The sequence below is a fragment of the Pseudomonas sp. Choline-02u-1 genome (genome assembly GCF_002836515.1).
In the GTDB taxonomy this organism is placed as follows: Bacteria; Pseudomonadota; Gammaproteobacteria; order Pseudomonadales; family Pseudomonadaceae; genus Aquipseudomonas.
In genome coordinates this window covers 1-57,671 of record NZ_PJBC01000004.1, presented here as the reverse complement: position 1 = coordinate 57,671, position 57,671 = coordinate 1, and the positions used below count along the sequence as shown (strand labels likewise).

At 60.3% G+C, this 57,671-nt stretch carries 43 protein-coding genes and 2 pseudogenes (1 of these 45 running past the window's edge); 31 read left to right on the top strand and 14 right to left on the bottom strand.

Annotated elements, in window-relative coordinates; translation table 11 throughout:
* Positions 1-320 (bottom strand): annotated as a pseudogene (locus CXF97_RS28730) (MCP four helix bundle domain-containing protein) (its annotated part extends 337 nt beyond the left edge of the window); the annotation flags it as partial.
* A 343-nt stretch (positions 321-663) separates the two neighbouring features.
* Between CXF97_RS28730 and CXF97_RS04350 the strand changes: the two are divergent.
* The 4 genes and pseudogenes from CXF97_RS04350 (at position 664) to CXF97_RS28720 (ending at position 3,230) form a co-directional block, all read left to right on the top strand.
* The gene (locus CXF97_RS04350; protein WP_016772015.1) at positions 664-894 is read left to right on the top strand and encodes a hypothetical protein; all 231 of its coding nucleotides are present in this window, start codon (positions 664-666) and stop codon (positions 892-894) included.
* Positions 891-1,193 carry a cell division protein ZapA gene (locus tag CXF97_RS04345; RefSeq protein WP_101156537.1) on the top strand — a complete coding sequence of 101 codons (303 nt, stop codon included), beginning with the start codon at positions 891-893 and terminating at the stop codon, positions 1,191-1,193. Before CXF97_RS04350 ends, CXF97_RS04345 begins: the two co-directional genes overlap by 4 nt.
* A 99-nt stretch (positions 1,194-1,292) precedes the next feature.
* Positions 1,293-2,363 (top strand): annotated as a pseudogene (locus tag CXF97_RS28725) (cache domain-containing protein); the annotation flags it as partial.
* Between the two features lie 21 nt (positions 2,364-2,384).
* On the top strand, positions 2,385-3,230 hold the full coding sequence (locus tag CXF97_RS28720; protein ID WP_371918368.1) for a methyl-accepting chemotaxis protein: 846 nt from the start codon (positions 2,385-2,387) through the stop codon (positions 3,228-3,230).
* Between the two features lie 90 nt (positions 3,231-3,320).
* On the opposite strand, the gene CXF97_RS04335 is transcribed toward CXF97_RS28720, so the two are convergent.
* Positions 3,321-5,123 carry an acyl-CoA dehydrogenase gene (locus CXF97_RS04335; protein ID WP_101156533.1) on the bottom strand — a complete coding sequence of 601 codons (1,803 nt, stop codon included), beginning with the start codon at positions 5,121-5,123 and terminating at the stop codon, positions 3,321-3,323.
* 221 nt (positions 5,124-5,344) lie between these two features.
* Entirely contained in the window at positions 5,345-9,298 is a 3,954-nt protein-coding gene (gene putA / locus CXF97_RS04330) for a trifunctional transcriptional regulator/proline dehydrogenase/L-glutamate gamma-semialdehyde dehydrogenase (RefSeq protein WP_101156531.1), read from the bottom strand.
* A 458-nt stretch (positions 9,299-9,756) separates the two neighbouring features.
* On the opposite strand from putA, the gene putP reads away from it, so the two are divergent.
* From putP to CXF97_RS04310, 4 genes are all read left to right on the top strand, one after another.
* Positions 9,757-11,241 (top strand): sodium/proline symporter PutP, encoded by a 1,485-nt coding sequence (gene putP / locus CXF97_RS04325; RefSeq protein ID WP_101156529.1) that lies wholly within the window; start codon positions 9,757-9,759, stop codon positions 11,239-11,241.
* Positions 11,242-11,588: 347 nt separating this feature from the next.
* Positions 11,589-13,604 carry a type VI secretion system tip protein VgrG gene (locus tag CXF97_RS04320; protein ID WP_101156527.1) on the top strand — a complete coding sequence of 672 codons (2,016 nt, stop codon included), beginning with the start codon at positions 11,589-11,591 and terminating at the stop codon, positions 13,602-13,604.
* Entirely contained in the window at positions 13,594-14,307 is a 714-nt protein-coding gene (locus CXF97_RS04315) for a DUF4123 domain-containing protein (RefSeq protein WP_101156525.1), read from the top strand. The genes CXF97_RS04320 and CXF97_RS04315 overlap by 11 nt, the downstream gene beginning before the upstream one ends.
* A gap of 326 nt (positions 14,308-14,633) precedes the next feature.
* Positions 14,634-14,954 (top strand): hypothetical protein, encoded by a 321-nt coding sequence (locus CXF97_RS04310; RefSeq protein ID WP_101156523.1) that lies wholly within the window; start codon positions 14,634-14,636, stop codon positions 14,952-14,954.
* A 99-nt stretch (positions 14,955-15,053) separates the two neighbouring features.
* Here the strand turns inward: CXF97_RS04310 and CXF97_RS04305 are convergent, their stop codons facing one another.
* On the bottom strand, positions 15,054-15,470 hold the full coding sequence (locus CXF97_RS04305; RefSeq protein WP_101156521.1) for a hypothetical protein: 417 nt from the start codon (positions 15,468-15,470) through the stop codon (positions 15,054-15,056).
* Between the two features lie 194 nt (positions 15,471-15,664).
* Here CXF97_RS04305 and CXF97_RS04300 point away from each other — a divergent pair, with 194 nt between their 5' ends.
* Positions 15,665-16,504, top strand: a complete 840-nt coding sequence (locus tag CXF97_RS04300; protein WP_101156519.1) for a 23S rRNA (adenine(2030)-N(6))-methyltransferase RlmJ — start codon at positions 15,665-15,667, stop codon at positions 16,502-16,504.
* 102 nt (positions 16,505-16,606) lie between these two features.
* Here CXF97_RS04300 and msrA read toward each other — a convergent pair whose 3' ends face one another.
* The 5 genes from msrA to aceE all read right to left on the bottom strand — a co-directional run bounded on the left by msrA (position 16,607) and on the right by aceE (position 26,705).
* The gene (msrA, locus tag CXF97_RS04295) at positions 16,607-17,272 is read right to left on the bottom strand and encodes a peptide-methionine (S)-S-oxide reductase MsrA (protein WP_101156517.1); all 666 of its coding nucleotides are present in this window, start codon (positions 17,270-17,272) and stop codon (positions 16,607-16,609) included.
* A 202-nt stretch (positions 17,273-17,474) separates the two neighbouring features.
* Positions 17,475-20,171: a bifunctional diguanylate cyclase/phosphodiesterase gene (locus tag CXF97_RS04285; RefSeq protein ID WP_101156513.1), complete on the bottom strand. Its 2,697-nt coding sequence runs from the start codon at positions 20,169-20,171 to the stop codon at positions 17,475-17,477.
* A gap of 254 nt (positions 20,172-20,425) precedes the next feature.
* Complete coding sequence (locus tag CXF97_RS04280) at positions 20,426-21,823, bottom strand: alkaline phosphatase D family protein (RefSeq protein WP_101156509.1); 1,398 nt, start codon at positions 21,821-21,823, stop codon at positions 20,426-20,428.
* A 278-nt stretch (positions 21,824-22,101) separates the two neighbouring features.
* Positions 22,102-24,048, bottom strand: a complete 1,947-nt coding sequence (gene aceF / locus CXF97_RS04275) for a dihydrolipoyllysine-residue acetyltransferase (RefSeq protein WP_101156506.1) — start codon at positions 24,046-24,048, stop codon at positions 22,102-22,104.
* A gap of 11 nt (positions 24,049-24,059) precedes the next feature.
* Complete coding sequence (gene aceE / locus CXF97_RS04270; RefSeq protein WP_101156503.1) at positions 24,060-26,705, bottom strand: pyruvate dehydrogenase (acetyl-transferring), homodimeric type; 2,646 nt, start codon at positions 26,703-26,705, stop codon at positions 24,060-24,062.
* 262 nt (positions 26,706-26,967) lie between these two features.
* Here aceE and CXF97_RS28380 point away from each other — a divergent pair, with 262 nt between their 5' ends.
* From CXF97_RS28380 to CXF97_RS04190, 17 genes are all read left to right on the top strand, one after another.
* Entirely contained in the window at positions 26,968-27,093 is a 126-nt protein-coding gene (locus CXF97_RS28380) for a hypothetical protein (protein WP_256584330.1), read from the top strand.
* Positions 27,090-30,029, top strand: coding sequence for a bifunctional [glutamate--ammonia ligase]-adenylyl-L-tyrosine phosphorylase/[glutamate--ammonia-ligase] adenylyltransferase (gene glnE, locus CXF97_RS04265; protein WP_101156500.1), 2,940 nt, complete (start codon positions 27,090-27,092; stop codon positions 30,027-30,029). Before CXF97_RS28380 ends, glnE begins: the two co-directional genes overlap by 4 nt.
* Before the next feature lie 255 nt (positions 30,030-30,284).
* Entirely contained in the window at positions 30,285-31,319 is a 1,035-nt protein-coding gene (gene waaF, locus CXF97_RS04260; RefSeq protein ID WP_101156498.1) for a lipopolysaccharide heptosyltransferase II, read from the top strand.
* A gap of 1 nt (position 31,320) precedes the next feature.
* Entirely contained in the window at positions 31,321-32,382 is a 1,062-nt protein-coding gene (gene waaC, locus CXF97_RS04255) for a lipopolysaccharide heptosyltransferase I (protein WP_101156495.1), read from the top strand.
* Entirely contained in the window at positions 32,382-33,503 is a 1,122-nt protein-coding gene (locus tag CXF97_RS04250) for a glycosyltransferase family 4 protein (RefSeq protein WP_101156492.1), read from the top strand. The genes waaC and CXF97_RS04250 overlap by 1 nt, the downstream gene beginning before the upstream one ends.
* Positions 33,503-34,309: a lipopolysaccharide core heptose(I) kinase RfaP gene (gene rfaP, locus CXF97_RS04245; RefSeq protein ID WP_101156489.1), complete on the top strand. Its 807-nt coding sequence runs from the start codon at positions 33,503-33,505 to the stop codon at positions 34,307-34,309. Before CXF97_RS04250 ends, rfaP begins: the two co-directional genes overlap by 1 nt.
* Positions 34,309-35,043 carry a lipopolysaccharide kinase InaA family protein gene (locus tag CXF97_RS04240; protein ID WP_101156486.1) on the top strand — a complete coding sequence of 245 codons (735 nt, stop codon included), beginning with the start codon at positions 34,309-34,311 and terminating at the stop codon, positions 35,041-35,043. Before rfaP ends, CXF97_RS04240 begins: the two co-directional genes overlap by 1 nt.
* Positions 35,040-35,792, top strand: coding sequence for a lipopolysaccharide kinase InaA family protein (locus tag CXF97_RS04235; RefSeq protein ID WP_101156483.1), 753 nt, complete (start codon positions 35,040-35,042; stop codon positions 35,790-35,792). Before CXF97_RS04240 ends, CXF97_RS04235 begins: the two co-directional genes overlap by 4 nt.
* Positions 35,792-37,243 carry a lipopolysaccharide kinase InaA family protein gene (locus CXF97_RS04230; protein ID WP_101156480.1) on the top strand — a complete coding sequence of 484 codons (1,452 nt, stop codon included), beginning with the start codon at positions 35,792-35,794 and terminating at the stop codon, positions 37,241-37,243. Before CXF97_RS04235 ends, CXF97_RS04230 begins: the two co-directional genes overlap by 1 nt.
* Positions 37,244-37,396: 153 nt before the next feature.
* A complete protein-coding gene (locus CXF97_RS04225) occupies positions 37,397-37,726 on the top strand; it encodes a YceK/YidQ family lipoprotein (RefSeq protein WP_101156478.1) in 330 nt (109 codons plus the stop codon).
* 172 nt (positions 37,727-37,898) lie between these two features.
* Positions 37,899-39,656, top strand: a complete 1,758-nt coding sequence (locus CXF97_RS04220; protein ID WP_101156475.1) for a carbamoyltransferase — start codon at positions 37,899-37,901, stop codon at positions 39,654-39,656.
* Positions 39,640-40,770, top strand: coding sequence for a glycosyltransferase (locus CXF97_RS04215; protein ID WP_101156472.1), 1,131 nt, complete (start codon positions 39,640-39,642; stop codon positions 40,768-40,770). Before CXF97_RS04220 ends, CXF97_RS04215 begins: the two co-directional genes overlap by 17 nt.
* Positions 40,770-41,666 carry an antimicrobial resistance protein Mig-14 gene (locus CXF97_RS04210; RefSeq protein WP_101156470.1) on the top strand — a complete coding sequence of 299 codons (897 nt, stop codon included), beginning with the start codon at positions 40,770-40,772 and terminating at the stop codon, positions 41,664-41,666. Before CXF97_RS04215 ends, CXF97_RS04210 begins: the two co-directional genes overlap by 1 nt.
* A gap of 8 nt (positions 41,667-41,674) precedes the next feature.
* A complete protein-coding gene (locus tag CXF97_RS04205) occupies positions 41,675-43,075 on the top strand; it encodes a PIG-L deacetylase family protein (protein WP_101157091.1) in 1,401 nt (466 codons plus the stop codon).
* A gap of 81 nt (positions 43,076-43,156) precedes the next feature.
* Positions 43,157-44,113 (top strand): glycosyltransferase, encoded by a 957-nt coding sequence (locus CXF97_RS04200; protein WP_101156467.1) that lies wholly within the window; start codon positions 43,157-43,159, stop codon positions 44,111-44,113.
* 54 nt (positions 44,114-44,167) lie between these two features.
* Positions 44,168-44,929, top strand: coding sequence for a hypothetical protein (locus CXF97_RS04195; RefSeq protein ID WP_101156464.1), 762 nt, complete (start codon positions 44,168-44,170; stop codon positions 44,927-44,929).
* Between the two features lie 54 nt (positions 44,930-44,983).
* Positions 44,984-46,075, top strand: a complete 1,092-nt coding sequence (locus tag CXF97_RS04190; protein ID WP_101156461.1) for a glycosyltransferase family 4 protein — start codon at positions 44,984-44,986, stop codon at positions 46,073-46,075.
* Here the strand turns inward: CXF97_RS04190 and CXF97_RS04185 are convergent.
* Positions 46,070-46,636 carry a lipopolysaccharide kinase InaA family protein gene (locus CXF97_RS04185; protein ID WP_256589685.1) on the bottom strand — a complete coding sequence of 189 codons (567 nt, stop codon included), beginning with the start codon at positions 46,634-46,636 and terminating at the stop codon, positions 46,070-46,072. The genes CXF97_RS04190 and CXF97_RS04185 overlap by 6 nt on opposite strands.
* Before the next feature lie 150 nt (positions 46,637-46,786).
* On the opposite strand from CXF97_RS04185, the gene CXF97_RS04180 reads away from it, so the two are divergent.
* The 3 genes from CXF97_RS04180 to hldE all read left to right on the top strand — a co-directional run bounded on the left by CXF97_RS04180 (position 46,787) and on the right by hldE (position 51,301).
* Complete coding sequence (locus tag CXF97_RS04180; protein WP_101156456.1) at positions 46,787-47,959, top strand: O-antigen ligase; 1,173 nt, start codon at positions 46,787-46,789, stop codon at positions 47,957-47,959.
* A gap of 15 nt (positions 47,960-47,974) precedes the next feature.
* Positions 47,975-49,780, top strand: coding sequence for a lipid A export permease/ATP-binding protein MsbA (gene msbA / locus CXF97_RS04175; RefSeq protein ID WP_101156454.1), 1,806 nt, complete (start codon positions 47,975-47,977; stop codon positions 49,778-49,780).
* A gap of 99 nt (positions 49,781-49,879) precedes the next feature.
* Complete coding sequence (hldE, locus tag CXF97_RS04170; protein WP_101156451.1) at positions 49,880-51,301, top strand: bifunctional D-glycero-beta-D-manno-heptose-7-phosphate kinase/D-glycero-beta-D-manno-heptose 1-phosphate adenylyltransferase HldE; 1,422 nt, start codon at positions 49,880-49,882, stop codon at positions 51,299-51,301.
* Between the two features lie 76 nt (positions 51,302-51,377).
* On the opposite strand, the gene CXF97_RS04165 is transcribed toward hldE, so the two are convergent.
* The 4 genes from CXF97_RS04165 to CXF97_RS04150 form a co-directional block, all read right to left on the bottom strand.
* A complete protein-coding gene (locus CXF97_RS04165; RefSeq protein WP_101156449.1) occupies positions 51,378-52,346 on the bottom strand; it encodes a metal ABC transporter ATPase in 969 nt (322 codons plus the stop codon).
* A 32-nt stretch (positions 52,347-52,378) separates the two neighbouring features.
* The gene (locus CXF97_RS04160) at positions 52,379-53,191 is read right to left on the bottom strand and encodes an aldo/keto reductase (protein ID WP_101156447.1); all 813 of its coding nucleotides are present in this window, start codon (positions 53,189-53,191) and stop codon (positions 52,379-52,381) included.
* The gene (locus CXF97_RS04155) at positions 53,188-54,363 is read right to left on the bottom strand and encodes an FAD-binding oxidoreductase (protein WP_101156445.1); all 1,176 of its coding nucleotides are present in this window, start codon (positions 54,361-54,363) and stop codon (positions 53,188-53,190) included. The genes CXF97_RS04160 and CXF97_RS04155 overlap by 4 nt, the downstream gene beginning before the upstream one ends.
* Before the next feature lie 186 nt (positions 54,364-54,549).
* Positions 54,550-54,882 (bottom strand): multidrug efflux SMR transporter, encoded by a 333-nt coding sequence (locus CXF97_RS04150; protein WP_101156442.1) that lies wholly within the window; start codon positions 54,880-54,882, stop codon positions 54,550-54,552.
* 107 nt (positions 54,883-54,989) lie between these two features.
* Here CXF97_RS04150 and CXF97_RS04145 point away from each other — a divergent pair, with 107 nt between their 5' ends.
* On the top strand, positions 54,990-55,886 hold the full coding sequence (locus tag CXF97_RS04145) for a LysR family transcriptional regulator (protein ID WP_101156440.1): 897 nt from the start codon (positions 54,990-54,992) through the stop codon (positions 55,884-55,886).
* 11 nt (positions 55,887-55,897) lie between these two features.
* Positions 55,898-57,172 carry a lipid IV(A) 3-deoxy-D-manno-octulosonic acid transferase gene (waaA, locus tag CXF97_RS04140; protein WP_101156437.1) on the top strand — a complete coding sequence of 425 codons (1,275 nt, stop codon included), beginning with the start codon at positions 55,898-55,900 and terminating at the stop codon, positions 57,170-57,172.
* Positions 57,173-57,671: the final 499 nt, after the last annotated feature.

Below are 57,671 nucleotides of genomic sequence, written 5' to 3'. Positions count from 1 at the left end.
TCAAGCTGACGGTATTGCGCCAGCAACTGCACGTACTGATCGTACGCCGCGCGTTCCTGCGGGCCTTCGATCAATGGCTCGTAAGCGCGTTGCGCATCGGCGATCTGGCGGTTGCGCAGGTCGAACAGTTCGATGGTTTTCTGCTGCACATCGGGTTCGCGGTTGATCAACAGGCGATAGGACAGCACGCGCAGACGCAGGGTCAACTGGGTGAATTCGTCGAGGGCCTTGATCGATGGCACGCTGGCGGTGGCGATGTCTTCACCGGCCGCGCGGATCTTGCTCATCTGGTTCAGCGCAAACACGCCGAGAATCAACATCAGGCCGCCAATCAGGGCGAAACCGGTGAACGCCCGTGGGGCGATATTCATATTGCGAAGGGACATGGGCGGATACCGAAAAGGGCCGCATCCATGCGGGCTGAGACTGCTGTATGGGTGACTTATCGGTCATACGACTAAAGTCTTGAGGTGGTGTGCGTATTTGTCGCAGACAGCTCTGTGCGACGAAGTGCAGGAACCAGATCGACCATTCACAGTCTTTTAAACTCGCGAGAAGCTTCGCCACCCAGGTAAATCAAGGCCTTGCGCCGGTTTAACCCTGGCATCCGTGGTGACTTTTCTTTATCGTACGCGCCCTTTGAAAAACGCTTGGAAGATCAAAATGTTGGAAGCATCCCTCAGCCAATTGGAACAGCTCGTCAGCGATCTGGTGCAACAGAACCAGACCTTGCTGCAGACCAACCAGACCCTGTCCACGGAACTGGCCCAGGCCAAGGATGAAAACGAAAACCTGCAACTGAACCTGATGGAGCAGGAAGAAAAACACGGCGCCACCGCCGCTCGCATCCAGGCGCTGGTTGATCGCGTCAACGCCGGTCCGGTCAGCGCATGAACCACGGCACAGCGGGGGTAAAAGTCATCTCCATTCTTGGTGAGGACTATTCGATCAAGGCACCGGCCGGGGAAGAACAGACCCTGCTGGACGCGGCGATGATGCTCAAGGCAGCGCTGGAGGACACCAAGCGCAAATACCCGACGCTGATCGGCGACCGCTTGCTGGTGCTGGCAGCGATGAATCTGTGCTCGCAGCAGATTGAAATGAAGAAGCAGCACGAAGAAGAACTCGAGCGTTATCAAGAGCAAGTCAGCGCCACGGTCGAGACCATCACCAAGACCATCAGTCAGGGCTGATGCGGTTGCGCACAACCAGGGAGTAGATTGTCGGTTGGCTTGTATACAATCGGCACGGCTGTTGCAGTGTTTCGGCCACTTATTCCCTGGGGGTGCTCCATGCAGTGGTGGCGACGCAGTATTCAGTGGCAGTTGATTCTCGGCATGGGCACGGCCCTGCTGATCAGCATCGTGATTGTGGTTGGCATTTATACCCTGGTGGTCAACCGCCTTGCGCAGAACTATCTGGTCGAGCAAGCGCTGCCGTCGAGCATCGAAGCGACGCGCAACGATATCGAGCGCATCCTCGTCCAGCCACTCACCGCCGCCAAGGACATCGCCAGCAACACCATGGTGCGTGACTGGCTGGCGACGGGCGAAGACAGCAGCAAAACTGCTCTATTTGCGCAGTATCTGGAAGGTATCCGCGCCGAACACAAGGCCTTCACGGCGCTGATCATCGGCACCGAATCCAACCACTACATCACCGAAAAAGGCCTGGATCGCACCCTCAGTCGCTCGAAACCGGCCGATGCCTGGTTCTATTCCTTTCTCGACAGCAATCAGCCGCGCACGCTGAATATCGACAACGATGGCGCCACTGGCGAGCTGGCCCTGTTCATCGATCTGAAGGTCGAGCAGGCCGGCAAAGTGGTTGGCGTTGCCGGGCTCGGGCTGAGCATGAAAGAGCTTTCCGAGTTGATTCACAATTTCAGCTTCGGTGAGCGCGGCAAGGTCTATCTCGTGCGTTCCGACGGTTTGATTCAGGTGCATCCGCAAGCGCAGTTCAGCGGCAAACGCACCTTGACCGAGCAGATCGGCGCCAACGCGGCGCAAGCGGTGATGGGGCATAAGACTGCAGTCAACAGCAGCTTTCAGCGCGAGGGTGAAGATTTTCTCGCCTTCAGTCTGCCGTTGCGCGATCTCGGCTGGACATTGGTGGCCGAAGTGCCGCAGTCGCAGATCTACGCCGAAGCGCGCCAAGCGATGTGGATGAGTGGCGGCATCGGCCTGGTGGTGGCATTGGTTTGCCTGGCATTGGTGGTGTGGCTGGCGCAAGGGCTGGTGCGACCGATCCGACAAGTAACACGAGCGCTGGTGGCCATCGGTAGCGGTGGGGGAGATTTGACCCACCGGTTAGATTCCAGTCGCGCCGATGAGTTGGGTGACCTGGCTCGAGGGTTCAACCGGTTCCTCGACAGCCAGCGCGCGATGATCGGCGAAGTGCTGACCACCAGCGAGCGTTTACGCATGGCGGTGGGGCAAGTGGCGACGGTGGTGGACAACACCGCCGATCGTTCCGGTCGGCAGCAGGAAATGACCGACATGGTCGCCACGGCTGTCCACGAAATGGGCCTGACCGTGCAGGAAATCGCGCAGAACGCCGGCAACGCCGCGCTCGCTTCGCAAACTGCACGTGATGAAGCGCTGCAGGCGCGGGAAGTGGTCGGTGGCTCGGTCCGCCATATCGAAAGCATGTCCGATGAAATCGGCGTGGCGGCGGGGGCGGTGGCTGAGCTGGCGCAGCAAGTGGCATCGATCGATTCGGTGCTGGCGGTGATTCGTGGCGTTTCCGAACAGACCAATCTGCTCGCACTCAACGCCGCCATCGAAGCCGCCCGCGCCGGCGATATGGGCCGTGGCTTTGCCGTGGTCGCCGATGAAGTGCGCACCCTGGCACGCAGAACCCAGGCCTCGACCGACGAAATCCAACTGATGATCGGCAGTCTCAAGCAAGGCGCGGAAAATGCCGTGTCGTCGATGCGCACCGGTCAGGCCGCGACGGGCACCGGGGTTGAATCGAGCCAGCGCACCGGGGCGTCGTTGACGGCGATTACCGGGCAGGTCGAGCGCATCAGTGACATGAATCATCAAGTAGCGACGGCGACGGAAGAACAGTCGGCGGTGACCGAAGAGATCAATCGCAATGTGCAGGGCATTTCCGATCTGGCGCGGGCGACGGCGGTCGAAGTTCGTGCCTGTCGTGAGGATTGTCAGATGTTGCAGAAGCTGGCGGATGATCTGGCGCGGCAGATGGGTGGGTTCAAGTTGAGCTAAAGGATCAAGATCAAAAGATCGCAGCCTTCGGCAGCTCCTACATTGGAATGCGTTTCTGTAGGAGCTGCCGAAGGCTGCGATCTTTTGCTTTTAGAACCACGCGTCCCGCATCGCCAGACACGTATCATCCCGCGCCTCCAGCAAGTCCAGCTCATGCTGGCAACCCGGCACTTCCCACGTCAGGAAATATCGCGCCGCCTGCAACTTGCCCTTATAGAAGTCGACATCCGCCGCACTCCCGTTGGCCAGGCCTTCCTCGGCGCGAATCGCTTGCTCCAGCCAGCGCCAGCCGATCACCGCGTGGCCAAACACTTTCAGGTACAGCGCCGAGTTCGCCAGACTGCTGTTGACCTTGCCCTGCGCCAGATCGGTCAGCAGGCCGATGGTCACGGTTTGCAGGCGGGCAACGAGTTTCTCCAGCGGTTCCCGCAGTGCGGTCAGCGAATCGTACGCAGCGGCGCGTTCAGCGGTGTTGGCGATCAGGCGGATCAATTGCTTCAGCCCAGCGCCACCGTTCTGCGCCAGTTTGCGGCCAAGCAGATCCAGCGACTGAATGCCGTGGGTGCCTTCGTGGATCGGGTTCAGGCGGTTGTCACGGTAGTACTGCTCCACCGGGTATTCGCGCGTGTAACCGTGACCGCCAAGAATCTGGATCGCCAGTTCGTTGGCCTTCAGGCAAAACTCCGATGGCCAGGATTTGACGATCGGCGTCAGCAGGTCCAGCAACTCGTGCGCCTGCTTACGCTCGGCTTCGGTTTCCAGCGTGGTGGTGTCATCGAACAACCGCGCGGCATACAGGCCGAGGTCAAATGCGCCTTCGACGTAGGATTTCTGCGTCAGCAGCATGCGTCTGACGTCCGCGTGCTGAATGATCGCCACCGGCGCGGTGGTCGGATCCTTGCTGTCCGGCACCCGCCCCTGCGGCCGCTCGCGCGCATAGTCCAGCGAATACAGGTAACCGGCATAACCGAGCATCACCGCACCCATGCCGACGCCGATTCGCGCCTCATTCATCATCTGGAACATGTAGCTCAAACCATGGTGCGGCTTGCCCACCAGATAGCCGACGCACTCGCCGTTATCGCCAAAATTCAGTGCCGTCGACGTCGTGCCGCGCCAGCCCATCTTGTGAAACAACCCGGCGAGCAACACGTCGTTGCGCTGGCCGAGGCTGCCGTCGTCGTTGACCAGAAACTTCGGCACGATGAACAGCGAAATACCTTTCACTCCCGGCGGCGCATCCGGCAGTTTCGCCAGCACCATGTGCACGATGTTTTCCGAGAGCGGGTGATCACCGCCGGAGATGAAGATCTTGTTGCCCTTGAGGCGGTAAGTGCCGTCGGACGCAGGCTCGGCGCGGGTACGAATATCCGACAGCGACGAACCGGCGTGCGGCTCGGTCAGGGCCATGGTGCCGAAGAAGCGCCCGTCGATCATCGGTTGCAGAAACCGCTGCTTCTGCTCTTCGCTGCCGAAGCTCTCGATCAGGTTCGCCGCACCCATGGTCAGGAATGGGTACGAAGTCGACGCGGCGTTAGCCGACTGGAAATGCGCGAAGCAGGCTTGCGACAGCAGCGTCGGCAGTTGCATGCCGCCAGCTTCAAAACTGCGTGCGGCGTTGAGAAAACCGGCCTCGAGAAAGGCAGCCACCGCCGGTTTCACTTCGGGAATAAGAATCGCCTGGCCGTCTTCATAGCGCGGCTCGTTTTCATCGCCCTTGCGGTTGTGCGGGGCAAAATACTTTTCGGCGATGTTGCGCGCGGTGCCGATGGCAGCGTCGAAGGTCTCGCGATTGTGCTCGGCAAAACGCTCTCGCCGGGTCAGGCCCTCGGCATCAAGGACTTCGTACAGCTCGAAAGCCAGATTGCGGGAACTGAGCAGCGTCTCGGACATGGCGGCTTACCTGGGAATTGAGGTTGGGCCGAGTCTAAGGTGGGGGAATAGAGGCTGGATAGGATGATTGATGAGAGTGATGCAGAAGCAAAAGATCGCAGCCTTCGGCAGCTCCTGCATTTGGAATGCGTTCCCTTTAGGAGCTGCCGAAGGCTGCGATCTTTTGATCTTCTGTGGGAGCGAGCCAGGCGACCATTGCAGTCGCCTGAATTTACAGCGGTTTAACCGATCGTCATCAAGCTGGCATTACCCCCCGCCGCAGCGGTGTTGACGCTCAATGCTCGCTCAATTACCAGACGTTCCAGAGCAATGTTGGTTTCGCCCTGGGACAAGCCCTGAACGCCAACGATCGCACCGCCACGCTGAGCAATCTGCTGGCAGACGCCGCGCAACTGGTCGGAATGGCCGTGATGCAGAACCGCATCAAACACCACTTCATCTTTATTCCAGTCAGCTACCAACTTGATCCGCGCCTGAATGTCCTTCGGCAGACGTGCGAACAATGCCTTGCTGATGTCCGACTCCGGCCATACCGCCGAACCGCCTACCGCCAGCACCGCCGCCAGTTGCGTCAGCAGGTCGCCTTCAACTTCCGCCAGGCACAACACATGCTCGCGCGGCAGGATGGCGTAGCTGTTTTTCTCGCCGGTCGGGCCTGCCAGTACGCGGGTGATGCCGCTCTGCGATTGCGCCGCGTACTGCACGCACAGGGTGCTCAGGTCGGCGTACTTGTTGCTTTCAGCCCAGGCTTTCAGCGCGTTCAGCGGTTTGCTCATGGCATCGCGCAGGCGCACGTCCGGGGCGACGATGGCGTCACCGCGAGCGAAGGATTGTTCGATGGCGTCGGTAGGACGCGTCGACAGCAAGCGGTACAGATACAGCGGGCCACCGGCTTTCGGCCCAGTACCCGACAGGCCTTCGCCGCCAAATGGCTGCACGCCGACCACGGCACCGACGATGTTGCGGTTGACGTAGACGTTACCGGCGTTGACGTTGTCGATCACCTTGGCGATGGTCTCGTCGATGCGCGTGTGCACGCCCAGCGTCAGGCCGTAACCGGAGGCGTTGATCTGGCCGATCAGTTGATCCAGCTCTTTGCGCTTGTAGCGCACCACGTGCAGCACTGGGCCGAAGATCTCGCGTTGCAGTTCGTCGAAGCTTTCCAGCTCGATCAGGGTCGGCATGACGAAGGTGCCGCGCTTGACCTCTTCGCTGTCGGCAATTGCCACTTGGTAAACGTTGCGGCCTTTGTCGCGCATGCCCTGGATGTGCTTGTCGATGCCGGCCTTGGCTTCGGCGTCGATCACCGGGCCGATGTCCACGGACAGACGCTCCGGATTGCCGAGACGGCTTTCGGCCATCGCACCTTTGAGCATTTCGATGACGCGATCGGCAGAATCTTCCTGCAGGCACAGTACCCGCAGCGCTGAGCAACGCTGACCGGCGCTGTCGAAGGCCGACGACACTACGTCGATCACCACTTGTTCGGTCAGTGCCGAGGAGTCGACGATCATCGCGTTCTGGCCACCGGTTTCGGCGATCAGCGGGATCGGGCGGCCCTGGCTGTCGAGACGCCCGGCGATGTTGCGTTGCAGCAAGCGCGCGACTTCGGTGGAACCGGTGAACATCACGCCTTTTACGCGTTCGTCACCGACCAGACCGGCGCCGACCGTTTCACCGCGCCCCGGCAGCAGTTGCAGCACGCCTTCCGGGATGCCGGCTTCGAGCATCAAGCGCACGGCTTGAGCGGCGACCAGCGGAGTTTGTTCGGCCGGTTTGGCCAGCACCGGGTTACCGGCGGCCAGTGCCGCAGCGACTTGGCCGCTGAAGATCGCCAGCGGGAAGTTCCACGGGCTGATGCATACGACCGGACCGAGTGGGCGGTGGGCATCATTGCTGAAATCGTTGCGTGCCTGCACCGCGTAATAACGCAGGAAGTCGACCGCTTCGCGGACTTCGGCGATGGCGTTGGCGTAGGTCTTGCCGGCTTCGCGCGCCAACAGGCCCATCAGCGGCTGGATCTCGCCTTCCATCAAATCTGCAGCACGTTCCAGAATCGCCGCGCGCTCGGCCGGCGGGGTGGCCTGCCAGATCGGCGCGGCGTTCAGCGCGCATTGAATGGCGTTGTCGACGTCCTCGACGGTGGCTTCCTGAACGTGACCGACCACATCGCGGTGATCGGACGGGTTCAGCACGGCTGCCGGCGTTTCGTTGCTGGACGCGCAGCCGAGCATCGGCGCGGCTTTCCAGTCATTGTGCGCGGTGGCGAGCAAGGCGCAGGACAGCGAGGCCAGACGATGTTCGTTGGCCATGTCAATGCCGCTGGAGTTGGCGCGCTCGGCACCGTACAGATCACGCGGCAGCGGAATGCGCGGGTGCGGCAGACCGAAACCGCCTTCCATGGTGGCCATCTGCTCGATTTGCGCCACCGGATCGGCGACCAGTTCCTGAATCGAAATCGACTGGTCGGCGATACGGTTGACGAACGAGGTGTTGGCGCCGTTTTCCAGCAGACGACGCACGAGGTACGCCAGCAGGGTTTCGTGGGTGCCGACCGGAGCGTAAACGCGGCACGGACGGTTCAGCTTGCCCTCGGAAACCTTGCCAACCACTTGCTCGTAAAGCGGCTCGCCCATGCCGTGCAGGCACTGGAATTCGTACTGGCCGGGGTAATAGTTCTGACCGGCAATGTGATAAATAGCCGACAGAGTGTGGGCGTTATGCGTGGCGAATTGCGGGTAGATGACTTCCGGCACCGAGAGCAGTTTGCGTGCGCAAGCGATGTAGGAAACGTCGGTGTACACCTTGCGGGTGTAGACCGGATAGCCTTCCAGACCTTCGACCTGAGCGCGCTTGATTTCGCTGTCCCAGTACGCGCCTTTCACCAGGCGGATCATCAGGCGATGACGGCTGCGGCGGGCCAGATCGATCACGTAGTCGATCACGTACGGGCAACGCTTCTGGTAAGCCTGGATAACGAAACCGATACCGTTCCAGCCGGTCAGCTGCGGCTCGAAGCACAGGCGCTCGAGCAGGTCCAGCGACAGCTCGAGGCGGTCGGCTTCTTCGGCGTCGATGTTCAGGCCGATGTCATATTGCTTGGCCAGCAGGGTCAGCGACAGCAGGCGTGGGTACAGCTCGTCCATTACACGCTCGTACTGAGCACGGCTGTAACGCGGGTGCAGTGCCGAGAGCTTGATGGAAATGCCCGGGCCTTCATAAATCCCACGACCGTGGGACGCTTTGCCGATCGAGTGGATGGCTTGTTCGTACGAGGCCAGGTATTTTTGCGCGTCGACTTCGGTGAGTGCCGCTTCACCGAGCATGTCGTAGGAATAGCGGAAGCCCTTGGTTTCGAACTTGCTCGCGTTGGCCAGCGCTTCGGCGATGGTTTCGCCGGTAACGAACTGCTCGCCCATCAGGCGCATGGCCATGTCGACGCCCTTGCGGATCATCGGCTCGCCGCTCTTGCCGATGATGCGGCTCAGCGAAGAAGTCAGGCCGGCTTCGTTGTGGGTGGAAACCAGTTTACCGGTCAGCAGCAGGCCCCAGGTCGCGGCGTTGACGAACAGCGAAGGACTGTTGCCCAGGTGTGGATGCCAGTTGCCGGTGCTGATCTTGTCGCGGATCAGCGCATCGCGTGTGCCTTTGTCGGGGATACGCAGCAGCGCTTCGGCCAGGCACATCAGCGCCACACCTTCCTGTGACGACAAAGAAAACTCCTGCAGCAAACCCTGAACAATGCCCGCACGACCACCGGCACTTTTCTGGTTACGCAGTTTTTCGGCGATGGTCGCGGCGAGTTTGTTGGTGGCTTCGGCCATCGGTGCCGGCAGGCGCGCCTGCTCGATCAGCATTGGCACGACTTCCGGCTCAGGGCGGCGGTAGGCGGCGGTGATCGAAGCACGCAGAACCGATTGCGGCAGGATGCTTTCAGCGAATTCGAGGAAGCATTGGTGAGCGTGATCGGTCTGCACTTCGCCAGCGTCATCGGCGTCTTTGGCGGTCAAACCGTTCAACTCGGTCAGGGTTGCACCACCCTCGAGTTTTTCCAGGTAATTGAAAATTGCCTGTTTGATCAGCCAGTGCGGCGTGCGATCAATCGAGGTTGCGGCAGCCTTGAGGCGCTCGCGGGTCGGGTCATCGAGTTTGACCCCAAGGGTGGTGGTAGCCATATTTTTATCCTCATGGTTGCCACAGTTGCGTGGCATCAGCTGGCGGCAAGATTAGCCGTGCGCTGAATGAGGTGCAACCGGGTGCAACCCTTTTTTTGTCGGAAAAATCCGCAACGGGTCAGGAATTAATTTCCGCGACCAAAGTACTGCCTCTGCTTGGTGCTTTTACTTCTAGCAAAGAGCCCTGACTGCCTTAAAAGGGAGCAAAAACCCGGTGAACGTCGATTAATCCGACTGGGTGCAACTAATTCTCGCGAAACTGGTTGCACCTTATTTGCTTTGTTGCATAGCATTCGCCGCCAAGGTGCAACCGGGAATAACCCGGTACACCGGCTGATGGCTTTCCTGGGGAAACATCAGTCTTAAATGCGCGGGATCCCGGATCGTCTGCCAAACGTCGTCGTTTGCGAGCGGTTCACCACCGCCGCTACATAAAAACAAAGCCAGGGCGTAACTCAATGAGCGTAAGCAATCCAACCCTGATCACATTCGTGATCTACATCGCAGCAATGGTGCTGATCGGCTTGATGGCCTATCGCTCCACCAACAACCTTTCTGACTATATTCTCGGCGGTCGCAGCCTCGGCAGCGTCGTCACCGCGCTGTCTGCCGGTGCCTCCGACATGAGCGGCTGGTTGCTGATGGGCCTGCCGGGCGCCATCTACATGTCCGGTCTTTCCGAAAGCTGGATCGCCATTGGCCTGGTCATCGGGGCCTACCTGAACTGGCTGTTCGTGGCCGGTCGTCTGCGCGTACAGACCGAGCACAACGGCGACGCCTTGACCCTGCCGGACTACTTCGCCAGCCGTTTTGAAGACAAAAGCGGCCTGCTGCGAATCATCTCGGCGATCGTGATTCTGGTGTTCTTCACCATCTACTGCGCTTCCGGCATCGTCGCGGGTGCCCGCCTGTTCGAAAGCACGTTCGGCATGACCTACGAAACGGCGCTGTGGGCCGGTGCTGCGGCGACGATTGCCTACACCTTTATCGGTGGTTTCCTGGCTGTGAGCTGGACCGACACCGTACAAGCCACGCTGATGATCTTCGCGCTGATCCTTACGCCGATCATCGTCCTGCTGGCCACTGGCGGCGTCGATACCACATTCCTCGCCATCGAAGCGCAAGATCCGAGCAATTTCGACATGCTCAAGGGCACCACTTTCATCGGCATCATTTCGCTGATGGGTTGGGGGCTGGGCTACTTCGGTCAGCCGCACATCCTCGCGCGTTTCATGGCGGCGGATTCGGTGAAGTCGATCGCCAAGGCGCGTCGCATTTCCATGACCTGGATGATCCTGTGCCTGGGCGGCACCGTGGCGGTGGGCTTTTTCGGTATCGCCTATTTCTCGGCGCACCCGGAAGTGGCCGGCCCGGTCGCTGAAAACCCTGAGCGGGTGTTCATCGAACTGGCAAAACTCCTCTTCAACCCATGGGTTGCCGGTGTGCTGCTGTCGGCCATTCTGGCTGCGGTAATGAGCACCTTGAGCTGCCAGTTGCTGGTGTGCTCGAGCGCCCTGACCGAAGACTTCTACAAGGCCTTCCTGCGCAAGTCCGCCTCGCAACAGGAGCTGGTCTGGGTCGGTCGTGCGATGGTGCTGTTGGTAGCACTGATTGCCATCGCTATGGCTGCCAATCCGGATAACCGCGTACTGGGCCTGGTGTCCTACGCCTGGGCCGGTTTCGGCGCTGCGTTCGGTCCGGTTGTGCTGATCTCGGTCATCTGGAAAGACATGACCCGCAACGGTGCACTGGCCGGTATTCTGGTCGGCGCGATTACCGTGGTGCTCTGGAAGCATTTCGAACTGCTTGGCCTGTACGAAATCATCCCTGGCTTCATCTTCGCCAGCCTGGCCATCTACATCGTCAGCAAGCTCGGCGCGCCGACCGCTGGCATGGTGCAGCGCTTCGAAGCAGCGGAAAAAGATTTCCACCTGAACAAATAATGCGCTGAGCTTCGGCTCACATCAGAACGGCCCGTTTCCTACCGGAGGCGGGCCGTTTTTTATTGCCTGTAGATTTTCGGCTAAGCTGCAAATCCAGTGTGGGAACGGGCTTGCTCGCGAATGCGGCATATCAGGCGACATCTCAATCGACTGACCCGGCGCCTTCGCGAGCAAGCCCACAGTTCGTTCTGTGTACGGGTTTGGGGGATTTGTCTGTAGTCGAAGGCACCGCGTTCTCAGGCGCTTTCAGCAACCTGCGTAGGGCAAATCTGAATTTCCGGGCACCTGTTCATCACCCCTTGCCTCTCCCGCAGAATCGCCCGCCCCACACTGCAGAGAGACATCGGATGTTCGCCCCTGCCAATCAACCGCGTTTTACCTTGACCCTCGAAGGCGCTCAGGATGACCTCAAGGTCCTTGAGTTCTCGGGCAGGGAAGCCATCAGCCAGCCTTTTCGCTTCGAACTCGAACTGGTCAGCGAGCGGCCGGACCTGGATCTCGAAAGCCTGCTGCACAGTCAGGCGTATCTGAGTTTCGATGCTCAGGGTTGCGGTTTTCATGGTCAGATTTATCAGGTCGGGCAGGGCGATTCCGGGAAACGTCTGACGCGCTATCACCTCAGCCTCGTTCCGCGTCTGATGTATCTGGGGCATCGCATCAACCAGCGGATTTTTCAGCATCAAAGCGTGCCGCAAATTGTCACGCAGATCCTCAAGGATCATTCGATCCTGCGCGATGCCTTTGAATTTCGCCTGGGTAGCGAGTACCCGGAGCGCGAGTACTGCGTGCAGTACGCGGAAAGCGATCTGGCCTTCATCCAGCGTCTGTGTGCCGAAGTCGGCATTCATTATCACTTTCAACACAGCCCCGAAGGCCATCTGCTGGTGTTCGGCGACGACCAGACCGTGTTTCCGAAGCTGGCCGAGCCGACGCTATATTTGCCGGGTAGCGGCATGTCGGGCGGTGCGCCGGCGATTCAGCGTTTCAACGTGCGTGTGGAAACCCGCACCAGCGTTGTCACTCGACGTGACTACAACTTCGAAAAACCGCGCCTGTCTCTGGAAAGCCGCAGTGACGGCGAGCAACGTCCAGTGCTGGAGGACTACCACTTCCCCGGTCAATTCAACGATCGCGACACCGGCAGGCATCTGGCGCGGCGAACGCTTGAACGGCACGTCGCCGATTACCGGCGAGCCGACGGCAGCAGCGACCAGTCCTCACTGGTCTGCGGACATTTCCTGCAACTTGTCGAACATCCGCGCAGCGACTGGAATGATCTGTGGTTACTCACTGCCGTCGAACACCGTGGCCGTCAGCCGCAGGTATTGGAGGAGTCGGTGACCAGCGATGGCGAATCCTTCCAGGGCTATCGCAATACCTTCGTGGCCACGCCGTGGGACGTGTTCTATCGTCCGGCGCTGGGCCCGGAAAAGCCGCGCGTGTCGGGTTACCAACCCGCCGTGGTCACCGGCCCGAAAGACCTGGAGATCCATTGCGATGAATACGGGCGGGTCAAAGTGCAACTGGCCTGGGATCGCGACGGCGAGCTGAACGAGCACTCCAGTTGCTGGCTGCGCGTCGCGACCGGCTGGGCCCACGATCACTACGGCGGCGTGCTGATTCCGCGCGTCGGCATGGAAGTGCTGGTCGGTTTCATTGATGGCGATGCAGACAAGCCGCTGGTCATGGCTTGCCTGCCCAACGCCGCGACACCGGTGCCGCTCGATCTGCCGGCAGACAAGACTCGCAGCGTTTTCCGCAGCCAGAGCAGCCCCGGCGGTGGCGGTTACAACGAACTGCGCATCGAAGATAAGAAAGGCGCCGAGGAAATCTACCTGCGTGCCCAGCGCAATTGGACCCAGCATGTGCTCAATGATCAGCAACTGCAGGTCGACAACCAGCGCAGTGTGATCGTCACCGGCTCCGCCCGGCATGAACTCAAAGCCGACGAACAGCGCATCACCCACGGCCAGCGCCAGACCGAGGTCAGGCAGGATGATCACTTGTCCGTGCTCGGCGACCAGCACGTTCGGGTAAACAGCCAGGCCACCAGCGCCTCGGCGCAGATCCATATCAGCGCTGGCCAGCAAGTGGTAATCGATGGCGGCGCGAGCGCAACGATTCAGGCCGGCGGACAGTGGATCAATATCGGCCCCGGCGGAATTTTCAGCAGCGTACCGATTGTGGTGGGCGGCGCGCCGATGGCGGCAATGAGTGCGGCACCGGTGGTGCCGGGATTGCCCGAGAAACTGGCCGCTGCGCCGGCGGCGATTCTCACCGCCGCACAAATCATGAGTCTCAAAGGTGATGCGCCTTTTTGCGAAGAGTGTGAGCGATGCAAGGACGGTGTTTGTGCAGCCTGAACAATTAACCGCCGAAGATTGGCTGGCGCGGCAGCCGCTGCTGGCGTCAGAACAACTGTTCGCCATTTTCAGCCGCGCCAGCGACGCCGATGCTTTCAAAGCCTGGCAGGGCACAGCGAGTCCAGTGTGGGCCGAGACCATTTATGCCGAGTGGGATGCGGTGATGCCCTATGTGGGAATTGTCGCTGCGGACAGTGAGTTTTTACGTTGGGTGGCGGAAACAGAATCTCGGGATTGGGGATGGTTGGCGGTGTCTTCGGCAGATCTGGAAGTGCTGGTCGAACATTTCCGCAGCCTGACTCAAGTGCTGATGCCGGACGGTAAAGCGGTGTTTTTCCGCTTCTGGGATGGGCGGTTTTTGCTGCCTCTTTTGCAGTCTGACGAGGTCGATCCTGCGCAATTGCTGCCGGTAATTTCGCGAGGCTTGATCAACGGCCAAGCCGTTGCAATCGGCGGTGGAGCGCTGGGTTCGGGGCGGGTTTTTCCGTGGTGGAACGTGCCGAAATCTGTGTTGGCGCAGACTGATGCAAGCGTGCGCATCGTGAATGCTCTGCAATGGCTGAGCGAAGAACACCCAGCCATGTTCGAGGCGTTTCCCGAGGCTGTTTTGCGCTGCAAGGTCGGGCAGTTTTTCAAATTATCGATGTCGGAAGATTCGTCACGATCGGCGCTTCTGGAGTTTTTGCTGGCAGAGACAGAGTGAAATTTCGGGGCAAACGCTTCGGACGTTTCCTTCGAATCGCGGCGGTTTTCATGAACTGGTGCGCGCTGAGTTGCAGGGGTAGTCTTTTCGTTGTCGCCGCGAGAGCGGTGGCAGGGGGTAGGATCCCGAACTCTGAAGTGCATAAGTGCCGCAGGCTGAATACAAGGGTCAAAGCGTATTCATGACAAGTTGACGGCGGCTTTGTGCGGGACACGTTTCGACGTGGCTGATTTGGAGTTCTCAGTTCCTACTCCCGCACATGGCTGCCACCCAAACCCGTAGGAAGGTCAATGGCGGCTCCACTCAGAACTTCAGGGATGCCAAGAATGACAACGACAAAACATGATCCGCCCTACAAGAAAATCACGCCTCACCCCGACAACCGCTTCATGGCCCTGACCGGCAATTGCAGCGACATGCCCAGCCTGTTCGTCGACACCCATGTGCCTCTCGACATCCTCATGGACGCTGCCAACCACCGCATCCGCGCCGTGGTCCAGGTGCTGGAAAACATGTGCATGCGCGGCTCGATCGAATGCGACTCCGTGATCCTCAGCGACTTCGCCCTGCTGTGCGCCATCCCGTTGCGTGATGGCTGCGATGTACTTGATGTCATCGGCAAGCGCCTGCGCAGCTTGCCTGCCTGAAGAGATCAAAAGATCGCAGCCTTCGACGGCTCCTGCAAAGTGAACGCCTGTCCCGTGTAGGAGCTGACGAAGGCTGCGATCTTTTGACTTTCGAAGGGGTCAATCATCATTGATGTATGCATCCTGACTGCGGATAAAGCGGTCGAACGCCTCTGAGTTGTAGACGTGAAGGCACGCAAGAAACACTACTTTTTCACTTGAGTGTTTGCTGCGTAAAGATGTCTGCTCGTAAGCCGTCGACACGTAGCTCAGTGTTTCTTTATAGGGGTCATGCAGCACTTGCAGCGTGTCTTCATTTTGCAGGATGGAATGCATGCCTTTGCCCATGAACGAATAGCCATTGGCGGACAGTGCAATGTCTTTTTCCAGAGCGGAGTGTTCGTTGAATGGCTTCAGAATACAGTGGCTCAGACCATAATTCTTGAGTGTCTGGCGGGCCTGTTCAATGTGGGTTTCGTCGGCGAGGACGAGGCAGGGGCTAAGCAGGCCGAGTAAGCAGATGATCCGATATCGCATGGGTTTTTTGACGTCCTGTCATTCATGTTTAGCCAGTGTAATGCCATAAAAGCAAAGCCCCTCACCCTAACCCTCTCCATCGGGTACATACAGGGAGAAGGTTAGGGTGAGGGCAGGCTTTTGTCCGCTCGGCTGCGAACCCCTGACTTGCCGCCCGGTAAAAGGTAAACTTTGCGGCCCTCGCAGGAGCAGCCATGAATTATCGTCACGCCTTCCATGCCGGCAATCACGCCGATGTGTTCAAACACCTGACCTTGACCCGCCTCATTGCCCTGATGTCGCGCAAGGAGCAGCCGTTTGCCTATCTCGACAGCCACGCCGGCATCGGTCTGTACGACTTGCAGGGCGATCAGGCCAACCGCACCGGCGAGTATCTGGAAGGCATTGCGCGGTTGTGGGATCAGCCCGATCTGCCGGCGCTGACCGCCGACTATATGAAAGTGCTGCAGGAGATGAATCCGGATGGCCAGTTGCGTTTTTACCCGGGTTCGCCGGAGCTGGCGCGGCGCCTGACGCGGCCACAGGATCGGGTGATGCTCAACGAGAAGCACCCCGAAGACGGCGTGCTGCTCAAGGACAACATGGCCGGCGATCGCCGGGTGAAAGTGCACCTGGGCGAGGGCTGGCATGTGGCGCGGGCGATGTTGCCGGTGCAGGAGAAGCGGGCGGTGATGCTGATCGATCCGCCGTTCGAGCAACTGGACGAGATGCAGCGCTGCGCGGCGTCGATGAAAGAAGCCATCGGCCGCATGCGCCAGACCGTGGCAGCGATCTGGTACCCGGTCAAGGATCAGCGTGCATTGCGGCGGTTCTATCAGGACCTGGCAGGCACGGGTGCGCCGAAGTTGCTGCGTGTGGAGTTGCTGGTGCATCCGCTGGACACGCCGAACAGCCTGAACGGTTCGGGCATGGCGATTGCGAATCCGCCGTGGGGGCTGGAGGAAGAATTGCGTGAGTTGCTGCCGTGGTTGTCGAAGAAACTGGGGCAGACTCAGGGTGGCTGGCAGATGGATTGGCTGATTGCCGAGAGCTGATCAACAGCAAGATCAAAAGATCGCAGCCTTCGGCAGCTCCTACAGTTGAAATTCGTTTCCCTGTAGGAGCTGCCGAAGGCTGCGATTTTTTGCTGTCAGGATCTAATTACCCGCCAGACTCGGTGGCATGCAAACGCCAGTGCCGCCAATCCCGCAGTAACCTTCCGGATTCTTCGCCAGATACTGCTGGTGATAGGCTTCGGCAAAGTACACGGTCGGGGCCTGATCGATCTCGGTGCTGATTTCACCGAGACCGGCCTTGGCCAGTTCAGCCTGATACACGTCTTTGCTCTTCAGCGCGGCATCCAGTTGCTCTGGCGTGGTGGCGTAGATCACCGAGCGATACTGGGTGCCGATGTCGTTGCCCTGCCGCATGCCCTGAGTCGGGTTGTGCAATTCCCAGAACATCGCCAGCAGTTCTTCATAACTGACTTGGGCCTTGTCATACACCACCAATACCACTTCGGCGTGGCCGGTCAGGCCTGAGCAGACTTCTTCATACGTCGGGTTTGGCGTGAAGCCGCCGGCGTAACCGACCACGGTGCTGACCACGCCTTCGCGCTGCCAGAAGCGTCGTTCCGCACCACAGAAGCAACCGAGCCCGAAAATCGCAAAATCGACGTCCTGAAAGAATGGACCGAGCAGCGCCGTGTCTTCGAAGACGAAGTGTTTTTCCGGCAGGGTCATCGGGGTTTCGCGGCCGGGCAGGGCTTGTTCTTTGGTTGGTAGCACGTTTTTGTTCACCAGAATTTCCGAGCGCAGAACCATGATCGTTCCTCTCAGTCAGGTTGGAGGTAAAAAGTCAGACCGCCAGTGTGCCGAATGATGCCCGGTTAATCACTACCCAATGTAGGAGCTGCCGAAGGCTGCGATCTTTTGATTTTGCTTTTTAAAAACCAGATCAAAAGATCGCAGCCTTCGGCAGCTCCTACAGGGGGCGGCATGTTATGGCGAGAATGGGGTAGAGGGGTTAGAGGCAGAGCGGCCCGCGCGGGTAGCGCTTGAGCGCTTTGATCAGCTCATCGCCGGGGATTGGCCGGTCGAACAGATAACCCTGGCCGACGTCGCATCGATGCCGGCGCAGGAACGCCAGTTGCTCGGCAGTTTCGATGCCTTCAGCCACAACCTTGAGTTTCAGGTTATGAGCCATGGCGATAACCGCAGAGGTAATTTCCATGTCGTCCTGGTTGTCGGGGATTTCATGGATGAAGCTGCGATCGATCTTGATGATGTCGATCGGGAATTTCTTCAGATAGCTCAGCGACGAGTACCCGGTGCCGAAGTCGTCCATGGCCAGGGTCAGGCCCAGACGCTTGAGCTGGTCGAGCTGCAAATGCGTGTCTTCGGTGGCTTCCAGCAGCAGGCCTTCGGTCAGCTCCAGTTCGAGCAGATTGGCCGGCAGCGCTTCTTCCCTGAGGATGTTGGCGATGGAAGCGACCAGGTCCGGATCGGAGAACTGTTTCGGCGAAAGATTGATCGCTACTTGCAGATTGCCCAGGCCGGCGGCGGTCAAGGATTTGCTCATGCGGCAGGCCTGGCGGGCGATCCACTTGCCGATCGGAATGATCAGGCCGGTTTCCTCGGCGACGCTGATGAACTGGTCCGGGCGGATCATGCCGCGTTCCGGGTGGTTCCAGCGCAACAGCGCTTCCATGCCCAGCAGACGACCACTGCGCAGGCACAGCTTGGGCTGGTAGAACACGTCCAGTTCGTTCTGCGTGAGGGCGCGGCGCAGGTTGTTCTCGACGAACAGTTTGTAACTGGCTTCGGCGTTCAGCGCTTCAGTGAACACCTGCAATTGATGTTTGCCGTTGGCCTTGGCCTTGTGCAGCGCCAGACCGGCGTTGCGCATCAGGGTTTGCGGATCGCGCCCGTGCAGCGGCGCGCAGGCCAGGCCCACGGAGCCGGTGACGCTGATCAACTGGTTGTCGACGAACATCGGCTTGTCGAGGGTCATCAGCAATTGGCTGGCAATCTGCTGCCCTGCTTCAAGGTCGGTGTCGTCGAGCAACACAGCGAATTCGTTACTGGCGAAACGCGCAAGGCTGCCACTCGGGCTGAGGCTATTGCGCAGGCGCCGGGCGAGGCTGATCAACAGTTTGTCGCCGGTCTGATGACCCAGGCTGTCGTTGATGCGCTTGAAATTGTCGATGTCCACCAGCAGCAGGCTGATTGGCGTATCGCTGTCGCGGGCAAAACGCTCATCGAGATTGCGGATGAACGCCGGACGGTTGCCCAGGTTGGTCAGGTTGTCGGTGTAAGCCAGGCGCTCGATACGTTGCTGCGCCAGTTTGGTCTGAGTGATGTCTTCGTAGATGCCGATGTAATGCGTCAGCTCACGGTTGTCGCCGTAGACCTTGGAAATCGATAACTGCCCCCAGTACGGTTCGAGGTTCTTGCGCCGGCTCTTGAATTCGCCCTGCCAGCTGTTGCTCTGGGCCAGCGCCGAGGGCGCGTCGAACAGCAGCTCGCTGAGGTTTTCCAGCGCTGGCAATTCCGACAGGCGCTGGCCGTGGACTTCCTCGGTGGTGTACTGGGTAATGGCAGTGAAGCTCGGGTTGACGTATTCGACGACGCCGTCGCAATTGACCAGCAAAAAGGCGTTGGCGCTCTGCTCGACCGCGCGCTGAAACAGGTGCAGGGCGCTGGTGGCGGTACGACGGTTGTGGTTGTTGATCACTTGCGCGAACTGGTCGGCCAGCTCACCGGCAAAGGCGATTTCATCGGACTGCCAGGCACGGGTGACGCCGGTCTGTTCCAGACACAGCACGCCGACCACCTGCCCATCGACGCGAATGCTGGCGTCAAGCATGGCGTTGACGTCACGCGCACGCATCGCCTCAGCCATCTCGCGGGTGCGCGGGTCGTGCATGGCATTGTGCGCATCAATGGCGCGGCTGCTGTGCAGCGCTTCCATGTAATCGGGGAAGCCGCTGATATCGATCGGCTCCGGCAGCAGATATTCCTGGGTCGCACGATGGTAGGCGGAGATCGGCAGCAAGCGCTGGCCTTCGAGGTTCCACAGGCTGGCGCAGTCGATTTCGTAGATATCGCAGGCGCAGCGGGTGATCAGTTCGGCAGCTTCCTGCAGCGAGTTATGCGTGCTGTAGCGCTGGCGCGCGAGCAGCAGAATCAGATCCTGCTGGGCGCGCACGCGTTCCAGATGCTGCAGTTGTTCCTGCTGGGCGCGCTGGTTCAGCTCAAGAGCGATTTGCAGGCGTGAGTTCTGGGTTTCCAGATCCACCGAAGGCGGTGCCAGGGGTTCGTCGAACACCTCGTCGACCGCCAGCAGGTAGCCGCGCAGCAAATGCCGGTTGTGCTGTTTGTAGGCTTCGCCCAACTCGAGGATGTTCAACGCGCCGGCGGCGGTGTGCAGGGTGTAGCGCACCACGTAATGCGCGCTTTTGCTCAGCTGCTGCTGGATCGCGTCGTGCAGTTGGTAGCGCGCCTCGGGTTCCATCAGGCTGGCGTAGGGCGAGCCGACCAGCGCGCAGAGCTCGACGGCCGGCTGGCCGAACTGGCGTTCGCAATTGGGATCAAGGAACAGCATCGCCCAACTGGCTTCATTCAAGCGCTCGAAACGCAGCATGCCGAGCCGCGAGGGCACAGGCAACTGCGTCACTACCTCGGCCGCCATACGGCTGGCGGCATCGGGTTGGCTCTTCATGAAGGGAACTCGCTTGGAAATATGCTGAATGCGCCGGGCTCTCGCCCTCTTGTCTGTTGGCTGCGGCAAGGTTGCATCATTGCGGCACCGACTGACAAGAGAGATGAAGGCCAAGTGCTATAAGAATATGTCGGCTGCAGTGAACATTTCTCCAGTGCATGACTGAAATGAACAAAAGATCGCCCGCCTTGGGCAGTTCCAACAGCGGAATGGGCCTTTTGTGGGAGCTGCCGAAGGCTGCGATCTTTAAAGGCTCAGCGCAGTTTTATCGCAATCGACTGCAGCAGTTTGCCTTCACGATCGTGATACTTGACCAGAATCTGATCAGTCTCGACCATCACATGCGCAAAATTGTCCTGGCTCACCACCGCACTGGTCAGCTCGTGCCGATAATCCCCGGCCGCCGTGCGCACCAGCGGTTGATCGAGGATGAATGTCGAGGCCCTGGCATACGGCAGCAATTTGCTGTTGTGCAACGGCGAGGAGACGATGGTATGCACTTCGAAATCGGCATCTTCGCTATGACTCAGGCGACTGGTCAGCGAGCCATGGACGTCGCCGGAGACGAACACCACGTTCTTGATCCGGTGGCTGCGAATGGTTTCCAGCAGACGCAGACGCTGTTCGGGGAATGCTTTCCACGCATCGTCACCGTTGAATCTGCGATCGGGATAGAACATCACGCTGGTCACCACGAACTTCACCCTTGCCGGGCTGTGGATCAGCCATTGCAGCAACGCCTCCTCCTGCTCGATGTCGAGAATGCGTCGATCTTCTTTCGACAGGTTGCGTCGGGTTCGGCTGTCGGTGACGAACCAGGCGATATCGCTGTCGCCGAACTGATACCAGTAATGCTTCAGCGTATCCCGATCTATCTGGCCTTTACCGTTACATGCATAAACCGGGCTGTGGCTGGCTTGGTAAAGTTCATAAGCGGCCATGGCGTTGCGATATAAGTCCGCGTCCGCTGCGCTGGCTTTGGCGGGCCAGTTATCTTCGATTTCATGATCGTCGAGCATCATGTAAGTCGATGTATTGGACATCAGTCGTTGAATATTCGGTTGCGAAAACGCCGTTCGATATTTTCTCAGGATATCTTTTGCTTCGCGATCCGGCGCAATCATATTCAAATCATCTACATACACTTGGTCCCCGGTCATGATCATCGCGCTCACCGGTAACTGGCTGTTTTCGATGAGTCGGCTGATCGAGCCAAAGATGCGGTCGCCCAGTTGCGGTAACGAAGCGATGCCGGCGGTGATCCGCAGATAACGGCACGAGCCGACAATAAAGCCCCGGGGCTGGCTGGCCTGCGCGGTGCGAGTACGGAAACGGTAGAGTTGTCGCGGCCACTGCAGTGGAAACTCTATTACGGTGTCGATGGTATGCACCGGATTCATTGGGCTCAGCCAGCCAGCCTGGTATTCATATTCACAGTCGGCTTCGAGGTCCTGCAGGGCCAGCACCCCCGACATGTCATTGGCTGGATGCAAAATTGCAAATACGCTGTTAGACCATTTGTCCGCGCCGGCTTTACGGGCGCGCACTCCGGCAAACACTCTCTTTTTGTCCTGCTGTTCGCCGCGAATAAAAATTCGTATTTCGCTAGTTGTGGCGTGGCCCACGATCGGGCCAATGGTCGGTTTGAACATGATCGATTCCATTCGAAAGTTGGAGTAATAAGAAATAAATAAACGTCGTGCGTTGGTTCAACTTTCCTGAGCAGAGGTTAGTTGGGCGGCGATGGAAAATATTGGCGTTAAGTGGACCAGGCTTGTGGCCGACGTCAGCGCAGGTTGTGGGAAAAAGACGCTGGCCGGTTTATTTCAGGCAAAAAAAAGCCCCGCCAGACTGGCGGGGTTGAGGTACGAGCGTGTGGCGCTCGAAAGGGTGCAGCAAACGGCCCTCCGTTGCCGGAGGGCCGTTCGAGTTACAGCAGGATGGTGCGGATGTCGCCCAACAGGCTGCCCAGACGCTGGGTGAAGCGTGCGGCTGCAGCGCCGTTGATCACACGGTGATCGTAGGACAGCGACAGCGGCAGCATCAGTTTCGGCTGGAAGGCTTTGCCGTCCCAGACTGGCTGGATGGTTGCCTTGGACACACCGAGAATCGCCACTTCCGGCGCGTTGACGATCGGCGTGAAGCCGGTACCGCCAATGTGGCCGAGGCTGGAAATGGTGAAGCAGGCGCCTTGCATCTCGTCCGAGGACAGCTTCTTGGTGCGGGCCTTTTCAGCCAGCGAAGCCGCTTCGGCAGCAAGTTGCAACAGGCTCTTCTGGTCGACGTTCTTGATCACCGGCACGAGCAGGCCATCCGGAGTGTCGACGGCGAAGCCGATGTTCACGTATTTCTTGCGGATGATCGCCTTGCCGCTTGGCGCCAGCGAACTGTTGAAGTCCGGCAGTTCCTTGAGCAGGTGCGCGCAAGTCTTGAGCAGCAGCGGCAGGATGGTCAGTTTGACGCCAGCCTTCTCGGCTACGGCCTTCTGTGCAACACGGAAAGCTTCCAGCTCGGTGATGTCCGCCGAGTCGAATTGCGTGACGTGTGGCACGTTCAGCCAGCTGCGGTGCAGGTTGGCAGCGCCGACTTGCATCAGGCGAGTCATTGGCACTTCTTCGATTTCACCGAAACGGCTGAAATCGACGACCGGAATCGGCGGGATGCCCGCGCCACCGGTTGCGCCGCCAGCAGCGGCCGGTGCTTCCTTGGCCTTTTGCATCATCGCCTTGACGTAAACCTGCACGTCTTCCTTGAGGATGCGACCGTGCGGACCGCTGGCGCCAACAGCGCTCAGCTCGACGCCGAACTCACGGGCCAGTTGACGCACGGCGGGACCTGCGTGAACTTTCGCGCCTGGCTTGGCCGGTGCGGCAGCAGCAGGTGCAGCGGCAGCCGGGGCAGCGGCAGGTGCCGGAGCGCTCGGTGCAGCAGCGGCCGCTGGAGCCGAAGCAGCAGCAGGCGCCGCGCCTTTGACTTTCAGCTTGAGGATCAGGTCGCCGGTACCGACTTCATCATCCAGCTTGATCGAAACGCTTTCGACCACGCCAGCGGCAGGCGATGGAATTTCCATGCTCGCCTTGTCGGATTCCAGGGTGATCAACGACTGGTCGGCTTCGACGGTGTCGCCGGCCTTGACCAGCACTTCGATGATCTTGGCCTTGCCGGCCGAACCGATGTCCGGAACGTGGATGTCCTGAACGCTGTCGGCGACCGGTACCGCCGGGGCAGCAGCCGGAGCTGGCGCAGCGGCGGCGGCAGGCGCGGCAGCCTGGGCCGGAGCGGCTGCAGCAGGCGCCGCAGCACCCGCCACTTCCAGATCCAGAATCAGGTCGCCAGTGCCGACCTCGTCGTTGAGCTTGACGCTGATGGCCTTGACCACGCCAGCGGCAGGCGACGGGATTTCCATGCTCGCCTTGTCGGATTCCAGGGTGATCAGCGATTGATCAGCTTCGACGCTGTCGCCGACCTTGACCTGGATCTCGATGATCTGTGCCTTGCCCGACGAACCGATGTCCGGCACGTGCACTTGCTGTACCGAAGCGGCAGCAGGAGCAGCAGCAGGCGCGGCAGCAACAGGTGCGGCCGCCGGTTTCTCTTCGGCTTTCGCAGGAGCAGCGGCAGGTGCAGGGGCCGCTTCAGCAGCGCCCTCGACTTCCAGCTCGAGCAGTTCGTCGCCTTCTTTCAGACGGTCGCCCAGCTTCACTTTCAGGCTTTTGATGACGCCGGCTTTCGGGGCCGGCACTTCCATGCTGGCCTTGTCCGATTCCAGGGTCAGGATGCTCTGGTCGGCTTCGATGCGGTCGCCGACCTTCACAAACAGTTCAATTACTTCACCTTCACCGCTGCCGATGTCAGGTACGCGAATGAGTTCGCTCACAAAATGTCTCCTCAGCAGTCCAGTGGGTTGCGTTTTTCCGGGTCGATGCCGAACTTGGCGATGGCTTCGGCCACAACCTTGGGTTCGATATCACCACGGTCAGCCAGTGCTTCCAGGGCTGCCAACACCACGAAATGACGGTCGACTTCGAAGAAATGACGCAGTTTCTTGCGGCTGTCGCTGCGGCCAAAACCGTCGGTGCCCAGGACCTTGAATTCCTTGGACGGTACCCACTGACGGATCTGCTCGGCGAACAGCTTCATGTAGTCGGTAGAAGCAATGACCGGACCTTTACGGCCGTTCAGGCACTCTTCGACGTAGCTCAGCTTCGGCTTCTGGCCAGGCTTGAGGCGGTTGCTGCGCTCTACGGCCAGGCCGTCGCGACGCAGTTCGTTGAAGCTGGTAACGCTCCACACGTCAGCGCCGACGTTGAACTCTTCACGCAGGATCTTCGCCGCTTCACGCACTTCGCGCAGGATGGTGCCGGAGCCCATCAGCTGAACGTGATGCGCCGCATCGCGAGTGTCTTCCTCGAGCAGGTACATGCCTTTTTTGATGCCTTCTTCGGCACCGGCTGGCATGGCTGGCTGCTGGTACGACTCGTTCATCACGGTGATGTAATAGAAGATGTCCTGTTGCTCTTCGGTCATCTTCTTCATGCCGTCCTGAATGATCACCGCCAGCTCGTAGCCGTAGGTTGGATCGTAGGTGCGGCAGTTCGGGATGGTCGCGGCCAGCAGGTGGCTGTGACCGTCTTCGTGCTGCAGGCCTTCACCGTTCAGGGTGGTACGGCCGGCGGTGCCGCCGATCAGGAAGCCACGGGTACGGCTGTCGCCGGCAGCCCAGGCCAGGTCGCCAATACGCTGGAAGCCGAACATCGAATAGAAGATGTAGAACGGCAGCATCGGCTGGTTGTGGCTGGAGTACGAAGTACCGGCAGCGATGAACGAGCTCATGGCGCCTGCTTCGTTGATGCCTTCTTCAAGGATCTGACCTTTCTGGTCTTCCTTGTAGAACATCACCTGGTCTTTATCGACTGGCTCGTAGAGCTGGCCGACGGACGAGTAGATGCCGAGCTGGCGGAACATGCCTTCCATACCGAAGGTACGGGCTTCGTCCGGGATGATCGGCACAATGCGCGGGCCGATTTCCTTGTCCTTGACCAGTTGCGCGAGGATCCGCACGAAAGCCATGGTGGTGGAAATTTCACGGTCGCCCGAGCCATCGAGGATGGCTTTCAGGGTGTCCAGATCCGGGGTCGGTACGCTGAAGCTCTGCGCACGGCGCTGCGGCACGAAACCGCCCAGTGCGGCACGACGCTCGGCGAGGTAGCGGGCTTCGGCGCTGTTTGGCTCAGGCTTGAAGAACGGCAAGTTCTCCAGCTCTTCGTCCTTGACCGGAATGTCGAAGCGATCGCGGAACAACTTCAGGCTGTCGACATCGACTTTCTTGGTGTTGTGCGCGGTGTTTTTCGCTTCGCCGGCACCGGTGCCATAACCCTTGATGGTCTTGGCGAGGATGACGGTTGGCTGTTCCTTGTGGTTGACCGCTTCGTGGTACGCCGCGTAGACCTTGTACGGGTCGTGGCCGCCACGGTTGAGTTTCCAGATCTCGTCGTCGGACAGATCGGCAACCATCGCCTTAAGTTCAGGCGTGTTGAAGAAGTGCTCGCGAACGAACGCGCCGTCTTTGGCCTTGTAATTCTGGTACTCGCCGTCGATGACTTCGTCCATGCGACGCTGCAGGATGCCGTCGACGTCCTTGGCCAGCAGTGGGTCCCAGAAACGGCCCCAGATGACTTTGGTCACGTTCCACTGTGCACCGCGGAACACGCCTTCGAGTTCCTGGATGATCTTGCCGTTGCCGCGAACCGGGCCGTCGAGGCGCTGCAGGTTGCAGTTGATGACGAAGATCAGGTTGTCCAGCTTCTCGCGGCCGGCCAGGGAGATTGCGCCCAGGGATTCCGGCTCATCGCACTCGCCGTCACCCAGGAAGCACCAGACTTTCTGTTTGCCCGGCTGGATGAAACCGCGGTGCTCCAGGTACTTCATGAAGCGCGCCTGGTAGATCGCCTGGATCGGACCCAGACCCATCGATACGGTCGGGAACTGCCAGAAGTCAGGCATCAGCCAAGGGTGCGGATAGGACGACAGGCCCTGACCATCGACTTCCTGACGGAAGTTGTTCATCTGGTCTTCGGTGATGCGGCCTTCCATGAATGCACGGGCGTAAACGCCTGGCGAGGTGTGGCCCTGGAAGTAGATCAGGTCGCCGCCGTGTTCGTCGGTCGGGGCCTGGAAGAAATAGTTGAAGCCGATGTCATACAGGGTCGCACTGGAAGCGAAGCTGGAGATGTGACCACCCAGGTCCGAATCTCGCAGGTTCGTGCGCATTACCATGGCCATCGCGTTCCAGCGTACCAGCGAGCGAATGCGGCGTTCCATGAACAGGTCGCCAGGCATGCGTGCTTCGTGGGTAACGGGGATCGTGTTGCGGTAAGGCGTGGTGATCGCGTAAGGGAGCTGCGAGCCGCTGCGGGTCGCCAGTTCACCCATACGGGTCATCAGATAGTGAGCACGGTCTTCGCCTTCTTTGTCGAGAACCGATTCCAGGGCGTCCAGCCATTCCTGGGTTTCGACGGGATCGAGGTCTTGCATGGCTTGCTCCAGGGCGGAAAGGCTTCCAGAATCGGTTGCCTGAGTTTGCGACTGGCCTTGTGGGCAGACGATTTAAAATTCTTGGATTGCCGACAGGTTGTTCCGGCGGCGTGTAGTTTTACTACAAATCTTCCGGCATTTCAGCCTTTCGAATGTATAGACGAGTAGTAAAACTACAGATGAAAGGCTTGTGGCCTCCGACTGCGTTGTGAGAATAATCGTTAAGGCGGGTCGATTTCCATCCGAATAAGGTGAAAGCTTGATGCTGGATGCCAAAGAAGAAGAAATTTCAGCTATTTCTAACTTTTGTTCGACAGTCCTTCACGTAGCGGGTTTTCATCATTCACTACAAGCGGCCCTTATTACGCCGATCAAGGATAGACCATGACCCTGCCCGTGCTTGCCGAACTGCCCGCCATTCTCCTGCCGTTGGTCAGCCGATCCGAGCAGTCGTTCCGTACGTCCGTCGCCGCCCTTGAAGACGATCACGGCCTGTCGGACTGGACGCCGGAGCGCTGGGCACAATTGGCCCGCGTCACCGCCGCCAGCGAATTTGTCATTGAACAGAGCATTCGTGACCCTTTGATGTTGCTGTCGCTGGTGGCGTCCGGCGAACTTGACCGGGCGTTTGCGCCCGGCGAACTGTGCGCACAGATTGCCGCCGCCGTTAGCACCGCGCAGAGCGAAGACGAACTCGGCCGCGCCTTGCGCCGCCAGCGTGCGCGCCATCAGGTGCGGATCATCTGGCGCGACCTGACCCGCCAGGCCGATCTGGTGCAGACCTGCCGCGACCTCTCGGACATGGCCGACGCCACGATCGATCAGGCTTATCAATGGCTGTACAGCCGCCATTGCGAGCAATTCGGCACGCCGACCGGCCGGCGCAGCGGTGAGCCGCAGCAGATGGTTATCCTCGGCATGGGCAAGCTCGGTGCAGTGGAGCTGAATCTGTCTTCCGACATCGACCTGATCTTCGCCTACCCCGAGGGCGGCGAAACCGTCGGCGTGAAGCGCTCGCTGGATAATCAGGAATTCTTCATCCGTCTCGGCCAGCGTCTGATCAAGGCGCTGGATCCGATGACCGTCGACGGTTTTGTTTTCCGCGTCGACATGCGTTTGCGCCCATACGGATCGTCCGGCGCGCTGGTGCTCAGCTTCAACGCGCTGGAGCAGTATTACCAGGACCAGGGTCGCGACTGGGAGCGCTACGCGATGATCAAGGCGCGGGTAGTGGCGGGCGATCAGGTCGCCGGCGCGCAGTTGCTCGACATGCTGCGGCCGTTTGTTTACCGCCGTTATCTGGATTTTTCGGCGATCGAAGCGCTGCGCACCATGAAGCAGTTGATCCAGCAGGAAGTGCGGCGCAAGGGCATGGCCGACAATATCAAGCTGGGTTCCGGCGGTATTCGAGAGGTCGAGTTCATCGCTCAGGCCTTTCAACTGATCCACGGCGGCCGCGACTTGAGCCTGCAACAGCGTCCTTTATTAAAGGTGCTGAGCACGCTGGAAGGGCAGGGCTATCTGCCGCCGGCGGTGGTCAGTGAGTTGCGCGAGGGTTACGAGTTTCTGCGTTACACCGAACATGCCATTCAAGCGATTGCCGATCGTCAGACGCAGATGCTGCCGGACAGCGCCCAGGATCAGGCGCGCATCGCCTTCATGCTGGGTTTCGCCGATTGGTCGGCGTTCCACGAACAGCTGATGTACTGGCGCGGGCGCGTGGCCTGGCATTTCGCCCAGGTGATTGCCGATCCCGACGAGGAAGAGGGCAGCGAAAACGAAGTGGTGGTTGGCGGTGAATGGCTGCCCCTGTGGGAAGAAGAACAAGACGAAGAAGCCGCGTGCCGGCAGTTGCAGGAGGGCGGTTTTGTCGATGCCGGCAAAGCCCTGAAGGCGCTCGCCGGTTTGCGTGGCAGTCCGCAACTGCGCGCGATGCAGCGGCTGGGACGCGAACGTCTGGATGCCTTTATTCCGCGACTGCTCGCGCAAGCCGTCGAACATGACAATCCGGACCTGGTGCTCGAGCGTGTGTTGCCGCTGGTGGAAGCGGTGGCGCGGCGTTCGGCGTATCTGGTGTTGCTCACGGAAAACCCCGGTGCGCTGCGTCGCCTGTTGACTCTGTGCGCGGCGAGCCCGTGGATTGCCGAGCAGATCACCCGCTTTCCATTGCTGCTCGACGAATTGCTCAACGAGGGGCGGCTGTTCAAGCCGCCGCTGGCGCCGGAACTGGCAGCCGAGTTGCGCGAACGCCTGACACGAATTCCCGAGGACGACCTCGAGCAACAAATGGAAGCCCTGCGCCATTTCAAACTGGCGCATCGCTTGCGCGTCGCCGCCTCGGAAATCGCCGGCAGCCTGCCGCTGATGAAGGTCAGCGATTACCTGACGTGGCTGGCCGAGGCGATTCTGGAACAAGTGCTCGCGCTGGCCTGGCGCCAGACCGTGGCCAAGTACGGCACGCCGCTGCGCACCGACGGCGCCTTGTGCGATCCCGGCTTCATCATTGTCGGTTATGGCAAAGTCGGCGGTATCGAATTGGGGCATGGTTCGGATCTGGATCTGGTGTTCATCCACGACGGCGACCCGCAAGCGGAAACCGACGGGCCGAAATCCATTGATGGTGCGCAGTTCTTCACGCGCCTGGGACAGCGGATCATTCACCTGCTCACGGCCCAGACCAACTCCGGCCAGTTGTATGAAGTGGATATGCGCCTGCGGCCGTCCGGTGCTTCCGGACTGCTGGTGAGTTCCCTCGGCGCGTTCGCCCGCTATCAGGAAAACGAAGCCTGGACATGGGAGCATCAGGCCTTGGTGCGTGCGCGGGTGTTGGTGGGCAGTCAGGATGTCGGCCAGGCCTTCGAGAAAGTCCGCGCGCAGGTGTTGGGCAAATCACGGGACCTGGCCAAGCTGCAGCAGGAAGTCAGCGAGATGCGTGCGAAGATGCGCGACAACCTCGGTACCCGCAGCACGGCGGCCGGTACGGCAGCTAATGCCTTCGAAGCGACGGTGCCGTTCGACCTCAAGCAGGATGCCGGAGGTATCGTCGATATTGAATTTATGGTGCAATACGCGGCCCTGGCGTGGTCGCAGAGCCATCCGCCGCTGCTGCGCTGGACCGATAACATCCGCATTCTGGAAGAGCTGGAACACGAAGGGCTGATGCCCGCCGAAGATGCCAGCCTGTTGCGCGAGGCCTACAAGGCCTACCGCTCTGCCGCGCACCGGCAGGCCTTGCAGAAAGACGCCGGGGTGATTGCCGGGGATCAGTTCGCCGAAGAACGGCGACAGGTACTGCGGATCTGGAAAGAGTTGGGGCTAAGCTGAAACCGGTTTATGCAGCACCCAATACCTTGTGGGAGCGAGCTCCCACAAGGGATCTTCGGTCTTCAAGGTTATGCGGCAAAATGAATAACCCTGTGGGAGCGGGCTTGCCCGGATAGCGGAGTATCAGACGACAATAATGTTGGATGTGAAGACCCCATCGCGAGCAGGCTCGCTCCCACAGAAGATCTACAGTGTTTGTAGAATTCTCGAGGCGGGGAGGCGTAAATGCCTCCCCGGTTCGTTTTTGGAAAGCACATGAATATTCTGATCGTTGGGCCCAGTTGGGTCGGTGACATGGTGATGGCGCAGACACTGTTTCAGTGTCTCAAACAGCGCCACCCGCAATGCGCAATCGACGTGCTGGCGCCCGAATGGAGCCGGCCGATCCTCGAACGCATGCCCGAAGTGCGCAAGGCCTTGAGCTTCCCGCTCGGCCACGGCGCGCTGGAGCTGGCGACGCGCCGGCGCATCGGCAAATCCCTGCGCGGTCAGTACGATCAGGCGATCCTGCTGCCCAATTCACTGAAGTCGGCATTGGTGCCCTTTTTCGCCGGCATCCCGAAACGTACCGGCTGGCGCGGCGAATTGCGCTATGGCCTGCTCAACGACGTGCGCACCCTCGACAAAGAACGCTACCCGCTGATGATCGAGCGCTTCATGGCTCTGGCCTACGAGCCGAACGCCGAGTTGCCGAAGCCGTACCCGCGTCCGAGCCTGCAAATCGACCCGGTCACCCGCGCAGCGGCACTGGCCAAATTCGGCCTGACCCTCGATCGCCCGGTCCTGGCGCTATGCCCCGGCGCCGAGTTCGGCGAATCCAAGCGCTGGCCATCCGAGCATTACGCCAAGGTCGCCGAAGCGCGCATCCGCGAAGGCTGGCAGGTGTGGCTGTTCGGCTCGAAAAACGATCACGCGGTCGGTGAAGACATCCGCGCCCGGCTGATTCCAGGCCTGCGCGAAGAATCGGTCAACCTCAGCGGCGGCACTTCTCTGGCCGAGGCTATCGATCTGCTGTCCTGCGCCGACTCGGTGGTGTCCAACGACTCGGGCCTGATGCACGTCGCTGCGGCGTTGAACCGTCCGCTGGTCGCGGTGTACGGCTCCACCTCGCCGGGCTTCACCCCGCCGCTGGCCGAGCAGGTCGAGATCGTGCGCCTGGGCATCGAATGCAGCCCGTGCTTCGATCGTACTTGCCGGTTCGGCCATTACAACTGCCTGCGCCAGCTGATGCCGGACGCGGTCAACGATGCCTTGCAGAAGTTGCAGGGCTCCGTGGTCGAGGTTCAATAACTTGCGGGTATTGCTGATCAAGACTTCCTCGCTGGGCGATGTGATTCATGCATTGCCGGCGCTGACCGACGCTGCGCGCGCAATCCCGGGCATCAAGTTCGACTGGGTGGTGGAAGAGGGCTTCGCCGAAATTCCGACCTGGCACCCGGCGGTCGACAAGGTAATTCCAGTGGCGATCCGCCGCTGGCGCAAGAGCCTGTGGAAAACCATCACCAGCGGCGAATGGAAACGCTTCAAGCAGAGCGTTCGCACGAACAAATACGACTTGGTGATCGACGCCCAGGGCTTGCTGAAAAGCGCCTGGCTGACTCGCTACGTCAAAGCACCCGTGGCCGGTCTCGATAAAACCTCGGCCCGCGAACCGATGGCCGCACGCTTCTATCATCGCAAGCTCGCCGTTGCCCGTGGCCAGCACGCCGTCGAGCGCGTGCGCCAGCTGTTCGCTATCGCTCTGGGTTACGACCTGCCCAAAGGCCTCGGCGATTACGGCCTCAACGTCGAGCGCCTGGTCGAGTTGCCACGCAAGAACGCTTACGTGGTGTTCCTCCACGGCACCACTTGGGACACCAAGCACTGGCCGGAAATCTACTGGCGCGAGCTGACCGAGCGCGTCGGCTACCTCGGCGTCGGCGTGAAGTTGCCGTGGGGCAACCCGCAGGAAAAGGCCCGCGCCGAGCGCATCGCTGCTGGCTTCAAACACGCCGAAGTGCTGCCGAAGCTGAATCTGGCCGGCGTCGGCAAAGCCCTCGCCGGCGCGCAGGCTTGCGTGGCGGTGGATACCGGCCTGGGCCATTTGGCCGCGGCGCTGGACGTGCCGACCATCTCGCTGTTCGGCCCGACCAACCCGGGCCTGACCGGCGCCTACGGGAAACTGCAGATTCATCTGGCCGCTGACTTTCCGTGCGCGCCTTGCATGCAGAAGAAATGTACTTATCAACCGACCGAGCAGGATGCCCGTCAGTTTGATCTGAAACGCGAGCAGCCGTTGTGCTTCACGCGTGTGAATCCCGAGCGTGTCGCCAGCCGACTGAGCACGTTGTTAATGGCTGAGGAGCTGCGCTGATGCAATTGGCATTCGTCCTGTACAAATATTTTCCGTTCGGCGGCCTGCAGCGCGACTTCATGCGTATCGCCCTCGAATGCCAGAAGCGCGGCCATCAGATTCGCGTCTACACGCTGATCTGGGAAGGCGACATACCGCCGGGTTTCGAAGTGCTGGTGGCGCCGGTCAAGGCGTTCTTCAATCACCGGCGCAACGAAAAACTCAGCGCGTGGATGGCAGCGGATCTGGCCAGGCGGCCGGTCGATCGCTTGATCGGCTTCAACAAGATGCCAGGCCTGGACGTCTACTACGCCGCCGACGGTTGCTTCGAAGACAAGGCGCAGAATCTGCGCAATTCGCTGTACCGCCGCTGGGGCCGCTATCGCCACTTCGCCGAGTACGAGCGCGCGGTGTTCGCCAAGGACGCGAAGACCGAAGTGCTGATGATTTCCGAAGTGCAGCAGCCGCTGTTCATCAAGCATTACGACACGCCACTTGAGCGCTTTCATCTGCTGCCGCCGGGCATTGCCCAGGATCGTCGGCGTCCGGCGAATGCCGATGAGATTCGCGCCGGTTTTCGCGCCGAATTCAACCTCAAGGACGACGAGTTGCTGCTGGTGCAGATCGGCTCCGGCTTCAAGACCAAGGGTGTCGATCGCAGCCTCAAAGCGCTGGCCGCGTTGCCGGCCGAATTGCGCAAACGCACGCGGCTGTTTGTAATTGGCCAGGATGACCCCAAATTGTTCCAGATGCAGAGCGCGACGCTGGGCCTGGGCGACAACGTGACCTTTCTCAAAGGGCGCAGCGATATCCCGCGTTTTCTGCTCGGCGCCGACCTGTTGATTCACCCGGCCTACAACGAAAACACCGGCACCGTGCTGCTTGAAGCGCTGGTCGCCGGCCTGCCGGTGCTGGTCAGCGCGGTGTGCGGTTACGCCCATTACATTGCCGAGGCCGACGCCGGGCGAGTGCTGGACGAGCCGTTCGAGCAGGCGCAGCTGACGCAATACCTGAGCGAAATGTTGAGCGACGACGCTGCACGGGCGGCCTGGAGCCGCAACGGTCTGGCCTTTGCCGATACGGCCGACCTCTACAGCATGCCGCAGCACGCGGCCGATGTGATTCTGGCGGAGCACGCTTAATGAAGTTGATGCTGGCTGAACCGTTCAAGAGCCTTTGGGCTGGACGCGACCCGTTCGCTGAAGTCGAAGGCTTGCAGGGCGAGGTATACCGCGAGCTGGAAGCGCGCCGGACATTGCGCACGGAAGTCGATGGCAATGGCTTTTTCGTCAAGATTCACCGTGGCATTGGCTGGGGCGAAATCTTCAAGAACCTGCTGACCGCCAAGCTGCCGGTACTCGGTGCAGGGCAAGAGTGGAAGGCCATCCAGCGTCTGCAGGAAGTCGGCGTGCCAACCATGACCGCCGTCGCCTACGGCGAGAAGGGCAGCAATCCGGCGGATCAGCACTCGTTCATCGTCACCGAAGAACTGGCGCCGACCATCAGCCTCGAAGACTTCAGCATCGATTGGATCAGACAGCCGCCGGAGCCCAAACTCAAACGCGCGCTGATTGCCGAAGTCGCGCGGATGACCGGCATGATGCACCGCGCCGGGGTCAATCACCGCGACTGCTATATCTGCCACTTCCTGCTGCACACCGACAAACCGGTCACGCCGGAAGATTTCAAACTCTCGGTGATTGACCTGCATCGGGCCCAGACCCGCGCAAAAATTACTCAGCGCTGGCGCAATAAAGATCTGGCGGCGCTGTATTTTTCCGCGCTGGACATTGGCCTGACCCGCCGCGACAAGCTGCGTTTCCTTAAAGGCTACTTCCAGCAGCCGCTGCGCCAGGTACTGGCGCAAGAGGCGCCACTGCTGAGTTGGCTGCAAGGCAAGGCTGACAAACTCTACGCGCGCAAACAGCGTTACGGGGATGCGCTCTGATGGCGGGCTGGACACTTGAACCGCAGTACAGCGACCTCGCCGAAGATTTTGGCAGCCTCGAAGCCGTATTTGCCTTGCAGGGCGAACGTCTGACCCGCGATCCGCTGTCGGAAGTCGTTCGGGTGCAGCGTGACGGGGTCAATTACTACGTCAAACGCTACGTCGGCGCCGGTAAAGGCTTGCGCCGCTACCTCGGCAAGCCGCGCGTGAAGATGGAATGGCAGAACCTCAAGCGCTTCGCCAAGTGGGGTATCCCCACTGCCGAGGTGGTGGCCTGGGGCCTGGAGCGGCGCGGCGCGGCCTATGACCGTGGCGCGATGATTACCCGTGAGCTGCCCAATACCGAAGATCTCTCGGCGCTGGCCGAGCGCAAGGATCCCCGGCTCAAGGATCGCGCCTGGGTCGACGGTGTCAGCCGGCAACTGGCTGGCTACACCCGGACCATGCACGACCATCGGTTTACGCATAACGATTTGAAATGGCGCAATCTGCTGATCGACGATCAGGCGCGCATTTTCCTCATCGACTGCCCCAACGGCGAATTCTGGCGCGGCTTCTGGCTCAAGTACCGGATCACCAAGGACCTCGCCTGTCTCGACAAACTGGCCAAATATCACCTGTCCAACACCCAGCGCCTGCGCTTCTACAAGCAATATCGCCAGTGTGATCGGCTCGATGTCGCCGACAAGAAACGGATTCGCCACGTGGTGAGATTTTTCGAGGGGCGCGAATGACTGATTTTCTTGCCGAACAGGACCGCGCACTGCTGGAGCGCCACGGTCTCGGCAATTTCGACGCACTGTGGGCCAAACAGCTTGAAGCTGTGGATGAGCCCAACACTGCCGGTGGCGGCTGGAGCAGCGTGTTCCGTCTCGATCTGGAAGGCCAGGGCTATTACCTCAAGCGCCAGAGCAATTATCTGACCCGCACCTTGCAGGCGCCGTTTGGCGAACCGAGCTTTGCCCGCGAATTTCGCAACATCAGCCGTTACCGCAAGCTGGGCATTCCGGCGTTGCAGGCGGCGTTTTTCGGTCAGCGCAAAGTCGCCGGTGAAGTGCGCGCCATTCTGCTCACGCGCGCACTGGATGGCTGGAGTGATCTGGATTCGTTGTTGACGCGCTGGGCGCAGCTCAGTGACGCGCAGCATTCGGCCATTCTCAAGGCTTGCGGGCTGCTGGCGCGACGGCTGCATGGCGCGCGCCAGGTGCATGGCTGTTTTTATCCCAAACATATCTTCCTGCGCGCCACCGGCGACGGCTATGAGGCGCAACTGATCGATCTGGAGAAAACCCGGCTGCTGCTGTTCGGCGTGCGTGATCGGGTCAAGGATCTGGAGCCGTTGCAGCGTCGCGCGCCGCAGTGGCGCGAGGCCGACTTGCGCCAACTGCTCGCGGCTTATCTCGATCAACCAACTGACAGCTCGCTGCTCGACAGCTGGCTGACCCGACTGACAGCGCGGCGCAGCCACAAGGAGACTCGCTGATGCAATTGTCCGAGCTGGCCCGCTCCGGGCGCGCACCTTCCCTGCCACTGACCGTGAGCCTGGCGGACGCCGCCGGTGCGGCGGATTTACAGTTGCTGAGCCTGCTGCGGGTGTTGCCCGGGCAGCGTTACGTTGGCGCCGGCGTCTGGCGCGGTCGGCCGGTATTGGCCAAGTTGTTGGTCGGCAGCAAGGCTGCCCGGCATTTCCAACGAGAGCTGGACGGGGTGCGGCTACTCGCTGCGCAGGGCCTGACCACGCCTTTGCTGTTGGCCGATGGACTGAAAGGCGGCGAGGGTGGCTGGCTGCTCTTCGAATTTCTCGAGGGCGCCGAAAGCCTTGGCGATGCCTGGGCCAAGGTCGAGTCTCTGCCGGCGCTGGCTGATGAACAAACCGCGGTATTGGCCGAAGCACTGGATGCTATCGGTCGGATGCACGGCAAAGGACTCTGGCAAGAGGATCTGCACCTGGACAATCTGCTGCGCCATGGCGGTCAGCTGTACCTGATCGATGGCGCCGGCGTTCGTGCGGAAACGGCTGGGCAGCCACTGTCCCGACAAAAAGTGCTGGAAAACCTCGGGGTATTCTTCGCTCAGCTGCCGAAGTCACTGGAGCCGTTCACCGAAGAGCTGCTGGTGTATTACTTGCTGAGCAACAGCGAGCATGCGTTGCCGCTGGAGGCATTGCAAAAGCAGATCGACAAAGTGCGCAACTGGAGGCTCAGGGATTACCTGATCAAGGTCGGTCGCGACTGCACACTGTTTGCAGTGCATCGCGGCGCGTTTGTCCTGCGCGCCATCCGTCGTGAGGAAGAGGCCGCCATGCTGCCGGTGCTGGAGCAGGCTGACGCCTTGCTCGATCAGGGGCATCTGTACAAAACCGGTGGCGCAGCGAGTGTCGGCAAGGTTCAGGCGGGCGGTCGCTCGCTGGTGATCAAACGCTACAACATCAAAGGCTTCGCCCATTGGCTCAAGCGTTTCTGGCGCCCGAGCCGGGCGTGGCATTCATGGCGCGAGGGCAATCGTCTGGCTTTCCTGGGCATCGCCACGCCGAAACCGCTGGCAATGCTGGAAAAACGCTTTTTGTGGCTGCGCCGCAGCGCTTATCTGGTCACCGAATATCTGCCAGGGCCGGACATCATCGAGCGCTTTGCGCCGTACGTAGAAAATGGCCAGGCACCGGAAGCCGAGTTGCAGGCGCTGGATCAACTGTTTGCCCGATTGATCGCCGAGCGCATCAGTCATGGCGATTTCAAGGGCCACAACCTGTTCTGGCAGACGGATCGCTGGGCGCTGATCGACCTCGATTCGATGTGTCAGCACTCATCGGCCGGAAGTTTCGCCCCGGCTTATGCCCGCGATCGGGCGAGGTTCATGCGTAACTGGCCTGAAAGCAGCGCGTTGTATCAAGTCATTGATCAGCGGTTGCCCAAAGATATCTCCAGCGCGGGCTGAGTCCTGTCGCCAGCAGGCTGCGAAGGCGAGCCTGTTGGCGGCTACGCACAAATAACAGCGACTCGTCCTACAGCTTCGCCAGAAGCCATGAACTGTCTGCGGTTCAGCCTCGATGCTAATTTGCCTGACGATTTCGGATGACGAGTCCCGGGCATGACAAAGATTATGACGCTAGGCGTTTTTCTCTCGGTTCTATCAGGCTGTGGCAGTGTGTCAACGGTGTTGCAGCTGGACGCAGATGCTGCTCGGAACCTGCGCAAACAGAAGACTTACTGCCAATCCATTCCGCGTATCTACAGTGGCCTGGCCTTTGACTTCTGCATCTTGAACGCACCGCCCAATCCTGCGGGCTTTATGGTGCCCCTCGTATTGCTTGATCTGCCGTTGTCCGCTGCGTTCGACACGCTTTCGCTGCCCTACACGATCTATCGCCAGGCCGCCGACGGAAATCTGAGTATTTACTGGCGCAGAGACGGCTACTGAGGCTTTGTACCCGTTGAATCGGACCAATCCTGGCAGCGGCAATTCGCACCGGGTCATTCCCCTGATGTTTACGCTATAATCCCGCCCTTTAGCTGCCACTCGCCCCGTGCGAGGGCACATCAATTTTCAAGGCGCATCGCGCCTGCATGCAGACTAAAGAGGCTAGACCCCTGTGGCATTGACGATTCTTGGCCTGTCCGGCGCCCTTAGCCATGATCCTTCCGCAGCCTTGTACATCGACGGCAAGCTGGTCGCGGCGGCTGAGGAAGAGCGCTTCGTACGCGATAAACATGCAAAGAACCGCATGCCCTACGAATCGGCGAAATTCTGCCTTGAGCAGGCCGGTATCAAACCGTCCGACGTTGACGTGGTAGCGATTCCGTTTGCGCCGATCAGCCTGTTCGGCAAAGCCCGCTGGCACTACGCCAAGCGTTACTGGTACGCCCCGGATCGTGCTCTTGACGCGATCCTGATGGGTAACCGTCGCTACAAGCGCTATCGCAACAAGATCGTCTGGTGCCTCGAGCAACTGGGCTTCGATCCGAAGAAAATCAAGATCGAGCCGGTCGAGCATCACCTTGCCCACGCCTCCAGTGCTTATCACTGCTCGGGTTTCAAGGAAAAAACCGCGATCCTCGGCATCGACGGTAAAGGCGAATACGCCACGACCTTCTTCGGTTATGGCGAAAACGGCAAGATTCACAAGATCAAGGAATTTTTCGACCCGGACTCCCTCGGTGGTCTGTACGGTGCGATCACCGAATTCCTCGGCTTTGAAATGCTCGACGGCGAATTCAAGGTCATGGGCATGGCGCCGTACGGCGACGCCAGCAAGTACGATTTCTCGCGTCTGGCCTCGTTCGAGAATGGCGAGCTGGTGATCAACACCGACTACGCCAACGTCATCGGTCTGCGCCGCTATAAAGAGAAGGGCAAAGGCTTCTACTTCTCACCGAAGCTGATCGAGTGGCTGGGGCCGAAACGCGAAGGTGACATTGCCGACGAGCCGTACATCCACTACGCCGCGAGCATGCAAGCGCTGTTTGAAAAGCTGGCGCTGCAGATGATCGACCACTACCTGGGCGATGTGCTCAGGGAAACCGGCAAACTGGCATTCGCCGGCGGCTGTGCGTTGAACGTCAAGCTGAACCAGAAGATCATTGCTCGCGACGACATTAAAGAATTGTTCGTACAGCCTGCGTCCGGCGATGCCGGCACCGCGGTTGGCGCTGCCGCTTACGTGTCGCACGCCCGTGGCGTACCGGTCGAGAAGATGGAACACGTCTACCTCGGCCCGTCGTACAGCAACGAGGACGTGATTGCCGCCTGCGCGCGCCACGAGAACAAGCCGACCTGGCGCAAGCTCGACAACATGCCCGAGCAGATCGCCAAGATCATGGTCGATGGCAACCCGGTCGCCTGGTTCCAGGGCCGCATGGAGTTTGGCCCGCGTGCACTGGGTGGCCGTTCGATCATCGGGTGCCCGAGCGTGGCCGGTGTCGCCGATCGCATCAACCACCAGATCAAGTTCCGCGAGCGTTGGAGGCCTTTCTGCCCGTCGATGCTCGACACCGTCGCGCCGCAGATGATCAAGATCGATCACCCGGCGCCGTTCATGACCTTCACCTTCGAAGTCGCCGAAGAGTGGAAAACCCGCGTGCCGGAAGTGGTCCACGAAGACGGTACTTCCCGCGCCCAGGTGCTCAAGCGCGAATACAACCCGCGCTACTACGACATGATGAAAGCGCTGGAAAACCTGACCGGCAACGGCGTATCGCTGAACACTTCGCTCAACCGTCGTGGCGAGCCGATGATCTGCTCGCCAACCGACGCGCTGAACATGTTTTTCGGGTCGGATCTGCAATACCTGATCATGGAAGACATCCTGGTGGTGAAAGAGGGCGCGAACGCTTATGACTCGCTCGGCTGAACGCCATGTGCTGCAGTTCTGTCACGGCTATGACGGGCCGTTCCTGGACTGCGCACGGCAGTACGCCAGCCTGTTTGCCGGCACCGGCTATCGGGTGACCACGGTGTTTCTGACCGGGGCCGCCGATAGCGAGGTGGCAGCAGCGTGTGCTTCGGACGAAGTGTTGTTCATGGAGTACAGTTCCAAGGCCATTCGTGGCCTGAAACTGGGTGCTATCGGCGATCTGCGCAAGATTGTCGCCTCGCGCAATTTCAGTCTGTGCATCGCTCATCGCTTCAAGCCCATCTATATCGCCTTGCTCGGCACCTCGCTGCCGGTCATAGGCGTGCACCACGCATTCGGCGATTACCAGCGTCGGACGCGCAAACTGTTCGCGCATGTTTTCCGCAAGCGCCTGAGCCTTCTCGGTGTGTCGGATGCGGTGCGTGACGACATGCGGCGCTGCCTGCCGAAGTGGCCGGCAAGCCGAATCCAGACCCTTTACAACCGCATCGACGTGCCTGCTCTGCAAGCCCGCCAGCTACCGGCCGAAGAAGCACGTGAGATTCTCGGTCTGTCGCCGGATGCCTGGATTGTCGGGAATGTCGGCCGCCTGCACCCGGACAAGGATCAGGCCACGCTGCTGCGCGGTTTTGCCCAGGCGCTGCCTGGACTGCCGGACAACAGTCAACTGGTGATTCTCGGCAGCGGTCGCCTGGAGCAGGATCTCAAGGCGTCGGCGCGGGCGTTGGGCATTGCCGATCGAGTGCTGTTTCTCGGTCAGGTGCCCGATGCGCGCAACTACTTTCGCGCCTTCGATGTGTTTGCCCTGAGCTCCGATCATGAGCCGTTCGGCATGGTATTGCTGGAAGCCATGGCTGCCGGCGTGCCGTTGCTGGCCACCGCGTGCGGCGGGGCGAAGGAGGTGGTCGAGGGCGTGGGCATTCTGTTTCCACTGGGCGATGCCGAACATCTGGCTCAAGGGCTGCAACATCTGGCTGCGATGGATGAGCAGCAGCGTCGTCAATGTGCGCAGATGATGCTCGAGCGACTGCATGAGCGTTTCTCCGACCGTGCGGTGCGCGAGACCTTCTGGCGCCTGCCGCCAGTTACCGATCTGGCAACGAGGGGCTGATGCTCAACCGATTTCAAGGCTGGCGCGAACGTGGCTGGTCGCCCGTTGACGCCTCAACCTATGCCGCTGCCTGGCAGCGTTATGGCGGCAGTGTCGCGACGCATCCGCTGGTCATCGAGCGTCTGGCGGACCTGGCCGGCATACCGGTGCGTTATCTCGCCTGGCAGCAGCAAGGCGATGTTCAAGCCGCCATTGCAACCTGGGGCCGCGACTTGGCCCTGTCCAAGGACGCGCTCAAGCGCCACGGCAAGAAAGGCCTGTTCGATCTCGGCAATGCCGAGCTGATCCTGCCGGCCGCGGTCGATGCTCAGGCACCGCTGCGCCATCGGGCGCGCTATCTGTCGGCGCTCAACGAAAGCCGCTTCAGTGGCTTGAAGTTGCAGACTGAACAGTTGGCCATGGCCCGCACACCGGAAGAATTGTCGAAAAAGTTTCGCTACAACCAGCGCCGGGAATTGCGCCTGCTGGAAGAAGCGGGCGGCGTGGTGCGAGCGGTCAGTGAGTTTTCCAGCGTTGAACTGGCCGCGATGTACTGCGATCTGTTTCAGCGTCGTTGGGGGTTTCCTGCCACCGGTGCGGCGCGCATGGCCGAGGTTATCGAGTTGCTGCGCGAGCTGCTGATCGGCTCGGTCATTTTCCTCAACGATGCGCCGATCGCGATTCAACTGGTCTACCGCGTCGAGGCGCCAGACTGGATCAGTATCGAATACGTGAATGGCGGGGTTGATCCTGAAACTCGCGAATTCAGCCCCGGCAGCGTGTTGAGCTTTCTCAATACGCAAAGCGCCTGGGAGCAGGCACGGGCGCTCGGCAAGCCGCTGCGGTTTTCGTTCGGTCGCGCTGACCGTGAATACAAGGATCGCTGGTGCAACCCTGTGCCGGTCTTCACCGTATGAGTCAGACCATGAGCCGCAAACAGCAATTGCTCAAGCGCCATCGACGCAACAAACGCGTGACTGTGCTGGTTGTACTGGCCGCCATCATAGCGCTGAGCGTGCTGGTCGCCTGGTGGCTGGCGCCGCTGTTGCTGACCGGCGCCTGGGTCGCCCATGAGGCGTGGTTTGCCGATCATCTGTTCTATGCCCCCAGCGACGATTACCAGTACAGCTTCCCTGCGTATACCCCGCAGCCGAAGGTGCACCTGCACGGCGAGCAACTGCGTCTGGATGACGGTGTGATGCTGGCCGACGACGCCATGCTGATCCTGGCTGTGCGGGTCAAAAGCACCTGGCTGGGACGTTTCCTTGATCCCCGGATCGAGTTGTCGGGCGGCGCCAATCCTGATGTGCAGACCTTCGAGCGCGGTGTCGGCGGCGTGCGCTATCTGAACCTGAGCGGTCAGGCGCAAGCATTGTCGGCGGGTGTGTTGCGCCTGCGCGGACGTTACTGCCGGGTGTCGGGAGAGCCGGTGCTGTGGGCGCTGGAGCACGCCGATTATCGTCGTCAGCGGGTCATGGTCATTGCGCCACACGCGGACGATGCGGAACTGGCGGCTTTTGGTTTGTACAGTCAGGCCGATGAAGCCTGGATCGTTACCCTGACGGCTGGCGAAATCGAGGCCGAACATTACCAGCAGATGGGCATGAGCATGGTCGACGCCGCGCGACTGAAGGGACGGTTGCGTGCCTGGGACAGCCTCACCGTGCCGCAATGGGCCGGTGTCGCTCAGGAACGTTGCGTGCAGTTGGGGTATTTCTGCCTGCAACTGGCGGCGATGCGTGACAAGCCGGGTCAACCGGTGGGCTCGCGCGAAGCGGACTTGAGCGATACCCGTCTGTTCCGTCAATTCAATTCATTTGTGCTCCCGGGTGACGCCGATGGCGCGCCGACCTGGAACAATCTGCTGGCCGATCTGCGCGAAACTGTCCTGCGCGCGCGTCCGGACGTCATTGTGCTGCCGCATCCGACGCTGGATCCGCACCCCGACCACCTCTGTGCGCAGCAGGCCGTGCTTGAAGTATTGAAGAGTCTGGACTGGCAGCCGACGCTGCTCGGTTATGCCAACCACCTGCATGACAATGATCGCTGGCCGATGGGCAATAGTGGTGAGGGCGTGGCGCTGCCGCCAGCTTTTGATGCTGGCTTGCCGGTGCAGCCTGTATGCCTGGCGTTATCGGTGGAGCAGCAACGTGACAAGGCCATGGCCCTGGGCATGATGCATGATTTGCAACCGCCCGCGCCGTTCAAGCGCCGCTTGCGTCGAACCTTGCAGCGATGGCTGGCAGGGCGGTCCGGTTCGCCTTATGGCGAGAACGAATTTTTCCGCAAGGCGGTTCGGCGACACGAACTGTTCTGGCGTTTGTAACGACACAGGAGCCCGCGCAAGACTTTCTTGCGGGCGGGCATGTTCAGGTTTGCTCGGGTTGCTGTTGCGGCAAGGAAGACAATGAAAGTTCTATTTCTGGTGCAGAAAGATCAGCGAGCCATTCTCGATCGTTTGTACGAGGGTGTGGCAGCCCATTGTGAGTGTGATCTGCGCTGGTTGAGCGGCGACGAACAGCGCAACCTGCGTCGATACTTCCGCCGTGAAGTCGATGTTTCGCGCTATGACCGCATCGTGTTTTTCCTGCGTTTCAAGCAGGAGATCCGTCAGGTCGGGTTCATCCGCACCGTGCCCAATCTGGTGATTCTGGAACACGATGCCTATCAGAATTACATTCCTTGCAAGTACACCGGCAAGTTCAGTGCGCATTATCGCCGGTTGCCCTGGGCGCGGGTGATCAGCTCCGGTTTCGTAGTTGCCGAACGTCTGCGCTCGGAGGGCTTCGACGCCGTGTTCGTACCCAAGGGTTATGATCAGACGCAGTTGCAGGATCTGGGGCGCGAGCGGGATATCGAACTCGCTTTCGTCGGCAGCACCAACAGTGTGGCCTACAGTGGGCGCAAGGCATTGCTGGATGAGTTGGGTCAGGTCGAGCCGCTGCTGGTAACGCGTACCAAGTCAGGGAACGAATACCTTGAGACGCTCAACCGTATCCGCTTTTTTGTCAGCGCGGATGTGGGCATGGGCGAGTTCATGATCAAAAACTTCGAAGCCATGGCTTGCGGCTGCGTCCTGCTGGCCTATGATCAAGGCGCCGCCGAAAACGCGGCGCTCGGTTTGCAGGACATGCATAACGTGGTGTTCTATCAGACCATCGCGCAGCTGCAGGAAAAGCTGGCCAGGCTGCGCGAGGATCCGCAACTGGCGCAGCGCATCGCTGCCAACGGTCGTGAGCTGGCGGTGCATCAGTTCAGTTTCGCGCGGATCGGTCAGCGCATCGTTGAAGAACTTGAACCATCGTTGCGTGAGCGTGCTCCGCTGAGTCTGCTGGAAAAAATCCGCCTGAAAGTGGGCATTTGACAAGTCTCATACAGCCAGTGATATTGCTGGCGACTTCTGATTAACGAGATCTCGGTGCAATTTTCCAAAGAAAGCCAGATTACATTGGTGGTTACCAGCTGCGGTCGACTCGATCTGCTCAAGACCACTCTCGATAGCTTCGACCGGTACAACACGGCACCCATTCGTGAAGTGTTCATCACCGAAGATGCTGGCGACGAAGGCGTTGCCGCGATTCTGCCTGCTCATTGGAAAGAGCACAGCACGATCTTCGTCAATCGTCCGAAGCTGGGCCAGCTGGCATCGATCGACCTGGCCTACGGGCAAGTCACTACACCGTATATCTTTCATTGCGAAGACGACTGGGAGTTCTACCGTCCCGGGTTCGTGGAAGACTCCATGACCATTCTGGAGGCTCGGCCGGAAATTCTGCAGATCTGGTTGCGCAGCTATAATCACGATCTGCGTGTGCACAGCCCTTATATCCGTTTGGGCGCGCGCGAGATCGTCGATGGCGTCGCATGCTATCCGCTGATTTCCGACAAGCCGGAGTGGCAGGGTTTCTCGCTGAATCCCGGGTTGCGCCGACTTGAGGATTATCGGTTGTGCGCGCCTTTCGCCGGGCACGGTGGCGAAAAGGCCTTGTCACAGCGCTATTCGCAACTCAACAGGGAGGCCTTGATCCTTGAGGCAGACGCGGTCATGCACACCGGTTTCGGTCTGCATGTGCAAACGGATGTCGAGCGTGAACGCAAAGCGCGCCGCAATCGCCGCGAGCAGATTAAAATTGCCTTGTTTCTGTTGCTGGGAGTCTGCATTGGCTGGTTCATCAACTGAGTTAACGCACGCCGCTGCTTGTCCCAGCAAATCCACGCAACGGCTCTCTGTCCTATGAATATTCTCAACATCATGTGGGCCGGTGGCGCTCCGTTCGCATCAATCCATAAAGTGCACCAGCAAATTCTCTCTCAGGCCTCGCCTTCGGCGGTGGTCAAAACCTGGCTGCTTCAGGGGCAAGGAGCAGAGTGCGGCGCGGATGTGGGCGAGGTGCGGGAGTGGCGGTTATCGTCGGCCCGCCTGAAGGGGCGGCATTTCTGGCGCTTGGCCAAACCCTTTATGCAGGCGCGATTTCGTCAGGCCCTGGTGGAGAGTGACGCTCGATTGGTGTTGCTGGACGGCGTGGGCGTCGCGCGCACGTTATTGCCGGTCCTCAAGAAGCTGGCGCATATCCGCGCCGTGGTGATCTTCCACGGTTCGGCGCGTTTGAACGCTGGAGATCAGGCTCTGTTTCAATCACTCCCTGCGTCCCGGCTGACATTGGTTGCCGTTTCCGCCACCCTTGCCGATTCACTGACCAGCGACCTGCAGATGCCAGTCACCCCGTTGCGAAGTGCATTCGATCCGATGGCGTTTCGCGCTGAACTGTTCACTCGCGAGCAGGCCAGGACACGTTTGGGGTTGCCGCAAGGCGCTCCTGTCATGGGCGCGGTGGGGCGCCTGGTCTCGGAGAAGGGTTTCGGTTATCTGCTTGATGCTTTCGCTGCAGTACGGGTCAATCGTCCGGACTTGCGCCTGGTCATCATTGGTGAAGGTTCCAAACGCGCGGCGCTGCAGCAGCGCATCGAGGCGCTCGGCTTGAGCGACAGCGTCTTGCTGACCGGACATCTGACCGAAGCCGCGCAGCTTTACCGTGCTTTCGACTGGATTGCCATCCCTTCGCTGGAAGAGGGCCTGGGTCTGGTCATGCAGGAAGCGGTGATGGCCGGCGTACCGGTTTTGTGCAGCGATCTGGATGTGTTCAGCGAACAACTGGGCAGCGCCGGCTGGTATGCCCCGGTCAATGACACCAAAGCCTGGTCCGAGGCCATCGACCGCGCCTTCCGTGCCTCATCTCAAGCGATCAATGCCGAGCAATACCGCATGCTTGCACCGGACGAGGCCTGGTCGAGCTTCAGCCAGGCTGCCCGCGCATTGTTTTCATGAGGACAAGACGGCGCGCTCCAGTGCCTGCATCGGAAAGCTGTCGTTCAGCTTTTCGCGCGCAATATAGCGTGCGAAATGCTGCAGGTTGCGTTTGATCAGGCGCTTTGGCAGCGGTCCGCGGGTGAAGCGCATGTCGGCGACGTCGATCAAGCCCATGCGGTTGTCTGGCGTGACGACGATGTTGCCAAGATGCAGGGAGCGGAAATAGATGCCCGACCGGTGCAGGCTGCGTATCAGAGCGGCCAGATCCGGCAACGCCTGCTTCCAGTCGAACCCTTGTTTACTGGCGATCTGACGCAGCGTTTGCCCTGGCAGAGGCTGATACAGCACGGCGGTCATGCCTGGTTTTTCGAGACAAAAGAACTGGAGGATCTGCAGGGTCGGCACGCCGAGTTTTTGCAACTCGATGGCGTTGTCGATGAATCGCCGGGAGTAGGGGCGAAGCAGCGCGGATGAAAAAAACCGTTTGCGACGGAACAGTTTGAGAATTTTTCCATCCTGCAGCAGGTAGACTTTCGGCCCGTAGCTGTCCGCCTCCAGCACTTTGGCAGCGTCGATCATTTGGTCTAGAGCGGCTTGTGAAAGCCGGGAGCATCGCATCGTAGGAAACCTTGTCGAAAGTGCAGGGTGTTGTAGCGGGCAATGATGCCGAAAAGTTTCGATTTTAACCATGCCGCGTCGCATGGGCGAACCCTTGTCAGGAGCAGATTGATGCAGGAAACACGCTGGGCGCAACTATGGATGGCGACGGGGCTCTTGTGGTTTCTATTGGCCATTGCCGTAGCGCCCACCAACAAGGTTTACCAACAGGGGCTGGTCGCTCTCGTCTGGTTGCCGGCGTTATTGCTCGGCTGGTCTGCTCGTCATCGCGTCAGGGAAGTACTCCTTGAGCAACGCTGGATCTACCTGCCGTTGCTTGGATTGCTGATCTGGGCGCTGGTCAGTCTGGCATGGACAAACACACCGGAGCCCGGTCGCGAAGCCAAGCGCCTGTTGTATATCGTGGTGTTCCTGCTGTTTTTTCCGGTGTTTGCCAGCGGCCGCCCCGAGCGTTTGATTCGCCTCATGCAATGGGGCGGGCTGGGATTGGCAATCACGGCGCTGGTGGCCATCGTCAGGTTCTACGTCATTGATGGCAACGTCTGGACTGCCCGGGTAGAAGGGCTGGGTGAGCTGGCTCATCCGATTCTCGGCGGCTATGTCATTGGCCTGGCGGCAGTGTGGCTGGCCCTGTGGGCGCCGCAGGGTGCGATGCGTCAAGGGATCTGGGCGCTGGCGTTGGCGGTGCTGGTTATCTTTGTCCTGATGAGTCAGAGCCGAGGCGCGGCGTTGGCGTTGTTTCTGACCATATTGGCCATGCCGATCTGGTGCCGTGACCGCCGCAGCCGAATCGTCGCAGCCGTTGCACTGGTGGTGGCGATTGTGGCGCTATGGCTGTTCGAGCCGTTGGTGCTGGCGCGTGGGGTCTCTTACCGTCCGCAGATTCTGATGGCTTCTCTGGACATGATCGCCAAACATCCGTGGGGTGGGCTGGGTCTGGGTGGGGATTACCGGGTGTTGTGGTCGGGTATGACTTTCGATCACGCCCATAACCTGTTCAGTCATGTCGCGATCGTGCTGGGTTTGCCGGGACTGGTGTTATGGTCTGCCGTTTGGTTCGGCGTGATTTTCCAGGCGTGGAGGGTTCGGGAAACGCTGTATGCCCGCGGGGTTATCGGTATCTGGCTGTTCTCGACGCTGGCGATGCAGTTCGATGCTGCCAGCCTGACCGGCACCCCTCGTGCCGAGTGGTTCATCAGCTGGCTGCCGTTGGGGCTTGCCAGCGTTTTGGTATGGGCGCGGGCCAATGGCGGCGCTTGTGATAAAATTTCGCGTTCTTCTTAACCAGTGAGCTCTACGATGAGTGACGCACCGCTCAAAGCGGAACAGGAATCCAGCCTGAAAATCTACTTTCGGCTGTTGGGGTACGTAAAACCCTATATCGGTCTTTTCCTGCTGAGTATCGTGGGCTTTGTGATCTTTGCCTCCACGCAACCGATGCTGGCCGGGATTCTCAAGTATTTCGTCGATGGCCTGAGCAACCCTGAAGCGGTGCTCTTCCCCAACGTTCCTTATCTGCGAGACGTGCAGCTGTTGATGGCTGTACCGTTGCTGATCATTTTGATCGCCGCGTGGCAAGGCCTTGGGTCGTTTCTTGGCAATTACTACCTGGCGAGAGTTTCGTTGGGCCTGGTGCATGACCTGCGTATCGAGTTGTTCAACAAGCTGTTGGTACTGCCCAACCGCTATTTCGATACCCATAACTCGGGTCATCTGATCTCGCGCATCACGTTCAACGTGACCATGGTCACCGGCGCCGCCACGGACGCCATCAAAGTGGTGATCCGCGAGGGCCTTACGGTCGTTTTCCTGTTCGCGTATCTGCTCTGGATGAACTGGAAGCTGACCCTGGTGATGCTGGCGATCCTGCCCGTGATCGCGTTCATGGTCGGCAACACCAGCAAGAAATTCCGCAAGCAGAGCAAGAAGATTCAAGTGGCCATGGGCGATGTGACCCATGTTGCCTCCGAAACCATTCAAGGCTATCGCGTCGTGCGCAGCTTCGGTGGCGAGGCTTATGAGCAGCAGCGTTTTGCAGCGGCCAGCCAGAGCAACACCGACAAGCAATTGCGCATGACCAAGACCGGCGCGGTGTATACACCGATGCTGCAGCTGGTGATCTACACCGCCATGGCCGTGTTGATGTTCCTGGTGTTGTTCCTGCGCGGCGATGCGACGGCCGGTGATCTGGTTGCGTACATCACGGCTGCGGGCTTGCTGCCGAAACCGATCCGGCAATTGTCCGAAGTCAGCTCGACCATTCAGAAAGGTGTGGCCGGCGCAGAAAGCATTTTCGAGCAGCTGGACGTCGAGCCGGAAATCGATACCGGCACGATCGAGCGTGATCGGGTCAGTGGCCATCTGGCGGTGAACAACCTCAGCTTCACTTACCCGGGCACTGAACGCGAAGTGCTGAAAAACATCAGCTTCACCGCGTCGCCAGGTCAGATGATCGCTTTGGTCGGGCGTTCCGGCAGCGGCAAGTCGACGCTGGCCAGTCTCATTCCGCGTTTCTACCATCACGAAACCGGTGAGATTCTGCTCGATGACGTCGAGATCGAGGATTACCGTCTGCGCAACCTGCGCCGCCACGTGGCGCAGGTCACTCAGCATGTGACGTTGTTCAACGACACCATTGCCAACAACATCGCTTATGGCGATCTGGCAGGGGCGCCGCGCGAGGACATCGAGAAGGCCGCTAGGGATGCATTTGCCATGGACTTCATCGCGCAAATGCCTCAAGGCCTCGATACCCAGGTGGGCGAGAACGGTGTGCTGTTGTCTGGCGGACAGCGTCAGCGCCTGGCGATTGCCCGCGCACTGCTGAAAAACGCGCCGCTGCTGATTCTCGACGAAGCGACGTCGGCGCTCGATACCGAGTCCGAGCGGCACATTCAGGCGGCACTCGACCATGTCATGAAAGGCCGCACCACACTGGTCATTGCCCACCGCTTGTCGACCATCGAGAAGGCCGATCTGATTCTGGTCATGGATCAGGGCGAGATTGTCGAACGCGGCACTCATGCCCAGTTGCTTGCCCACAATGGCTACTACGCACGCCTGCATGCGATGGGCCTGGATGCCCCGGCTGAAGACATTGCGTGATCTGCAGACAAGGGTGAGCCTGCCTCACCCGCGTGTATTCCCGGCGCGCGCGATCCTGTTAATATCGCGCCCCTGTTCATTTTGTATGTGGGTTGCTCCATGAAATTGTCGATGCCGCGATTCGATCAAGCCCCTGTCTTGGTGGTCGGCGATGTCATGCTCGACCGTTACTGGCATGGCGGAACCTCACGGATTTCCCCCGAAGCACCGGTGCCGGTGGTCAAGGTCGAGCAGATCGAGGATCGCCCGGGCGGCGCCGCCAACGTGGCGCTGAACATTGCCGCGCTGGGTGCACCGGCATCGCTGGTGGGCGTAACCGGTGATGACGAAGCCGCCGACAGCCTGAGCAACAGTCTCAAAGGTGCTGGCGTTCGCGCCTTGTTTCAGCGCATCGCTCATCAGCCGACCATCGTCAAACTGCGGGTCATGAGCCGGCACCAGCAACTGCTGCGTATCGATTTCGAAGAGGTGTTCGCCACCGATGCGCTGGCCTTGGCCGCGCAGGTCGACGAGCTGCTGGAAGGCATCAAAGTGCTGGTGTTGTCGGATTACGGCAAAGGTGCGCTGAAAAATCACCAGACCCTGATCCAGGCCGCCCGTGCCAAAGGCATTCCGGTGCTGGCCGATCCCAAGGGCAAGGACTTTTCGATTTACCGCGGTGCCAGCCTGATCACGCCGAACCTCAGCGAGTTCGAAACCATCGTCGGCGGTTGCGCCGACGAGCACGAGCTTGTAAGCAAAGGCGCCGTGCTGATGCAGGAGCTCGACCTCGGCGCGTTGCTGGTGACCCGTGGCGAACACGGCATGACCTTGTTGCGTCCGGATCATCCGGCGTTGCATCTGCCGGCCCGCGCCCGTGAAGTGTTCGATGTGACCGGCGCCGGCGATACAGTGATTTCGACCCTGGCAGCAGCCATCGCCGCTGGCGAAGAACTGCCGCACGCTGTCGCGCTGGCCAATCTGGCCGCAGGCATCGTCGTCGGCAAGCTCGGTACAGCAGCGATCAGCGCCCCGGAGCTGCGCCGCGCCATTCAGCGCGAGGAAGGTTCGGAGCGAGGCGTGCTGGGTCTTGAGCAACTGCTGCTGGCGGTTGACGATGCCCGCGCGCACAACGAGCGAATTGTCTTCACCAATGGCTGCTTCGATATCCTGCATGCCGGCCATGTCACCTATCTGGAACAGGCGCGGGCGCAGGGCGATCGTCTGATCGTGGCGGTCAACGATGACGCCTCGGTCAGCCGCTTGAAAGGCCCGGGCCGGCCGATCAACAGCGTTGACCGGCGTATGGCGGTACTCGCCGGTCTCGGCGCTGTGGACTGGGTGATCAGCTTCTCTGAAGGCACGCCGGAAAACCTGCTGCGCGAGGTCAAGCCGGACGTGTTGGTCAAGGGTGGCGATTACGGCATCGATCAGGTAGTCGGTGCGGATATCGTCACCGCCTATGGCGGCACGGTGAAAGTGCTGGGGCTGGTGGAGAACAGCTCGACGACAGCAATCGTGGAAAAGATCCGCGGCCAATAAGCTCAAGAGATCGCAGCCTGCGCCAGCGTCTGAACAGAATTGTGCAGGCGCTGACGCAGGCTGCGATCTTTTGCTTTCAGGAATTCACTTTCTTGCGCGGCACGATTTTCTTCAGCAGCTGCCTCGCCTTGCCGCGCAGGCGTGCCAGTCCGGTGGCCTTGTCCGGTGGCGTCAGACCCTGTTGACGCAACCAGTCCTTCCAGCGAATCCGCTCATCGCGCACCAGCCAGCCTTCCTGTCGGGCAAAGCTTTCAGCCAGGTACAGACCGCGGGTACTCGCCGGATACAGTTGATCCTTTTTCAGGGTATACAGTTCAGGCAGCGGCTGACCGTCATGCAATGGCATCAAGTACAGATCAGGCCGTTTGCGATCAAGCCGCGCGACGAGTTGATCGCCTTCCAGACGCTCGTCGACATGAAACAGGCTCAGGGATTTGGCTTCCTTGGGTACGTCCAGGCGCAGGTCATAGATCAATTGCAATGACGCCGTCGGCAAATGCACGTAGGCCCGTGGCCGCTCCAACAATTGCAGGTTGGCGCAGCGCACCGGGCGCGCCGAACCGGACAGCGGCGTCAGGCGAAACGGCAACGCCTCGCGGTAATGCAGCGCGGCGGAATAGGGCGCTGGCAGCCAGGTGTCGTTGAAGCGCCCGCCAAGCCAGCCTTCCGGCGTTTCCAGCAAACACTCTTCGGCAATTTCCTGAATTGCCGTATGCAGCGGAATGTTCAGTTCGTGGGCCGGCACATAGCCGGAAATCAGCTTCAGCACCACATCGCCGCGATCCTGCCGACGCTGGCGTACCAGCACCCAGTAATCGCGGTTCTGCCAGTGCAGGGTCAGGCGCACGGAAACGCCGAGGTTGGCCAGTTCCAGGGCAAAGCGTTCGCTGTCGGCGACGCTGACCGGTTTGCGCCGTTGCAGGGTCTGGGCGAAATTCAGCGGCATGCCGACGCTCTGGTAGCTCAGGCCATCAGGCGTGGCTTCGACGAACAGCGGCAGTGTCTTGAAGTTGCTCGGGTTCTTGCGGATCAGCGTGCGCGGCATATCGGCTCCTGGCTTAAGGCCGCGGGGCGGCGTCAGTGATTACGCAGTACCTTGGCAACGGTCGCTACGTTATGGGCGAGGTGCAGCGGATTGATGGTGCCGACAATAGCACTGGCGACACCGGGCTGAGTGAACAGCAACTCGAAGCTGGCGCGCACCGGATCGACTCCCGGACTCAGACAGACATGACCGCTGGCCAGGGCTTTTTTCACCAGAATGGCTTTGCCGTGGGCAGCAGCATAGTCAATGACCGCCTTTTCGTTTTGTTCGTTCAGATTGTAGGTGACCATCGCGCAGTCGCCGTGCTCCAGCGCTTTCAAGCCGCCTTCGACGGTTTTGCCGGAGAAACCGAAGCCGCGAATCTTGCCCTCGGCCTTCAGCGCCGCGAGGGTGGCGTAGACCTCTTCGTGCTCGAGGATCGCCATGTCGTTGCCGTCGGAGTGCACGAGAACCAGATCGATAAAATCCGTTTCCAGACGTTGCAGGCTGCGCTCGACCGACATCCGCGTGTGCGCGGCGCTGAAGTCATGGTGCGACACGCCGTCGGTAAACTCTTCGCCGACCTTGCTGACGATCACCCAGTCCTGACGCTGGCCGCGCAGCAGCGGGCCGAGGCGTTCTTCGCTGCGACCATAGGCCGGCGCGGTGTCGATCAGGTTGATGCCCAGATCCCGCGCCTGGCGCAGCAGCATGCGCGCCTCGTCGTCGCCGGGAATCTGAAAGCCGTTAGGGTATTTCACGCCTTGGTCGCGGCCGAGTTTGACTGTGCCCAGACCCAGCGGCGAAACCCTCAGACCGGTGTTGCCCAGCGGGCGATGCAGTTCGTGCAGAGTGGCGATGGTCATGGCAGCAGTTGCTCCCAGGCGGGTACGCCAAGTGGCGGTTTCGGCAGCGGCGGCAGCGGCTCGGTCGCTTGCGGCTGGATGCCGTCACGCTGCAGCGAAGCGATGACGCGGTCGGCGAAGTCTGGCGCCAGCGCCAGTTTGGTCGGCCAGCCGACGAGCAAGCGACCTTCCTCGGCGAGGAACGCGTTGTCCGGACGGGTCAGGCCGGTCTGCAACGGCTCGGCGCGATCGACGCGCAGGGTTGCCCATTGCGTGGTGCTTAGGTCGATCCATGGCAACAGTTGCGCGACTTCCTTTTGCGCGGTGGCGATCTGTTCGGCCGGCTCGCGAGCGACGCCTTCGCTTTCGGCGATGTCACCGCCCATGTACCAGACCCACTGGCCATCAGCCGCCGGGTGCGTGGTCACGGTGATGCGCGGCTTGGTGCCGCCGCCCAGGCAGTGCGCGTACAGCGGTTTCAAGCCGGGGCCTTTGGCGAGGATCATGTGCAGGGGGCGGCGCTGCATGGCCGGACGGCTCAGGCCCAGGGCTTCGAGCAGTTCGGCAGTGCCGGCACCGGCGCTGAGGACGATGCGCTGGGCACGGATCTCACGGCCGTCGACTTTCAGGCCGACCAGCACGCCGGCTTCCAGCAGTGGTTCGATAACCTGCCCGGCGAGCAGACCGTCACCGGCCAGCTCGGCCAGGCGCTGGATCAGGCTCGGCACATCCACCACCAGTTCGGCGAGGCGATAGACCTTGCCCTTGAAGCGCTTGTCCTGCAGGGCTGGCGGCAGTTCGTCGCCCTTGACCTGATCGACCCGGCCACGCACGGCTTTGCTGGCGAAGAAACTGGTGAGGTTGCCGGCCAGCGTGCCCGGCGACCACAGGTAATGCGCTTCGGACAGCAGGCGTACGCCGGACAGATCCAGCTCGCCAGTCCCGGCCAGCGCTTCGCGCCAGCGGCGTGGCATGTCGGCGATCGCTTCCGAAGCACCGGTCAGCGCGCCGTGCAGCGCGTACTTGGCGCCGCCGTGAATGATGCCCTGGGACTTCATGCTCTGCCCGCCACCGAGGCTGGCGCTTTCCACCAGCACGGTCGAAAAACCCTGGCGGCGCAGGCGCGCATTCAGCCAGAGGCCGGCGACACCAGCGCCGACAATCAGAACGTCGGTGGAAATAACGGATGGCATGCAGCGACCTCAGTGTTCAAGACGAGGGCGCAGTATACAGACTCGGGAAAGGGGCGGATTTGTCGAAAATCAACCGGGCAGATACAAAACCAATGTGGGAGCGAGCTTGCTCGGGCGTGTCAGTCGATGTATCTGTTGCCTTACACACCGCGTTCGCTCGCTCCCACAGGGGGACGTGTTTTTTCTTTAGTGCCCGGCAGTTTTCGAGAACAGCTGAATCACCACCACGCCCAGCACGATCAGCGCCATCCCCAGCATCGCCGGGATATCCAGTTTCTGCCCGTACAGAAACAGCGCCGCGACGCTGACCATCACGATGCCCATCCCCGCCCAGACAGCGTAGGCAACGCCCACCGGCACGGTGCGCACGACCAGCGTCAGCATCCAGAACGCGATGCCGTAACCGACGATGATCAGCACCAGTGGCAGTGGCGTGCTGAAGCCCTTGACCGCTTTCATCGAAACGGTGGCGATCACTTCGGCGCAGATGGCGATGGCCAGATAGACGTAGGCGTTCATGGTTCGATCCTCAAATAAATCGTTGCTTGCTGAGGTGACATTCTAGTGATTGCTCAGATGGGGTAAAGTCATTACCTATCTGATCCATAGATAGGTGGGAAATCCATATGCAGTGGAATCTTGAGCAGCTACGGGTATTTGTCGATGTCGCTGAACAGCGGTCTTTCTCCGCCGTGGCGCGCCGACAACGCAAGGCGCAATCGGCGATCAGCAGTGCTGTTGCGATGCTCGAAGAGGATTTGGGCGTGAGCCTGTTCGAACGCAGCAGCGGTCGCCAGCCAAGTCTGACCGAGGCGGGCGAGGCCTTGCTGGAAGAAGCGCGGGAAGTGCTGCGCCAGTGCGAGCGCCTCAACGGCCGCGCCATGGCCATGCTGCGCGGCCAGGAGGCGCAGCTGCGTGTGGCGCAGGACGAGGCGATGCCCTATCAGGCGCTGGTGGAAAGTTTCGGCGAACTGGCCGAGCAGTTTCCCAGCCTGGAAGTGCAACTGACCAGCGCCGCCCAGGGCGAAGTTGCGCGCAAGCTGGTCGAGCGTCGCGCCGACCTCGGCCTGCTGTTCTACCACGATGAAATCCCCGAGGCGCTTGAGCGCCGCGTGCTCGGCAGCGTCGAAATGGTAACGGTGTGCGGCGTCAATCACCCGTTGGCCAAGTTGCCCTACGTGACCTGTCAGCAACTGGCGCAACACCGACAACTGCTGATGTCGACGCAGACCAGCGTCTACCCCGGCAACGAGCCGGCCAGCCCGCAGGTGTGGCGCGCCGACAGTTTTTACGTGATGTCCGAATGGCTGGTGCGCGATCTCGGCTGGGCGTGGTTACCGCGCCACGTTGTACAGTACTCGGCGTATCAGGGCCAGATGGTTGAGCTCGACAGCGAATGGACGCCGCCGGCACTGGTGGTGGAATTGGTCTGGCGTCGCGACGAACCGCTCGGCCCGGCCGCGCACTGGCTGGCGGAACGTTTTGCCGTGCACTTGCGGGCGATCGGCGACAAAAGCCGATAAACTCCGCCGCCATGAATAGAACTCTCTACACCGCGCTGTTTTACCTGGGGCTGCCATTGGTGGCGATTCGGCTGTGGCTGCGCGCGCGCAAGGCGCCGGCGTATGCCAAACGCATTGGCGAGCGCTTTACTTATGGCATGCCGACCTTGCAGTCCGGTGGCATCTGGGTGCACGCGGTGTCGGTGGGCGAAAGCATTGCCGCCGCGCCGATGATCCGCGCGCTGCTGGAGCGTTATCCGGCGCTGCCGATCACCGTGACCTGCATGACCCCGACCGGTTCGGAGCGGATTCAGGCACTGTTCGCCAACGAGGCGCGCATTCAACACTGCTATCTGCCGTATGACTTGCCTTGTGCGGCGGCGCGTTTTCTTGATCGCGTGCAGCCGAAACTTGCGGTGATCATGGAAACCGAGCTGTGGCCCAACCACATTCATCAGTGTGCCAAGCGCGGTATTCCGGTGGCGCTGGCCAATGGACGGTTGTCGGAGCGTTCCGCCAAGGGCTATGGTCGCTTGCGCAAACTCACTGCGCCAATGCTCGCCGAGATGAGTTTGTTTGCCGTGCAGACCGAAGCCGAAGCCCAGCGCTTCCGTTATCTCGGCGCGCGGGCTGAAACCGTCGAGGTCACCGGATCGATCAAATTCGACCTAACCATCGACCCGCAACTGCTGCAACGCGCAGCCGAGTTGCGTAGCCAATGGCAGGCACAGGAACGTCCGGTGTGGATCGCGGCCAGCACCCACGAGGGCGAAGACGAAGTAGTGCTCGACGCCCATCGTCGCCTGCTGGCCAATCATCCGGATGCATTGTTGATTCTGGTGCCACGCCATCCGGAGCGCTTCAACTCGGTGTTCGACCTGTGCCAGCGCGAAGGTTTCGCCACGGTGCGTCGCTCGACCGGGGCCAATGTCGTTGCGCAGACGAGCGTGCTGCTTGGCGACACCATGGGCGAGTTGCTGTTTCTCTATGCCTTGGCTGACAGCGCTTTTGTCGGCGGCAGTCTGGTGCCGAATGGCGGGCACAACCTGCTCGAACCCGCCGCGCTGGCGAAACCGGTACTCAGCGGCCCACACCTGTTCAACTTCCTCGACATCGCCGCGCAACTGCGCGAGGCCGGTGCATTGGCCGAGGTGGATGATGCCCAAGGGCTGGCGGTTGAAGTGCAACGCTTGTTCGAATTGCCGCGTGATGCGCAGCGCATGGCCGAGGCGGGGCTGGCGGTGATGCGGCGCAATCAGGGCGCGTTGCAGCGGCTGCTGGATGGTTTGGGTAGATTGATCAAGTAAGCAAAAAGATCGCAGCGTGCCGCAGCTTCTACAGGAGAAATGCCTTCCTGACTGCAGGAGCTGCGGCATGCTGCGATCTTTTGCTTTTTAAAGCCTAAGGCCGGGCTTTCAACTGCGCCTTGGCCGCCGGCGCAGTGATCCACAAAAAACCGACAGTGATGTCGGTTTTTTTGTGCCTGTTGAATGGCCGAGTTCGTGAGGGAAGTTTCCTTCCGACTTTGAGGAAGCACCCTACATCAATCCTTTTTTCACCTTGATAGCGTGCCCGGCAGTTCTCGCGAGCACAGACCAGGGACGGTTTCCACATCGCTCTTTTCCTCTTTGCTTAAGGACAAGCGTATGTTTCCGTCCACCAAAGCAGCGCATTTTGTGTTGCAGATTCCTGCTATCCGTCACGACTTCCAGGTACTGGCTTTCAGCGGCACCGAAGCGATCAGCACCCTCTACCGCATCGATATTGAACTGGTCAGCGAGCACCCGGATTTTGATCTGGAGAGTC

What these genes read in the sequence shown, in the direction of transcription:
- CXF97_RS04350 (WP_016772015.1), top strand. Translation starts at nt 664, where the DNA reads ATGTTGGAAGCATCCCTCAGCCAATTGGAACAGCTCGTCAGCGATCTG.
- CXF97_RS04345 (WP_101156537.1), top strand. Translation starts at nt 891, where the DNA reads ATGAACCACGGCACAGCGGGGGTAAAAGTCATCTCCATTCTTGGTGAG.
- CXF97_RS28720 (WP_371918368.1), top strand. Translation starts at nt 2,385, where the DNA reads ATGATCGGCGAAGTGCTGACCACCAGCGAGCGTTTACGCATGGCGGTG.
- CXF97_RS04335 (WP_101156533.1), bottom strand. Translation starts at nt 5,123, where the DNA reads ATGTCCGAGACGCTGCTCAGTTCCCGCAATCTGGCTTTCGAGCTGTAC.
- putA (WP_101156531.1), bottom strand. Translation starts at nt 9,298, where the DNA reads ATGGCTACCACCACCCTTGGGGTCAAACTCGATGACCCGACCCGCGAG.
- putP (WP_101156529.1), top strand. Translation starts at nt 9,757, where the DNA reads ATGAGCGTAAGCAATCCAACCCTGATCACATTCGTGATCTACATCGCA.
- CXF97_RS04320 (WP_101156527.1), top strand. Translation starts at nt 11,589, where the DNA reads ATGTTCGCCCCTGCCAATCAACCGCGTTTTACCTTGACCCTCGAAGGC.
- CXF97_RS04310 (WP_101156523.1), top strand. Translation starts at nt 14,634, where the DNA reads ATGACAACGACAAAACATGATCCGCCCTACAAGAAAATCACGCCTCAC.
- CXF97_RS04305 (WP_101156521.1), bottom strand. Translation starts at nt 15,470, where the DNA reads ATGCGATATCGGATCATCTGCTTACTCGGCCTGCTTAGCCCCTGCCTC.
- CXF97_RS04300 (WP_101156519.1), top strand. Translation starts at nt 15,665, where the DNA reads ATGAATTATCGTCACGCCTTCCATGCCGGCAATCACGCCGATGTGTTC.
- msrA (WP_101156517.1), bottom strand. Translation starts at nt 17,272, where the DNA reads ATGGTTCTGCGCTCGGAAATTCTGGTGAACAAAAACGTGCTACCAACC.
- CXF97_RS04285 (WP_101156513.1), bottom strand. Translation starts at nt 20,171, where the DNA reads ATGAAGAGCCAACCCGATGCCGCCAGCCGTATGGCGGCCGAGGTAGTG.
- CXF97_RS04280 (WP_101156509.1), bottom strand. Translation starts at nt 21,823, where the DNA reads ATGTTCAAACCGACCATTGGCCCGATCGTGGGCCACGCCACAACTAGC.
- aceE (WP_101156503.1), bottom strand. Translation starts at nt 26,705, where the DNA reads ATGCAAGACCTCGATCCCGTCGAAACCCAGGAATGGCTGGACGCCCTG.
- CXF97_RS28380 (WP_256584330.1), top strand. Translation starts at nt 26,968, where the DNA reads ATGCTGGATGCCAAAGAAGAAGAAATTTCAGCTATTTCTAACTTTTGT.
- glnE (WP_101156500.1), top strand. Translation starts at nt 27,090, where the DNA reads ATGACCCTGCCCGTGCTTGCCGAACTGCCCGCCATTCTCCTGCCGTTG.
- waaF (WP_101156498.1), top strand. Translation starts at nt 30,285, where the DNA reads ATGAATATTCTGATCGTTGGGCCCAGTTGGGTCGGTGACATGGTGATG.
- CXF97_RS04250 (WP_101156492.1), top strand. Translation starts at nt 32,382, where the DNA reads ATGCAATTGGCATTCGTCCTGTACAAATATTTTCCGTTCGGCGGCCTG.
- rfaP (WP_101156489.1), top strand. Translation starts at nt 33,503, where the DNA reads ATGAAGTTGATGCTGGCTGAACCGTTCAAGAGCCTTTGGGCTGGACGC.
- CXF97_RS04240 (WP_101156486.1), top strand. Translation starts at nt 34,309, where the DNA reads ATGGCGGGCTGGACACTTGAACCGCAGTACAGCGACCTCGCCGAAGAT.
- CXF97_RS04235 (WP_101156483.1), top strand. Translation starts at nt 35,040, where the DNA reads ATGACTGATTTTCTTGCCGAACAGGACCGCGCACTGCTGGAGCGCCAC.
- CXF97_RS04230 (WP_101156480.1), top strand. Translation starts at nt 35,792, where the DNA reads ATGCAATTGTCCGAGCTGGCCCGCTCCGGGCGCGCACCTTCCCTGCCA.
- CXF97_RS04225 (WP_101156478.1), top strand. Translation starts at nt 37,397, where the DNA reads ATGACAAAGATTATGACGCTAGGCGTTTTTCTCTCGGTTCTATCAGGC.
- CXF97_RS04215 (WP_101156472.1), top strand. Translation starts at nt 39,640, where the DNA reads ATGACTCGCTCGGCTGAACGCCATGTGCTGCAGTTCTGTCACGGCTAT.
- CXF97_RS04210 (WP_101156470.1), top strand. Translation starts at nt 40,770, where the DNA reads ATGCTCAACCGATTTCAAGGCTGGCGCGAACGTGGCTGGTCGCCCGTT.
- CXF97_RS04205 (WP_101157091.1), top strand. Translation starts at nt 41,675, where the DNA reads ATGAGCCGCAAACAGCAATTGCTCAAGCGCCATCGACGCAACAAACGC.
- CXF97_RS04200 (WP_101156467.1), top strand. Translation starts at nt 43,157, where the DNA reads ATGAAAGTTCTATTTCTGGTGCAGAAAGATCAGCGAGCCATTCTCGAT.
- CXF97_RS04190 (WP_101156461.1), top strand. Translation starts at nt 44,984, where the DNA reads ATGAATATTCTCAACATCATGTGGGCCGGTGGCGCTCCGTTCGCATCA.
- CXF97_RS04185 (WP_256589685.1), bottom strand. Translation starts at nt 46,636, where the DNA reads ATGATCGACGCTGCCAAAGTGCTGGAGGCGGACAGCTACGGGCCGAAA.
- CXF97_RS04180 (WP_101156456.1), top strand. Translation starts at nt 46,787, where the DNA reads ATGCAGGAAACACGCTGGGCGCAACTATGGATGGCGACGGGGCTCTTG.
- msbA (WP_101156454.1), top strand. Translation starts at nt 47,975, where the DNA reads ATGAGTGACGCACCGCTCAAAGCGGAACAGGAATCCAGCCTGAAAATC.
- hldE (WP_101156451.1), top strand. Translation starts at nt 49,880, where the DNA reads ATGAAATTGTCGATGCCGCGATTCGATCAAGCCCCTGTCTTGGTGGTC.
- CXF97_RS04165 (WP_101156449.1), bottom strand. Translation starts at nt 52,346, where the DNA reads ATGCCGCGCACGCTGATCCGCAAGAACCCGAGCAACTTCAAGACACTG.
- CXF97_RS04160 (WP_101156447.1), bottom strand. Translation starts at nt 53,191, where the DNA reads ATGACCATCGCCACTCTGCACGAACTGCATCGCCCGCTGGGCAACACC.
- CXF97_RS04155 (WP_101156445.1), bottom strand. Translation starts at nt 54,363, where the DNA reads ATGCCATCCGTTATTTCCACCGACGTTCTGATTGTCGGCGCTGGTGTC.
- CXF97_RS04150 (WP_101156442.1), bottom strand. Translation starts at nt 54,882, where the DNA reads ATGAACGCCTACGTCTATCTGGCCATCGCCATCTGCGCCGAAGTGATC.
- CXF97_RS04145 (WP_101156440.1), top strand. Translation starts at nt 54,990, where the DNA reads ATGCAGTGGAATCTTGAGCAGCTACGGGTATTTGTCGATGTCGCTGAA.
- waaA (WP_101156437.1), top strand. Translation starts at nt 55,898, where the DNA reads ATGAATAGAACTCTCTACACCGCGCTGTTTTACCTGGGGCTGCCATTG.